The sequence below is a fragment of the Marinobacter persicus genome (assembly GCF_900114155.1).
Classification (GTDB): domain Bacteria; phylum Pseudomonadota; class Gammaproteobacteria; order Pseudomonadales; family Oleiphilaceae; genus Marinobacter; species Marinobacter persicus.
Map to the genome: position 1 here is coordinate 55,559 of NZ_FOSC01000012.1, position 57,671 is coordinate 113,229.

At 60.6% G+C, this 57,671-nt stretch carries 47 protein-coding genes and 1 pseudogene (2 of these 48 running past the window's edge); 13 read left to right on the top strand and 35 right to left on the bottom strand.

Translation table 11 applies throughout. The annotated features are described in order from the left end of the window. Positions 1-651: the 5' portion of a TolC family protein gene (locus tag BMZ63_RS13450; RefSeq protein ID WP_177187090.1), read on the bottom strand. 627 nt of this gene lie to the left of the window's left edge; only the first 651 of its 1,278 coding nucleotides appear in the window; it begins with the start codon at positions 649-651; the stop codon falls past the left edge of the window. 313 nt (positions 652-964) lie between these two features. Here BMZ63_RS13450 and ahpC point away from each other — a divergent pair, with 313 nt between their 5' ends. The 3 genes from ahpC (at position 965) to BMZ63_RS13465 (ending at position 4,065) form a co-directional block, all read left to right on the top strand. After that, the gene (gene ahpC, locus BMZ63_RS13455) at positions 965-1,528 is read left to right on the top strand and encodes an alkyl hydroperoxide reductase subunit C (protein ID WP_091706275.1); all 564 of its coding nucleotides are present in this window, start codon (positions 965-967) and stop codon (positions 1,526-1,528) included. Positions 1,529-1,748: 220 nt separating this feature from the next. Beyond that, positions 1,749-3,317: an alkyl hydroperoxide reductase subunit F gene (gene ahpF / locus BMZ63_RS13460; RefSeq protein WP_091706276.1), complete on the top strand. Its 1,569-nt coding sequence runs from the start codon at positions 1,749-1,751 to the stop codon at positions 3,315-3,317. 157 nt (positions 3,318-3,474) lie between these two features. After that, the gene (locus BMZ63_RS13465) at positions 3,475-4,065 is read left to right on the top strand and encodes a YgjV family protein (RefSeq protein WP_218141250.1); all 591 of its coding nucleotides are present in this window, start codon (positions 3,475-3,477) and stop codon (positions 4,063-4,065) included. A 6-nt stretch (positions 4,066-4,071) separates the two neighbouring features. Here the strand turns inward: BMZ63_RS13465 and dsbG are convergent, their stop codons facing one another. Both dsbG and BMZ63_RS13475 read right to left on the bottom strand, forming a co-directional pair. Continuing rightward, positions 4,072-4,848: a thiol:disulfide interchange protein DsbG gene (gene dsbG / locus BMZ63_RS13470; RefSeq protein ID WP_091706278.1), complete on the bottom strand. Its 777-nt coding sequence runs from the start codon at positions 4,846-4,848 to the stop codon at positions 4,072-4,074. Continuing rightward, a complete protein-coding gene (locus tag BMZ63_RS13475) occupies positions 4,841-5,695 on the bottom strand; it encodes a prolipoprotein diacylglyceryl transferase family protein (protein ID WP_091706280.1) in 855 nt (284 codons plus the stop codon). The genes dsbG and BMZ63_RS13475 overlap by 8 nt, the downstream gene beginning before the upstream one ends. A gap of 362 nt (positions 5,696-6,057) precedes the next feature. Between BMZ63_RS13475 and BMZ63_RS13480 the strand changes: the two genes are divergently transcribed. After that, positions 6,058-7,386 (top strand): DEAD/DEAH box helicase, encoded by a 1,329-nt coding sequence (locus tag BMZ63_RS13480; RefSeq protein ID WP_091706281.1) that lies wholly within the window; start codon positions 6,058-6,060, stop codon positions 7,384-7,386. Positions 7,387-7,552: 166 nt separating this feature from the next. On the opposite strand, the gene BMZ63_RS13485 is transcribed toward BMZ63_RS13480, so the two are convergent. Continuing rightward, entirely contained in the window at positions 7,553-8,284 is a 732-nt protein-coding gene (locus BMZ63_RS13485) for an OmpW/AlkL family protein (protein WP_091706283.1), read from the bottom strand. Between the two features lie 277 nt (positions 8,285-8,561). Here BMZ63_RS13485 and BMZ63_RS13490 point away from each other — a divergent pair, with 277 nt between their 5' ends. Beyond that, a complete protein-coding gene (locus tag BMZ63_RS13490; protein WP_091706284.1) occupies positions 8,562-9,674 on the top strand; it encodes an NADH:flavin oxidoreductase in 1,113 nt (370 codons plus the stop codon). Between the two features lie 93 nt (positions 9,675-9,767). On the opposite strand, the gene BMZ63_RS13495 is transcribed toward BMZ63_RS13490, so the two are convergent. Continuing rightward, positions 9,768-11,279 (bottom strand): succinyl-CoA:acetate CoA-transferase ScpC, encoded by a 1,512-nt coding sequence (locus BMZ63_RS13495; RefSeq protein ID WP_091706286.1) that lies wholly within the window; start codon positions 11,277-11,279, stop codon positions 9,768-9,770. Between the two features lie 99 nt (positions 11,280-11,378). Next, complete coding sequence (locus BMZ63_RS13500; RefSeq protein WP_091706288.1) at positions 11,379-12,236, bottom strand: DMT family transporter; 858 nt, start codon at positions 12,234-12,236, stop codon at positions 11,379-11,381. A gap of 233 nt (positions 12,237-12,469) precedes the next feature. Here BMZ63_RS13500 and BMZ63_RS13505 point away from each other — a divergent pair, with 233 nt between their 5' ends. Next, positions 12,470-13,417, top strand: a complete 948-nt coding sequence (locus BMZ63_RS13505; protein ID WP_091706289.1) for a LysR substrate-binding domain-containing protein — start codon at positions 12,470-12,472, stop codon at positions 13,415-13,417. A gap of 370 nt (positions 13,418-13,787) precedes the next feature. Here BMZ63_RS13505 and BMZ63_RS13510 read toward each other — a convergent pair whose 3' ends face one another. Then, positions 13,788-16,289: an acyl-CoA dehydrogenase gene (locus tag BMZ63_RS13510; RefSeq protein ID WP_091706291.1), complete on the bottom strand. Its 2,502-nt coding sequence runs from the start codon at positions 16,287-16,289 to the stop codon at positions 13,788-13,790. Between the two features lie 208 nt (positions 16,290-16,497). Between BMZ63_RS13510 and BMZ63_RS13515 the strand changes: the two genes are divergently transcribed. Beyond that, on the top strand, positions 16,498-18,141 hold the full coding sequence (locus BMZ63_RS13515; RefSeq protein WP_091706293.1) for a methyl-accepting chemotaxis protein: 1,644 nt from the start codon (positions 16,498-16,500) through the stop codon (positions 18,139-18,141). On the opposite strand, the gene BMZ63_RS13520 is transcribed toward BMZ63_RS13515, so the two are convergent. Further along, a complete protein-coding gene (locus tag BMZ63_RS13520; RefSeq protein ID WP_091706294.1) occupies positions 18,131-19,021 on the bottom strand; it encodes a prenyltransferase in 891 nt (296 codons plus the stop codon). The two genes, BMZ63_RS13515 and BMZ63_RS13520, sit on opposite strands and share 11 nt — an antisense overlap. Before the next feature lie 151 nt (positions 19,022-19,172). Next, positions 19,173-20,060 carry an AEC family transporter gene (locus BMZ63_RS13525; protein ID WP_091706296.1) on the bottom strand — a complete coding sequence of 296 codons (888 nt, stop codon included), beginning with the start codon at positions 20,058-20,060 and terminating at the stop codon, positions 19,173-19,175. Positions 20,061-20,160: 100 nt separating this feature from the next. Between BMZ63_RS13525 and BMZ63_RS13530 the strand changes: the two genes are divergently transcribed. Further along, positions 20,161-21,348 carry a MalY/PatB family protein gene (locus tag BMZ63_RS13530; protein WP_091706297.1) on the top strand — a complete coding sequence of 396 codons (1,188 nt, stop codon included), beginning with the start codon at positions 20,161-20,163 and terminating at the stop codon, positions 21,346-21,348. Here BMZ63_RS13530 and BMZ63_RS13535 read toward each other — a convergent pair. The 15 genes and pseudogenes from BMZ63_RS13535 to folE form a co-directional block, all read right to left on the bottom strand. Further along, a complete protein-coding gene (locus BMZ63_RS13535) occupies positions 21,305-22,246 on the bottom strand; it encodes a DMT family transporter (RefSeq protein ID WP_091706299.1) in 942 nt (313 codons plus the stop codon). The two genes, BMZ63_RS13530 and BMZ63_RS13535, sit on opposite strands and share 44 nt — an antisense overlap. After that, the gene (locus BMZ63_RS13540; protein WP_091706300.1) at positions 22,236-23,501 is read right to left on the bottom strand and encodes a succinylglutamate desuccinylase/aspartoacylase family protein; all 1,266 of its coding nucleotides are present in this window, start codon (positions 23,499-23,501) and stop codon (positions 22,236-22,238) included. Before BMZ63_RS13540 ends, BMZ63_RS13535 begins: the two co-directional genes overlap by 11 nt. Beyond that, on the bottom strand, positions 23,491-25,119 hold the full coding sequence (locus tag BMZ63_RS13545) for an MBL fold metallo-hydrolase (RefSeq protein WP_091706302.1): 1,629 nt from the start codon (positions 25,117-25,119) through the stop codon (positions 23,491-23,493). The genes BMZ63_RS13540 and BMZ63_RS13545 overlap by 11 nt, the downstream gene beginning before the upstream one ends. A 21-nt stretch (positions 25,120-25,140) precedes the next feature. Beyond that, positions 25,141-26,415 (bottom strand): MATE family efflux transporter, encoded by a 1,275-nt coding sequence (locus BMZ63_RS13550; protein ID WP_091706422.1) that lies wholly within the window; start codon positions 26,413-26,415, stop codon positions 25,141-25,143. 40 nt (positions 26,416-26,455) lie between these two features. Next, a complete protein-coding gene (gene tpx / locus BMZ63_RS13555; RefSeq protein WP_091706303.1) occupies positions 26,456-26,956 on the bottom strand; it encodes a thiol peroxidase in 501 nt (166 codons plus the stop codon). A 104-nt stretch (positions 26,957-27,060) separates the two neighbouring features. Continuing rightward, positions 27,061-29,040, bottom strand: coding sequence for a ribonuclease R family protein (locus BMZ63_RS13560; RefSeq protein WP_091706305.1), 1,980 nt, complete (start codon positions 29,038-29,040; stop codon positions 27,061-27,063). A gap of 63 nt (positions 29,041-29,103) precedes the next feature. After that, positions 29,104-30,021: pseudogene (locus BMZ63_RS13565) on the bottom strand (GGDEF domain-containing protein). A gap of 83 nt (positions 30,022-30,104) precedes the next feature. Beyond that, positions 30,105-30,554, bottom strand: a complete 450-nt coding sequence (locus tag BMZ63_RS13570; protein ID WP_091706306.1) for a DUF411 domain-containing protein — start codon at positions 30,552-30,554, stop codon at positions 30,105-30,107. 126 nt (positions 30,555-30,680) lie between these two features. Further along, complete coding sequence (locus tag BMZ63_RS13575) at positions 30,681-33,308, bottom strand: heavy metal translocating P-type ATPase (protein WP_091706308.1); 2,628 nt, start codon at positions 33,306-33,308, stop codon at positions 30,681-30,683. Next, the gene (locus BMZ63_RS13580; RefSeq protein ID WP_091706310.1) at positions 33,301-33,744 is read right to left on the bottom strand and encodes a MerR family transcriptional regulator; all 444 of its coding nucleotides are present in this window, start codon (positions 33,742-33,744) and stop codon (positions 33,301-33,303) included. Before BMZ63_RS13580 ends, BMZ63_RS13575 begins: the two co-directional genes overlap by 8 nt. Before the next feature lie 377 nt (positions 33,745-34,121). After that, positions 34,122-34,442: a hypothetical protein gene (locus BMZ63_RS13585; RefSeq protein ID WP_091706312.1), complete on the bottom strand. Its 321-nt coding sequence runs from the start codon at positions 34,440-34,442 to the stop codon at positions 34,122-34,124. Positions 34,443-34,625: 183 nt separating this feature from the next. Further along, complete coding sequence (locus BMZ63_RS13590) at positions 34,626-36,860, bottom strand: bifunctional diguanylate cyclase/phosphodiesterase (RefSeq protein ID WP_091706423.1); 2,235 nt, start codon at positions 36,858-36,860, stop codon at positions 34,626-34,628. Between the two features lie 156 nt (positions 36,861-37,016). Next, complete coding sequence (locus tag BMZ63_RS13595) at positions 37,017-37,451, bottom strand: CoA-binding protein (protein WP_091706314.1); 435 nt, start codon at positions 37,449-37,451, stop codon at positions 37,017-37,019. Between the two features lie 19 nt (positions 37,452-37,470). After that, complete coding sequence (folX, locus tag BMZ63_RS13600) at positions 37,471-37,845, bottom strand: dihydroneopterin triphosphate 2'-epimerase (protein ID WP_091706316.1); 375 nt, start codon at positions 37,843-37,845, stop codon at positions 37,471-37,473. Between the two features lie 24 nt (positions 37,846-37,869). Beyond that, positions 37,870-38,439: a GTP cyclohydrolase I FolE gene (folE, locus tag BMZ63_RS13605; RefSeq protein WP_091706318.1), complete on the bottom strand. Its 570-nt coding sequence runs from the start codon at positions 38,437-38,439 to the stop codon at positions 37,870-37,872. 135 nt (positions 38,440-38,574) lie between these two features. Between folE and BMZ63_RS13610 the strand changes: the two genes are divergently transcribed. Next, a complete protein-coding gene (locus BMZ63_RS13610; RefSeq protein WP_091706320.1) occupies positions 38,575-39,657 on the top strand; it encodes a hypothetical protein in 1,083 nt (360 codons plus the stop codon). A gap of 4 nt (positions 39,658-39,661) precedes the next feature. Here the strand turns inward: BMZ63_RS13610 and BMZ63_RS13615 are convergent, their stop codons facing one another. From BMZ63_RS13615 to pilG, 11 genes are all read right to left on the bottom strand, one after another. Further along, a complete protein-coding gene (locus BMZ63_RS13615; protein WP_091706322.1) occupies positions 39,662-40,471 on the bottom strand; it encodes an iron chelate uptake ABC transporter family permease subunit in 810 nt (269 codons plus the stop codon). After that, positions 40,458-41,231: a zinc ABC transporter ATP-binding protein ZnuC gene (gene znuC, locus BMZ63_RS13620; RefSeq protein ID WP_091706324.1), complete on the bottom strand. Its 774-nt coding sequence runs from the start codon at positions 41,229-41,231 to the stop codon at positions 40,458-40,460. Before znuC ends, BMZ63_RS13615 begins: the two co-directional genes overlap by 14 nt. Next, on the bottom strand, positions 41,231-41,728 hold the full coding sequence (locus BMZ63_RS13625; RefSeq protein WP_091706325.1) for a Fur family transcriptional regulator: 498 nt from the start codon (positions 41,726-41,728) through the stop codon (positions 41,231-41,233). The genes znuC and BMZ63_RS13625 overlap by 1 nt, the downstream gene beginning before the upstream one ends. Before the next feature lie 67 nt (positions 41,729-41,795). Further along, positions 41,796-42,257, bottom strand: a complete 462-nt coding sequence (locus BMZ63_RS13630) for a chemotaxis protein CheW (protein WP_091706327.1) — start codon at positions 42,255-42,257, stop codon at positions 41,796-41,798. Positions 42,258-42,268: 11 nt separating this feature from the next. Further along, positions 42,269-43,312 carry a chemotaxis protein CheB gene (locus BMZ63_RS13635; RefSeq protein WP_091706329.1) on the bottom strand — a complete coding sequence of 348 codons (1,044 nt, stop codon included), beginning with the start codon at positions 43,310-43,312 and terminating at the stop codon, positions 42,269-42,271. Then, positions 43,312-50,508 carry an Hpt domain-containing protein gene (locus BMZ63_RS13640; protein ID WP_091706331.1) on the bottom strand — a complete coding sequence of 2,399 codons (7,197 nt, stop codon included), beginning with the start codon at positions 50,506-50,508 and terminating at the stop codon, positions 43,312-43,314. Before BMZ63_RS13640 ends, BMZ63_RS13635 begins: the two co-directional genes overlap by 1 nt. Before the next feature lie 11 nt (positions 50,509-50,519). Continuing rightward, positions 50,520-51,419 (bottom strand): CheR family methyltransferase, encoded by a 900-nt coding sequence (locus tag BMZ63_RS13645; RefSeq protein WP_091706333.1) that lies wholly within the window; start codon positions 51,417-51,419, stop codon positions 50,520-50,522. 26 nt (positions 51,420-51,445) lie between these two features. Further along, positions 51,446-53,521: a methyl-accepting chemotaxis protein gene (locus BMZ63_RS13650; RefSeq protein ID WP_091706334.1), complete on the bottom strand. Its 2,076-nt coding sequence runs from the start codon at positions 53,519-53,521 to the stop codon at positions 51,446-51,448. An 89-nt stretch (positions 53,522-53,610) separates the two neighbouring features. Beyond that, the gene (locus BMZ63_RS13655; RefSeq protein WP_091706336.1) at positions 53,611-54,156 is read right to left on the bottom strand and encodes a chemotaxis protein CheW; all 546 of its coding nucleotides are present in this window, start codon (positions 54,154-54,156) and stop codon (positions 53,611-53,613) included. Positions 54,157-54,176: 20 nt separating this feature from the next. Next, the gene (gene pilH, locus BMZ63_RS13660; RefSeq protein WP_091706338.1) at positions 54,177-54,539 is read right to left on the bottom strand and encodes a twitching motility response regulator PilH; all 363 of its coding nucleotides are present in this window, start codon (positions 54,537-54,539) and stop codon (positions 54,177-54,179) included. Positions 54,540-54,572: 33 nt separating this feature from the next. Continuing rightward, on the bottom strand, positions 54,573-54,965 hold the full coding sequence (gene pilG / locus BMZ63_RS13665; RefSeq protein ID WP_091706339.1) for a twitching motility response regulator PilG: 393 nt from the start codon (positions 54,963-54,965) through the stop codon (positions 54,573-54,575). Between the two features lie 308 nt (positions 54,966-55,273). Between pilG and gshB the strand changes: the two genes are divergently transcribed. The 4 genes in view from gshB to pyrR are tightly spaced (at most 34 nt apart) and all read left to right on the top strand, a layout consistent with a single transcriptional unit that may run on beyond the window. After that, positions 55,274-56,236 carry a glutathione synthase gene (gene gshB, locus BMZ63_RS13670; protein ID WP_091706341.1) on the top strand — a complete coding sequence of 321 codons (963 nt, stop codon included), beginning with the start codon at positions 55,274-55,276 and terminating at the stop codon, positions 56,234-56,236. 34 nt (positions 56,237-56,270) lie between these two features. Next, on the top strand, positions 56,271-57,137 hold the full coding sequence (locus BMZ63_RS13675) for an energy transducer TonB (RefSeq protein WP_091706342.1): 867 nt from the start codon (positions 56,271-56,273) through the stop codon (positions 57,135-57,137). Beyond that, complete coding sequence (gene ruvX, locus BMZ63_RS13680; protein WP_091706344.1) at positions 57,134-57,559, top strand: Holliday junction resolvase RuvX; 426 nt, start codon at positions 57,134-57,136, stop codon at positions 57,557-57,559. Before BMZ63_RS13675 ends, ruvX begins: the two co-directional genes overlap by 4 nt. A gap of 20 nt (positions 57,560-57,579) precedes the next feature. Then, on the top strand, positions 57,580-57,671 hold the 5' portion of the coding sequence (gene pyrR / locus BMZ63_RS13685) for a bifunctional pyr operon transcriptional regulator/uracil phosphoribosyltransferase PyrR (protein ID WP_091706346.1). It continues 421 nt past the right edge of the window; only the first 92 of its 513 coding nucleotides appear in the window; its start codon is at positions 57,580-57,582; its stop codon lies beyond the right edge, outside the window.

A 57,671-nucleotide genomic window follows, 5' to 3' on the forward strand; every position in this document is an offset into this window, starting at 1 on the left:
CTCGCGGGGGGCCATGCCCAGCAGGGATTTCAGCTGGTATTCGGCCTCCCGGGCGGCGGCTTCGGCCTGGCTGATTCGGGCCTGTGCCGCTGCCAGTTCGGCCCGGGCCTGCTCCACATCCAGTCGGGCGGCCATGCCCTGTTGATAACTGCCTTCGGCCATCTGTACGGCCTGTCGGGCGGCATCACTGGCTTGTTCCGCGGCGTTTTGCCGGCTTCTCAGGCGCAGGATATTGAAGTAACGGCGCGCCACTTCCAGGCGCAGGGCCTGCTGCCCCCATTGCCGGGCCTGGCGCCGGGCATCCAGTTTCAGGCTGGCGGCTTCCCGTTGTTTGAGGGCATCGGCGTTGAAAACCGGCTGCACCAGTTGTACGCCGGTAACGGCGCCCTCCACCGGGCCGAGATCGGCTTGCCTGAGGCCGGTGGGGCTGGTCTGGTCAGGTACCGGTACACCGGTGATCAGGCTGGAATCGGCCCGCAGCCAGCTGGTGTCCGCGCTCAGGGTGGGTAAAAACGCCTGGGCGGTCCGGGTGTGCTGGGCTTCGGCCTGGCGGGTTTCGGCCTCCAGGGTTTGCAGAGTGGTGGCCTGTTCCCTGGCAATCACCAGTGCCTCATCCAGCGACAGGGCGCTGGCGGCGCCGGGTATCATCATTACAGCTGCGGTAAAAGCCCGTATAGAACGCAAATAAACTCCCTGTCTGCTCCGGTGGATCGACCCCGGCAGTATATCACCGAAGGTCTTGTATGGGTTTTCCATGGTATTGAATTCCGGGTTCTGACCCCCATTTCCCTGTTAGCAAAAAGGTTTCCCGGGTCAGACTGGGTTGGCCCTGCCGGCTCCTTCGATAGATGAAGGCTATCCGGTTTGTCGGAATTATCAATTTTCGGCAAGACAAAAAAGCCAGTATAGTTTTGAACCGTTAATTCATTGATCAGTAAATCCATTAAACAGGAGTTATCTTTACATGGGTATCATCAACAGCGAGATCAAACCGTTCAACGCCACCGCTTTCAAGAATGGTGAGTTTGTTGAAATCAGCGATGCGGATGTAAAAGGCAAGTGGGCGGTATTTTTCTTCTACCCGGCTGACTTCACTTTCGTATGCCCGACCGAGCTGGGCGATGTGGCCGACAAGTACGAAGAGCTGCAGAAGCTGGGCGTGGAAGTGTTCTCTGTGTCCACAGACACCCACTTCACCCACAAAGCGTGGCACGACAGCTCCGAGACCATCGGCAAGATCCAGTACTACATGGTAGGTGACCAGACCGGCACCATCACCAACAACTTCGGTGTGATGCGTGAAGGCCAGGGCCTGGCAGACCGTGCTACTTTCCTGATCGATCCGGATGGTGTTATCCAGGCAATGGAAATCACTGCTGAAGGCATTGGCCGTGACGCAGACGACCTGCTGCGCAAGGTGAAAGCCGCTCAGTACGTTCGCAACCATCCTGGTGAAGTTTGCCCGGCCAAGTGGAAGGAAGGCGAAGAAACTCTGGCTCCGTCTCTGGACCTGGTTGGCAAGATCTAAGCGTACCTTTTCAGGTCATGCTTTGGAGAAAGGCCCGCTTTGCGGGCCTTTTTCGGTTCTGGCAATGGTTTTGTTGAGTAATATAGAGAGTGGCTATTGATTGTTTCGGTGTAATCAATTTGAGCTTCTGATAGCCAGCCTTTATCTTACTTCCATCTTCAGAACACGAATCTTTTGAATTCAGCCAGTTAGATTTACGACATAAAGGGGAAGACCGAACATGTTGGATGCGAACATCAAGCAACAGCTCAAGGCGTACATGGAAAAGCTGCAGCAGCCGATTGAGCTGGTGGCGGCGTATGACGACAGTGACAAGTCCCAGGAACTGAAGCAGCTGCTGGAAGAAATCGAGCCGATGTCCAGCAAGATCGGCCTGCGCACCGAAAGCGACCAGCGTGTGCGTCGTCCGTCGTTTGCCATCCAGCGTGTCGGCACCGATGTGAGCGTCCGTTTCGCCGGCATTCCCATGGGCCACGAGTTTACCTCGCTGGTGCTGGCCCTGTTGCAGGTGGGTGGTCATCCGTCCAAGGCGTCTCAGGAGCTGATCGAGCAGATTCAGGATCTGGACGAGGATCTGGAGTTTGAAACCTACTATTCCCTGTCCTGTCAGAACTGTCCGGATGTGGTGCAGGCGCTGAACCTGATCAGCATCCTCAACCCGAAGGTCAAGCACACCTCCATTGACGGTGCGCTGTTCCAGGACGAAGTGGAGCGTCGCGAAGTGATGGCGGTGCCCAGTGTCTTCCTGAACGGTGAATCCTGGGGCCAGGGCCGCATGACCCTGGAAGAGATTGTCGCCAAACTGGACACCAATTCCGCGGCCAAGGAAGCCAAGAAAATCAACGAGCGCGATCCGTTCGAAGTGCTGGTGATTGGCGGCGGCCCGGCTGGTGCGTCTGCGGCGATTTACTCGGCCCGTAAAGGCATTTCCACCGGTATTGCCGCCGAGCGTTTCGGTGGCCAGGTGGCCGACACCATGGGCATCGAGAACCTGATTTCCGTGCCCTACACCGAAGGCCCGAAACTGGTCGCGGCCATGGAACAGCACGTTAACGAATACGATGTGGACATCATGAACATGCAGCGCGCCGAGGAGCTGATTCCGGCGAAAGAAAAGGGTGGCCTGCACGAGGTTCGTCTGGCCAACGGCGCGTCGCTCAAGTCCAAAACCATCGTGTTGTCCACCGGTGCCCGCTGGCGCCAGATGGGCGTGCCGGGTGAAGAGGAGTATCGCAACAAGGGCGTGGCCTACTGTCCGCACTGCGACGGCCCGCTGTTCAAGGGCAAGCGCGTGGCGGTGATCGGCGGCGGCAACTCCGGCGTGGAAGCGGCTATCGACCTGGCTGGCATTGTCGGCCACGTGACGCTGATCGAATTCGGCGATGAAATGAAGGCCGACGAGGTACTGCAGCGCAAACTGCGGAGCCTGGACAACGTGAAGATCATCACCTCCGGACAGACCACCGAGATTGTCGGTGAAAACGGCAAGGTCAGCGGCCTGAACTACACAGATCGCAAGACCGGTGACGAGCACCACGTGGAGCTGGAAGGCGTGTTCGTACAGATCGGTTTGGTACCGAACACCGAATGGCTGAAAGGTGGTCCGGTTGAGCTGAGCCAGTACGGTGAAATCATCGTAAATGACCGTAACGAAACCTCGGTTCCGGGCATCTATGCGGCTGGCGACGTGACCACCGTGCCCTACAAGCAGATCGTGATTTCCATGGGTGAAGGCTCCAAGGCCGCCCTGAGCGCCTTCGACTTCATCATCCGCAACTCCGCGGAGTAAGTTGTTCACACAGGCCTGACGGGTTCAGGCCTCCCCTTCAGCCGGTGCCTGCAGCAATGCGGTCGCCGGTTTTTTTATGCCTGGCATGGTTTGCAAAGCCTGTCCGGTTACCAGGCCACTCTGCTAGTCTGGCATCAGGTTCACCAAGAGTAATTTCATGACCGACTTTTTCACCGACATGACGCTGGCGCAAATGCTTGGCCAGATCGCCGGCCTGTTTGCCCTGGGCTTTTGCATCGCCGGATTTGCCAACAAGAACGACGACCGGCTGATGGTGTTGCTGATTTCCGCCAACGTCGCCTTCGTGCTGATGTTTGCCTTCTTTCAGAGTTGGACGGCGGCGGCACTGACACTGCTGGTGATTGTGCGGATTGAGCTGGCCCGGAGGTTTCAGGGTAACTGGCGGCTGATGCTTGGTTTACTGGCTGTTAGCGGCCTGGCCGCCTGGGCCACCTGGCAATCGATCACCGACATTTTTGCCGTGCTGGCCATGACCTTCGGCACCGTGGGCATGTTCATGCTGCGGGGCATTCCCCTGCGTATCATGTTGGGCCTGGCTGCATTCTCCTGGATGCTCAACAACATCGTGATTGGCTCTGTCGGGGGCATGCTGGCTGAGGCCATGGTGCTGGTAACCAACATCATCACTATCATCCGGCTGTACCGCCTGCGGGAAAAATTTCCGGAGGTGGTGTCGGGTACCGTTGTTAGCCCCGACAGCGGGCAGGAAGAGTCTGCCGGTCGTTAGCCCGGGTCAGGGTCTGGCGCCAAACATCCTTTCGATGGCTTGCGGGTTGGGCAGGCCCTGCACCATTTGTACCTTGCCGTCATCGGTTTTATAAATCGTGCTGGGTGTGGCCTGTAATCCCAGTTTTTGCATCAGCTGGTTATTGGCTTTTACATCGAGATGAGCGTTGCTTACTTTCTGGCGGTCTACATCAATACCACCTTGCCGGTAGCGGCTTTGATGTTCTTTGAGCGCCTCTTCGGGATTATCGCTGCCCAGAATAGTGGCGGCCTTGGTGAGACTGTCTTCTTTTAAAATACCAACCATGATGTGGCGAAGCTGAACCTTGCCGGCCTCGATCCAGGGTTTGGCCTGCTCCCGGAAGCGGTGGCAGTAGGGGCAGTTGGGGTCGGTGAAGGTGTAGACAATGGTGTCTGCGTCTTCAGCGCCGTCCCGCACCCAGTTGCTTTCTTCCAGTTCCGGCCAGGCTTCTGCGAATTTCGGGCCGGTTACCAGTTCGTCGATACTGGCTTTACTCAGGTTCTGGCCGTCTTTGTCCAGCAGGGTGCCGACGATCACGTGATCGCCGTCCGGCGTCAGGTAGAAGGCCAGTGAACGGCCCTGTATTTCACCCACGTAGCCGGTCATGCCACCAGGGGCTTCGAAGCTCTCGACCACGCTCACACCCTGTTCTTCCAGTGCCTGGATGGGCTCGGGATAGGACTCTGCCTGTACGCTGGCAGCCAGCAGTGTGGAAGCCAGGGCGCTGCTTTGTAGCAGGCGGCGGAACATCGGGTTAGTCATTGGCGGGGATCTCCTTGTCGGGGGATTCTTTCAGGTATGCGGGGTCAAAGCGCTCCAGATTGCGCGCCAGGCTGGCGTTGGACAGCTCGCCCATGTGGCTGTCCACCAGTTTGCCCCCGGCGTTATAGAACAGGGTGGTGGGCAGGCCGTGGCTGCCAACCACCTGGCCGAAGCTGCCTTGCTGGTCGGTCAGCACATTGTTCAGGTTCAGCGAGTGTTCGTTCAGAAATTGCCGGATGGTTTCTGCATGCTCGCCCTGGTTGGCAAAGACAAAACGCACGTTGGGGTAACGAGCCTGAGCCTCTTCCAGCACGGGCATCTCCCGGATGCAGGGTGGGCACCAGGTGGCCCAGAGGTTGACCACCACGGGCTTGCCGCCGGCGATGGCGGCCAGGCTGGCGGGCTGGCCATCCAGGGTGGCCACCTGCACATCCGGCAGCCCGCTGGTTTGCTGGTTGATCAGGGTAATGCCGCCAAAGGTGAACCCCCAGGTGACTGCACCGGCCACCAGGGCCGTGGCCAGGGGCCTGCGAACCGCGCTGCGCCGCCACATCAGCACGCCAGTGAACACCAGGGCGGCGATAACGCCGGTGATCATGTCAAAACCGCCATCACGGATATCGACCATGCCGAGCCAGTCGCCCCGATACTGCTCGAAATACTGCACCACAAAGCCGATGCGGGCGAACACCATGGCCACCAGGAAGATGTCAGCCAGGCTGCCGGCCACGGGAATTTTCCGTTTACGCCCGGCAATGGCGCCGGCCACCAGCGCCACGGCAAAGGCGATCATCAGAAGTACGTGTTCAACCGACAGGCTAAGCGGGCCCACACCAACGCTGAGCATGGCATCTCCAATTTCCAGGGGTTTCAATGAATACGGGGGCTACTGACCGCTACTGTCGGCCTAGGTTCCCGCCGATGGCATACTGAAGTGATTACTGTGGCACCGGTAGCTGAGGCCCCTAGTAAAACATAGATAGCTATTCAGTGGGCGGTCTGTTATCGTGCCTTCATCCTGCCTCTAAGGATTCCGCAGTTTCCGGCAAAACGCCACCTTGCGAACTATCCAAACGACCTTCCAGAGGACGTCACCCCGTATTTGGTGCGTGACCGTAGTCGTCTTTTTATTCCATGAATGTTCATGGCTCTGCCCGCATTCGCCGCTCCGGTGTTCGTGGAGGCAGACTAATCAAGAGTACATCGTATATGAGTTTTTCTTCCCTCGGTTTGTCCGAGCAGCTGGTTCGTGCCACGTCCGATCAGGGTTATGAAACCCCGTCTCCCATCCAGCAGCAGGCCATTCCTGCGGTGTTGTCTGGCAAAGACGTCATGGCGGCGGCCCAGACCGGCACCGGTAAAACCGCCGGATTTACCCTGCCATTGCTGCAGCGCCTGGCGGAAAAGCCGCGCACCGGCAAAGGTCCGCGTGCGCTGATCCTGGCGCCGACCCGCGAGCTGGCGGCCCAGGTACACGATAGCGTGAACCAGTACAGCAAATACGTGCCCACCAAGGCGGCCGTGGTGTTCGGCGGTGTGAAGATCAATCCGCAGATGATGAAGCTGCGCAAGGGCCTGGACGTGCTGGTAGCTACCCCAGGCCGTTTGATGGATTTGTATCAGCAGAACGCCGTGCGTTTTGATGAAGTGGAAATCCTGGTACTGGACGAAGCCGACCGCATGCTGGACATGGGCTTTATCCGCGACATCCGCAAGATTCTTGCGATGCTGCCGCCCAAGCGCCAGAATCTGCTGTTTTCCGCGACTTTCTCCGGCGAGATCCGCAAGCTGGCCGAAGGGCTGCTGCATAATCCGGTTCAGGTGGAAGTGGCGGCCCGTAACACCACCGCCGAAAAGGTGAAGCAGTCTGTTTACCCGGTGGACCAGAGCCAGAAAACCGCGCTACTGAGCAAACTGGTGCGTGACAACGCCTGGGAGCAGGTGCTGGTGTTTACCCGCACCAAGCACGGCGCCAACCGCCTGACCCAGAAGCTGGAGCGGGACGGTATTACCGCCGCCGCTATCCATGGCAACAAGTCCCAGGGTGCCCGCACCCGGGCGCTGTCCAACTTCAAAGCGGGTGAAGTGCGCGTGTTGGTAGCGACCGACATCGCCGCCCGTGGTCTGGACATCAAGCAGCTGCCGCAGGTGGTGAACTTTGAGCTGCCGAATGTGCCGGAAGACTACGTTCACCGCATCGGCCGCACCGGCCGTGCGGGCGAGAGTGGCCATGCGCTGTCACTGGTCAGTGCCGATGAAGGCAAGCAACTGGCGGGCATCGAGAAGCTGATTAAAAAGCAGCTGCCGCGCACGGAAATCGAAGGCTTCGAGCCGCAGAACAACCTGCCGGTGAAGCCCAAGGCCAAGGCCGACCCGAGCAAGGCCCGGGGCCGCAAGCCTCAGGGTGCCAACAAGGGCAAGAGCTTTGGCCCGAAACCGGCGGGCCGTTCAGGTGCCGGTCGCGGCCGGGGTGGCGCCGGCGGCGCGGGACAGGCTCAGGGCAGAGGCCGTCCGGGTCAGCAGCGCCGTAGCGCCTGATAGCCGGATTTCGTGAAATAAAAAACGGGCAGGGTGCCAAAACCCTGCCCGTTTTTTGTTATCCGTAATCTGGGTTCTCCAGACACAAAAAAGCGGGGCCGAAGCCCCGCTCAGGAGAACGCACCATGGCAGCCGTCAGGTCCGAGGCTGCCGGGTACGGGGATGCTTAGAACTTGTAGGTCATACCGATCATGTAGACCATCGGGTCGATTTCTACTTCGAATTCGTCGGTTTTTGCGGACGTTCCATTGTCAAAATCAGCTGTAACGGTTGCGTCAGTGTTGATGTCAGCCCACCAGAGGGCAGCGTTCAGACCAAAGTTGTCACTCAGCATGTAATCCATGCCGAGCTCAACTGCTACGCCTACACTGTCATCAAGGTCGAGAGACGTTCCTGTAACATTACCTAGTGACTTGTACTCATCTGCTACAGCGCCAGTCAATGTATCAGAAGTTTTTTCTTCGAAGAAAACGGTATAGTTAATACCAATACCCGCATACGGCTGGAACTTGGAAGAAGAACTCATCGGGAAATATTGCAGAGTGATCGTGGGTGGCAAGTGCTTGGTTTCACCCAGATTAAGATCACTGGAAAGGTCTCCGCCCCCATTGATGTCGTGCTTAAAGGGAGTTGCAGCTAGAATTCCCAAACCCAAGTTCTCGGTAAACATGTAGGTGGCACGGATCCCTAGCTGGGTATTGGAATCAACAGTTACCTTGGAATCAGCACCGGAAAGTAGCGGATTGCCCCCCAGGGTGATTGAGTCACTAGAATCATCCGGCGCCACATGCACCGCACCGCCACGAACTACAAAATTACCAGCCTCAAACGCCTGGGCAGCCGGAGCGACTGCCATGACTGCTGCTGCCAGAACGCCTACTTTGAAACTACGGGACATAGCCTTTACTCCTCGTGTATGAATAATCTATGACCGTAATGTAATCCCCATGGCCTCAGGGATCTTGATTTAGCGCAAGAAATGATTGCGCTGACGGGAACTCGCTGAGAACCGTTGATGCAACTCAAAAAAACGGCGGCTGCTCACCGGTGTATTGCTTGCTATGTTTTTTCGGGTTTCACGGGCTCCAATGAGTAAAAGCCTGCGTATACTGCTACCAAGGCTGGTAATTAAAAGCTCGCTAAATTTTTGTACCCCCTTTTATCTGTGAGGCTTTATGACGTTGAATCTGGACCCGCTGTTTCAGCCCTTTGATCTGGGCAGGTTGCACCTGCGCAATCGCGTAGCCATGGCGCCGATGACCCGGAATTTCTCGCCCCGGGGCATTCCGGGCGAGGATGTAGTGGCCTATTATCGCCGGCGTGCCGAGGCTGGTATCGGCCTGATCATCACCGAAGGCACGGTGGTCAATCACCCGGCCGCGAACGGTTACCCGGATGTGCCGGCGTTTCATGGCGAGCAGGCCCTGGCCGGCTGGAAGCAGGTGGCGGATGCGGTGCATCAGGCCGGCGGTGCGATTTTCCCCCAGTTGTGGCATGTGGGCGCGGTGCGCAAGGAAGGCATGGAGCCGGACCCGCAGGTGCCTGGTTTCAGCCCGTCTGGCCTTTATTCACCGGGCAAACCCAACGGCAAGGCCATGACCCGGGAAGACATCCGCGATGTGGTCAAGGCTTTTGGTCAGGCCGCTGCCGATGCCAGGGCCCTGGGTTTTGACGGGGTGGAAATCCACGGTGCGCACGGTTACCTCCTGGACCAGTTTTTGTGGGAAGGTACCAACCAGCGCGAGGATGAATACGGCGGCAGTATGGAAAACCGTCTGCGCATCGTCGTGGAGGTGATTGAAGAAGTCCGCCGCTGCGTGGGTCCGGATTTCCCCATCATGCTGCGCTTCTCTCAGTGGAAAATGCAGGATTACGAAGCCAGGCTGGCGCATACACCGGATGAGCTGGAGGCGTTTCTCAAGCCGCTGTCCGAGGCCGGTGTGGATATCTTCCACGCTTCCACCCGCCGTTTCTGGGAACCGGAATTCGAGGGTTCGAACCTGAACCTGGCCGGCTGGACCCAGAAGCTCACCGGCAAGCCGGCGATGTCGGTGGGCAGTGTCGGTCTGACGGAGGATTTCATCAGTGGCACGTTCGCCAGTGAGAAGGAATCGGTGGAACGTTCAGGCCTGGACGAGCTGGCCGAGCGCATGGCCAATCACGAGTTTGAGCTGATTGCGGTGGGCCGGGCGCTGCTGCAGGACCCGTACTGGTTGCAAAAGGTGAAGGACGGGCGCCTGGATGAGATCAAGGATTTCTCCAAAAGCGCGCTTGGCAAGCTTTACTGATTCGCTGTTACTGAACCTGTAAAAACAAAAAAGCCGCAACCCCGAGGGACTGCGGCTTTTTTCATCGGTTTCGATGCGTGAACCCGAAGGCTCTTACATCTTGCCGGTTTCTTCGAAGTTCTCGTGCCAGCTCAGGGCTTCCGCCAGGTTGTGCGGAGTGTGCTGGCCACGGCCGTTCTTGGTGGCGCGCTCGAAGTAGTCGAGCAGGCGGTCACGGTAGTCCGGGTGCGCACACTTGTTGATCACTTCCAGGGCACGCTTGCGCGGGCACAGGCCACGCAGGTCGGCCAGACCCTGCTCGGTCACGATAACCTGTACGTCGTGCTCGGTGTGGTCCACGTGGGAAACCATCGGCACGATGGTGGAGATAGCGCCACCTTTAGCCAGGGACGGGGTCATGAAGATGGACAGGTAGCCGTTCCGGGCGAAGTCGCCGGAGCCGCCGATACCGTTCATCACACGAGTACCCATCACGTGAGTGGAGTTCACGTTGCCGTAGATGTCGGCTTCGATCATACCGTTCATGGCGATGATGCCAAGACGACGGATCACTTCCGGGTGGTTACTCACTTCCTGCTGACGCAGCATGATGCGGTCTTTGTACTCTTCGATGTTCTCGGCCAGCTCCTGGTTGGCTTCCGGGCTCAGGGAGAACGAGGTACAGGAGGCCATCTTCAGGGTGCCGGACTTCAGCATTTCCAGCATGCCGTCCTGCAGCACTTCGGTGTAGGAAGTCAGGTTCTTGTAAGGACCGTCGTTCAGGCCAGCCAGTACGGCGTTGGCGATGTTGCCCACACCAGACTGGATCGGCAGCAGTTCCTTCGGCAGACGACCGGCTTTGATTTCGTCATCGAAGAACTGGAGGATGTTCTGGGCGATCTGCTTGGACGCCTCATCCGGCTCGCTGAAGCTGGAGTTGCGGTCGGTTGAGTTGGTCTCAACGATGGCCGCGATCTTTTCTTTCGGGCACTTGATGTACGGCGTACCAACGCGGTCTTCCGGCTTCAGAACCGGGATCGGCTTGCGGTGCGGAGGCAGGAAGTCTTCCTGGTAGATGTCGTGCATGCCTTCCAGGCCGGCCGGCTGGCCGTGGTTGACTTCGATGATCACTTTGTCGGCTACGTCGACCCAGGTCTTGTTGTTGCCCACGGACGACGACGGGATCAGGTGACCTTCCTCGGTGATGCCAACCACTTCAATAACGGCAACGGAGATTTTGCCGTAGAAACCGGCAGCTACGTCCGGACCCAGGTGGGACAGGTGCACGTCCATGTAGTCCATGCGGCCTTCGTTGATGTTCTTGCGGCCGATGGGATCACTCTGGTACGGGATACGGAAGGACATGCCGTTCACTTCAGACAGAACACCGTCCAGTTCCGGAGCGGTGGAAGCGCCGGTAAATACACCGATTTTGTATTCGGTGCCTTGCTCGCGCTGCTCGCGGATGTGATCGGCCAGAGCCTGCGGGATGGCTTTCGGGTAGCCGGCACCGGTGAAACCACTCATGCCAACGTTTACACCGTTGGGGATCAGGGCAGCAGCCTCTTTGGCGCTCATGATGCGATCGTTCAGATCAGCACAACGAATTCTGGAAGCAGTAGACATAGCAGCTCCGAGTTACTGTTGGTTTTTTGGGATTGTGTCTATCAAACAAAGGTGACTGTACCATAGCCATAGGTAGTTATAGCTAAAACTGAAAAAAATTTATACTAATTTCTGACGGCGCGTTTGACGCAGTCCGATCAGCACCAATGGCACGACAATCATCAGGCTTCCCACCATAAACCAGATATCCGGTATTTCGCCAAACCAGATCCAGCCAATGGCCACGGCCCATATCAGGCCGGTGTATTCGGCACTGGTCACCAGGTTGGCCTCCACCTGTTGGTAGGCCAGCAGAACGGTAATATTGTAGCCCAGAATCAGTGCGGCGGAACCGGCGGCGTTGATCAGCATGCCGGGGTTCCAGCTGGCCCCTTCCCACAGGGCCAGGGCACCGGCGGCGGGGATGATCAGCAGGTAGCTGAGAAACAGTTTGTGTACGGTGCTCTGGGTTCTGGGCAGCTGGCGCACCATGACGGCGTTGATGGCCAGGGCGCAGGCGGAGCCCAGGGCGGCAATCACGGCCCAGTTGAAGTCGGTGGGCCGCAGAATGATGAGGATGCCGGCAAAGCCGCTGAATACGGCGGTGACGCTGAGCGGTGTCAGGCTTTCACGGAAGAAGACGGCGGAGAGCACCATGACGATGATGGGGGCGCCGTAGAACAGAGCGTTGGCGGTGGCCAGGTGCAGGTTGGTCAGGGCGATGACCATGCAGACGATGCCGGCCAGGTGCACGTGGGAGCGGATGGCGTGGACTTTCAGGCCGTCGAGGAGGTGCTGGCGGTTGAACTTTCGGGCCAGGGGTAGCAGGAACAGCAGGGTCAGGATGCAGCGCATGAAGGCGAACTGGAATACGGGTGCGCCGGGTTCCAGGGTTTTGATGAATACATCCGAGCCGATGGCCATGGCGTTGCCGATGATCAGCAGCAGGATGGCGCTGTTTACGGTTTTTCCTGACACTTCTTTTTAACCTCCTTTGACCTTCATGCTTCGGTGCATGAGCGGGTTGGGGAAACGACTTCCGAAAACCGCTGCCAGTACTTCCCTGTACGCTTGTCTCAGCCATCCCTGGCTTCAAACATTTTCGGAAGTCGTTTCCCCAACCCGCTCCCTGAACTGCGGTGGTGAGTCTACGAGTCTGCTAGTATTTGGTGAAATGATCATTATTCTTCACCTATTAGAAAATTCGATACATGAAGCTCCCTCCGTTAAAAGCCCTACCCGTTTTCGAAGCTGTTGCCCGCCTGAAAAGCTTTTCAGCCGCCGCCGGGGAGCTGTCGATTACCCAGAGTGCGGTGAGTCACCAGATCAAGCAGCTGGAAACCTATCTGGGCGAGCAGTTGTTCTGGCGTTCGGGGCGGTCGGTGACGTTGACCGATGAAGGGCGGCAGTACTTTGATGCCATCAGCTCGGCGTTGTTGCAGGTGGAGCGGGCCAGTGAGCAATTGCTGGGGCATGAGCAGTCGCGCATTCGCCTGTCGGTGTTCAGCTCCTTTGCCGTGCGCTGGCTGGTGCCCCGGTTGCCGTATCTGCAACGTCGGCATCCGCAATTGGACCTGGCGCTGGAGATGAGTAGCGAGAATCCGGTGCTGTCGGAGCGGGTGGCGGATTGTTTCATCACCATTTATCCGACCGTGCCCGCCTACAGTTACGAGCATCTGTACACCGAGAGGCTGTTCCCGGTGTGCAGTCAGGATTACTGGCAGCGTATTCGCCGGGAGCTGGGCCGTAACGCCGAGCCGGAGGGGCGGGGTGAGAAGCCGGTATCTGCGGAGGACATTGCCCGGTTTCCGTTGTTGTCGACTCACAGCATTTTCGACAAACCGGCCGGTGACTGGGAGGCCTGGTTTCGGGAAATTGGTGAGCCTGTTCCCGAGTCGGCACGGGTTCAGCACTTCAGCCACATGCTGCTGGCTCTGGAGGCTGCCCGTTTTCACCAGGGTATCGCGCTGACCAACGATTACATGCTCAGTACCCGGAAGGATTCAGAGGATTTCGTGCGTTTGCCCACGCATTCGGTGATTACCGGCGACAAGTTCTATTTTGCCTGGAAAACCAGCCGGCGGCATGAGAAGGGGATTCAGCTGTTGCGGCGCTGGTTGGTGAATGAAGCGGTCCGGGGTGGCCTTCGGGGGGAATAGTCGGTTTTGGCCATGGTCTGCTTGTTTGTGTGCGTTGAGCAGGGCGGGGTGTCTGTCCGGAAAGCGCCTCGAGACTCCCTGTGCGGCTTATGCTCCGCCATCCATGGCTCCGCAAATTTCCGGACAGACACCCCGCCCCGCTCAAATCGAACTTGGCAGTTATCGCCATTACTACTTGGACTCGGTCTCACTTTTCCGGGTTGAGGCCCGCGTGAGGTTGTACGTGAGTATGTGGGGTGGAGCTTCCGAAAATGTTCGTAGCCATGGATGGCGGAGACAAGCGTACAAGGAAGTACTTGCAGCGGTTTTCGGAAGCTCCACCCCACATACTCACAGGCCCCCAAGAATAGAGGGCCTGCAAGCCAGAGGGTTACTCGGAGTTTGAACGCTCCACCACACGCCGCTTCCCCCGAGCACAGTCAGAGAGTTCTTTCAGGCCATCGGCATCAAACGCATCCACCCGGATCACGTCATACAGGGCCGTAAGCGCCTCCTCCAGCTTCGGGCACTCATCAGCCTTCACAATGCCCTGGGCGCAGGCCCAATCCACCAGTTCCTTGCGCTGGTGACCCATCAGCAGGTCAATGCCGCCCAGTTCGTCTTCATCGCGGTTGCGGATGGCATCGTGCAGGCGTTTGCGCACATCGGCGGTTTCGTTGGCCAGCTTGTAGGCATTCAAAACCCGACCCAGCGGGTCTTGCGGGTCCGGGTTGATGAAGGTGCCACGGCTGATGCGCTGGCGCACTTGAGTGTCATCCACGATCGTGGCGGCGACCTTGGCGCCGAGTTTGTCGCTCGGGCCGTTCAGGCCGGTGGCACCCAGCGGGAACACCAGTAGCCGCAGCGGCCAGCGCAGGGCTGGTACCGGGTAGTTGATGATGGCTTCGCGCATGGCAATCTGCAGATCACGCAGGCAGGTTTCCAGGCACCATTCCACCAGATCGCGCTGGTCTTCCGGGTAGCCTTCCTCGTGCCATTGCTTGATCACTGCCGTGGCGTAATACAGATGCACCAGGCAATCGGCCATGCGGCCGGACAGGCGCTGGCGGGCTTTCAGGCCGCCGCCGACGGACAGCAGGGTGACGTCGGTCATCACGGCAAAGGCAGCGGAGAAGCGCCCGAGCTGGCGGTAATACTTCTGGATCCCGCCTTGACGTGGCGCGGCCTCCAGCCAGCCTTTGGTCAGCCCGTGCAGGAAAGTGCGCATGGCGTTGCGGCTGGTGTGGGCCAGATGGCGGTAGAAAACGCCGTCGAATTTTTTCGCCGCCTGGTCCGGGTCGTCCATGTTGGCCGCCTCGATTTCCTCAACGATAAACGGGTGACAGCGGATGGCGCCCTGACCGAAGATCATCAGGCTGCGGGTCAGGATGTTTGCGCCTTCCACGGTGATGCCAATAGGCACCGCCTGGTAGGCCCGGGCCAGGAAGTTGCGCGGGCCGGTGATCACGCCCCGGCCGGCTACCACGTCCATGGCGTTGTTGATGACTTCGCGCATCAGGTCGGTGTTGCGGTATTTCAGCACCGCCGACGGCACGGACGGGCGCACGCCCCGGTCCAGCATGCCGGTGGTCAGCAAGCGCGCGGAGTCCATCATGTAGGTGTAGCCGGCGATGGGTTCGAGGGCTTCCTGAACGCCTTCAAACTGGCTGATGGAGCGGCCGAACTGCTCGCGGGTATAGGCGTAGGAGCCGGTGGCCAGGCTGGCCAGTTTGCCGGCCCCGGTGCCAAGCGCCGGCAGGGAAATGGAGCGGCCGATGGACAGGCATTCGAGCAGCATTTTCCAGCCCTTGCCCAGCATGTCCTGGCCGCCGATCACCTGTTCCATGGGAATGAAGACTTCTTCGCCCCAGGTTGGCCCGTTCATAAATACCGTGTTCATGGGCAGGTGGCGGGCGCCGGCATGTACACCGTCGGTGTCTCGTGGCACCAGCACGCAGGTCACGCCAATTTCTTCCTGTTCGCCCAGCATGTGTTCCGGGTCATACACCTTGATGGCCAGGCCAATCAGGGTGGCCACCGGCGCCAGGGTGATGTAACGCTTGTTCCAGGTGACTTTCAGGCCCAGCACTTCTTTGCCGTTCCACTCGCCCTTGCAGACGATGCCCTTGTCCGGAATGGCACCGGCGTCGGAGCCGGCCACCGGCGAGGTCAGTGCAAAGCAGGGGATCTCATCGCCACCGGCCAGGCGCGGCAGGTAGTGCTGTTTCTGATCGTTGGTGCCGTAGTGCATCAAGAGCTCGCCCGGGCCCAGGGAGTTGGGCACCATCACGGTGACGGCGGCCGACACGCTACGGGTGGAGATCTTCATCACGATTTCGGAATGGGCGGTGTTGGAGAAGCCCTTGCCGCCGTCTTCTTTGGGAATGACCAGCCCGAAGAAACCGTTTTCCCGGATGAATTTCCAGACCTTTTCCGGCAGGTCGTAGTCTTCATGGGTGATCTGCCAGTCATCCAGCATCCGGCATAGCTCTTCCACCGGGCCATCCAGGAAGGCCTGTTCCTCGCTGGTGAGGTGTGCCGGCTGGTAGTCCATCAGCTTGTTCCAGTCCGGCTTGCCGGAGAACAGCTCGCCATCCCAGTCCACCGAGCCGGAGCTCAAGGCCTCGCGTTCGGTGTCGGACAGCTTGGGCAGGCGGCTGCGTACCCAGCACAGCAGCGGGCGGCTGAGTTTGTCCAGGCGCAGGTCTCCGGGCAACACCACCAACAACGCCAGCGCCAGGAACACGCCGCCAACAAGGAAACTGATGATATGCCAGCCGTCCTGGGCGACACCCAGCAGGGTGGCAATCGAAAGTACCACGGCTGCCGCCTTGCCGCCGATGTTGAGGTAGATCAGCAACAGGGCACTGATAACAAGAAACAGAACGCTCATGGGCGGATCTCCCTACCGCGAAGAAAAGTAACGTGAATAAGCTTAACCATCGGTGAAAGTGGCGGTGGTTGCAAGTGAAACAGGCTTTATGAACAACACCTTGGAGGACGCCTGTTTATAAATTCACAAAAACTTTCAAAAACATTTAATCCATTTCTTTTGCTAATCGTAAATTCCGGCTCAAATCGAAAAAAACTGGAGTGGGTTTATGTCTGGCCAGCTGACTGTCGCAAAACGCCTGGCACTCGGATTCGGGGTCATTGTTTCATTAATGGTGCTTGTGAGCGTGGTGGGTAACCACCAGGTAGGCTTCATTGATAAAACCCTGACCTCGGTTAACGAGGGTGCCGCGCTCAAACAGCGTTATGCCATTAATTTCCGGGGCAGCGTGCACGACCGGGCCATCGCCATTCGCGATGCGGTTTTGGTGAATAACGAGTCCGACCTGGACCGGCATCTGGAGGACATCCGCCGCCTGGCGGATATGTACGCGGAAAATGCAGAAAAGATGGCTCGAATGTTCGACAACCGTGGAGCCACTGAAAAAGAACGGGAACTGCTGGCGGACATCAACGCCATTGAAGAGCGCACATTGGCCCTGAGCCGTGAATTGATTGAGAGCCGCCGCAACGGCGACTCCGAAGCTGCTCGGCGGTTTCTGCTCAGCGAGGTGTCCCCTGCCTACACCGAGTGGCTGGCCCGGGTGAACGCGTTTATTGATTACCAGGAAGATTCTGCCGCGGATGATCTGAACGATGTGCGCGAGGCAGCCAGTGGCTTTAACGCCACGATTATGTCGATCACCGGGTTTGCCGTGGTTTTGAGTGTACTGGTGGCCTTCGTGATTATCCGCAAGCTCAAGCGCATTCTGGGCGCCGAACCAGAGGAAGTGGCCGACGTGATCCGCCGGCTGGCGGACGGTCATCTGGATCAGAATCTGGAAACCCGTCATCGCGACAGTGTGATGGGCGCGCTGGTGGATACCAACGAACGCCTGGCGGGCATTATCCGTGAGGTGCGCAGTGCCTCCGAAGAATTGTCCAAAGCCTCCAACGAACTGGAAGATACCTCCAACAACAACAGCCAACAGATTCGCATGCAGGCCACCGAGGCTGAGCAGATGGCCACCGCCGTGAACCAGATGGCGACAACGGTGAACGAAGTGGCTGGTTTTGCCGCCAATGCCGCCACCGCTACCAGCAAGGCCGATGGCGAGGTGGAAACCGGCAACCGGGTGGTGGGTGAGACGGCCGCGTCCATCACCCGCCTGGCGGACAAGCTGGAAGAGGCCGCCAGCTCGGTCAACCGGGTGTCCGAGGACAGCGCCAACATCGAGAAGATCATTGAGGTGATCAACGGTATCGCCGAGCAGACCAACCTGCTGGCACTGAATGCCGCCATCGAAGCGGCCCGTGCCGGCACCCATGGCCGCGGCTTTGCCGTGGTGGCGGATGAGGTGCGCTCGCTGGCGTCCCGCACCCAGGAATCCACCCGCGAGATCCAGGACATGATTGGTCAGTTGCAGTCCGGTGCCGGCGTGGCCTCGGATGAGATGGAAAGCAGCCGTGAGCTTGCGCGGGATACCGTGGAGAAAACCACCGAGGCTGAGGATGCCCTGGGCCGCATTCGTGAGGAAATGTCGGCGGTGAACGACATGAACGCCCAGATAGCAAGCGCAGCGGAGGAGCAGAGTTCGGTAGCCGAAGAGGTGAACCGCAACATCGCCCGTATTCATGACGCCACCATCGAAACCTCCGCCGGTTCGGAGCAGGTGGCCGGCTCAAGCCACGACCTGGCGGTACTGGCCGAGCAACTGAAATCCCGGGTATCGGTGTTTCGCCTCAGAGACTGAGGCCGACGATCAGCAGGGCAAGCGTGGCCAGCAGTACGGCCACGTTGACGCCCAGTACCCGGTTTAACCTCGCGGGGTGGTTCAGCGCTGACGGCAACTGCCGGCTGACCCACCAGGCGGCGGGCAGGGGCAGCAGCGCCAGCAGGCTCCAGGCCGACAAAAGACCCAGAGCGGCGCCGCCGGCAACCAGCCCGTAACCACCCAGTAGCAGGGTTCCGACCAGATAACTGGCCCGTTCCGGGCCCAGGGTAATCACCAGGTGAAGGCGCCCCACTTGCCGATCGGCATCGGCATCGGGGATCTGGTTAATCAGCAGAAGCTCGCTGACCATCAACAGAGCGACCCCGGAAACCACCAGGGCTGTCGCATCCACCCGTGCACCCAGCGCAATCAGCGAACCGAGCACCATCACCGGCCCGAACCCCAGCCCCGGTGCCAGCAGGCACAACAGCGGCGAGCGGGTAATCCAGCGGGTGTAGGTCAGCACCAGCAGGACTCCGGTCATACCCAGCAGGAACATGGGCAGCCCCCTCAGCCAGAGGAAGTAAACGCCGATGGCGATCACCAGTGCCAGTGTGCCCAGGCCGGCGATTAAGACGCCCCTTGCTGCAGCCGGTGTTTCCGGCAGGGCGCCGCTGCCGCCGGAGAACGGCGTGCGGCAGGTGAGATGATCCAGCCCGGAGGTGAAATCGTCGTACTCGTTCAGCAAATTGACGGCGGCGTGAGCCAGAATGGCCCCGATCAATACCAGCAGATTGTGTAACAGAGCCGGCGTCTCGGATTGCTGCCAGGCGAGTGCTACACCCAGGCCGGCGCACAGGGGTGCGAGCAGTAAAAAATTGGGGCGTGAGGCGCGTACCACGGTGGCCGTTTGGGGCATATTTTTACTTTCCCTCGTAGTTTGGGAACGAGTGAGGGGGCAGGCCTTCCCGGGACCGTGCGGAGCCTGGGATGGCGGAGCTCGAGCGGTACAGGGACGTATTCACAGCGTGTCCCGGGAAGGCCTGCCCCCTCACTCGCCCCATCGTCAATCAGACATAACCAGCCGCAAACACCAAAGCCAGCACCAGCGGCATCACCACCAGACTGCCGAGGTTGCTGATCAGAACCAGCGAGGCCACCTTGTGGGGCTCCTGCTGGTACTGTTCGGCCACCATGTAGTTCAGAACCGCCGGGGGCAGGGCGGCGAACACCCACAGGCTGGTCACCTGCAGAGCGGGTAAATCCAGCAGGGCGATCATGGGCCAGGCCAGTAGCAGGCCGCTGGCGGGGCAGGCGATGGCGCCGATCAGCCCCAGTTTCCAGTCGCTGAAATCCACATCCAGCATGCGCACGCCCAGGGCAAACAGCATCAGCGGAATGCACACCTCGCCCAGCATGTTCAGGCTTTCCAGCAGCCACCCGGGCAACACAATGCCACTCAAGTTCACCGACAGGCCGGCGATACTGGCAAAGACAATGGGCAGGCGCAGCCGGCGGATGATCGAGGTGTGCGGATCGAGGATATAGAGCCCCACCGAAAAGTGCAGCAGCATTTCCACGATGAACAGTACAATGGCTGCCGGCAGGGCCTGTTCGCCGAATGCCAGCACCAGCACCGGAATGCCCATGTTGCCGGAGTTGTTGAACATCATCGGCGGCAGGAAGGTTTTCAGGTTCAGCTTCAGCAGCCTGGCCAGCGGATAAAGCACCAGTCCCGAACCCAGTACCACCACCGTGCCGGCCAGGGCCAGGCCGCCGTATTCCTGCAGGGGTGCCTGTTGGTCCGCCAGTACCGCAAACACCAGCATGGGCACGAACAGCTCCATGTTCAGCACGTTCAGGCCCTGAATGTCCGGTGTGCGGAACCGGCCATACAGGGCTCCGCATCCCGCGATAAGGAACACCGGTAGCATGGTTGACAGTATCTGGGTGATCATAAAAGGTACCGGGCGGGCGGCTTGAAAGCGCACAGGTTCGCAATTAACCAACGATTCGGCAAGTAGTCAGCCGGAATTCTGGCACTGAAGGAGGATGTCCATGGTCGCGGATTTTGATCAGCCGGTAAGGCGGGAACAGACCTGTTCCGTGAAGTTTGATGCCCGCAAGGCCGTGTTTGGCCGGGAAGACGTGATTCCCGCGTGGGTCGCGGACATGGATTTTGCCGCGCCGGAGGCGGTGACCACCGCCCTGAAAGCCCGGGCCGAGCATCCGGTGTATGGCTATACCCTGTTCCCGGAAAGCCTGTACCAGGCCATGATTGGCTGGTTTTCCGAGCGCCACGGCTGGTCCATCCCGCGTGATCATATCCTGATGGCGCCCGGCGTGGTGCCTTCCCTGCATGCCGCCTGCCTGGCCTATGCCGGGCCGGGAGAGGGGGTGATCATCCAGCCACCGGTGTATCCGCCGTTCTTCAGCTCGGTGCGCCAGACCGGCCGTGAGATCATTGAAAACCCGCTGGTGCCGGATGAAAAAAACGGCCAGTACCGGATGGATCTGGCCCATCTTGAGCAATGTGCCGCCCGGCCGGATGCCCGGTTGTTGATGCTCTGTTCGCCCCATAATCCCGTCGGGCGGGTATGGTCGCAAGACGAACTGGAGGCGGTGCTGGCCATTGCCCGCAAACACCGGCTGGTGATCGTGTCCGATGAAATCCACTGTGACCTGGTGTTCCCGGACAAGCCCGCCCATACCGTGCTGGCAACGTTGGCCGGCCCCGACGATGCGCTTGTCACTGCGGTGGCTCCCAGCAAAAGCTTTAACATGCCGGGCCTGGGGTTGTCGGCGCTGGTGATTCCCGACCCGCAGCGGCGCAAGGCCATGCAGCAGGTGTTCGAATCCATGCATTTGCCCCAGTGCAATCCGTTCAGTATTGCCGGTTTCGAAGCCGGTTATCGCGAAGGCGGGGAATGGCTGGATGCACTCATGGCCTACCTGCAAGGCAACCGGGATTATGTCGGTGAACAGGTGGCATCGCGTCTGCCGGGCATCCGGGTTGCCGAACCGGATGGCACCTACCTGCTGTGGCTGGATTGCACGGGCCTGGGGCTGGACGATGCCGGCCTCAAACGGTTCTTTGTCCAGGATGCCGGCGTGGGCCTGAACCCGGGCGCCTCTTTCGGCGCCGGGGGCAGCGGGTTCATGCGGTTGAACATCGGTTGTCCACGGGCCGTGCTGGCACAGGTTATCGATCGGCTGGAAACCGCGCTGGCCGGCCGGCGCGGGTAGCCAGCAACAGCCCCACCAGGATCAGCACGCCGCCCACCACATGGGCCACTCCGAGGGCCTCGCCCAGGAAAATACCGGCGAGGATGGAGGCGAACACCGGTGTAAGGTACATGAAGATGGCGGCTCTGGCCGGGCCGATGGTATGTACGCCGTGATTCCAGAAGCCATAAGCCAGAATGCCGGGAAAGAGGGCGAAATACAGAAGTGGCCAAGCGGTTTGCCGTGACAGTTCGAAGCCACCGCTGAAGAACACAAAATCCGCCAGGTAGAACGGCAGGATCACCAGTGTGCCCAGTGCAATCTGCACGGTCAGGAAGGTCAGCGGCGGTAGTGGCACAGCCTGGCGCCGCAACAGCACGGAGAACAGCCCCCAACAGAACACCGCCGCCACCATGATCAGGTCCCCGGGCTGGGCCTGCAGGCTGGTGAGTACCGAGAGCTTGCCCCTGGCCACCACCGTGATAATGCCAAGGATGGCCAGAACAATGCCCAGCGCCTGAATGGGGCGGGTCCTGTCGCCCAGCAGCAGCCAGGCCAGCAGGGCAACGAAAATGGGAATGGTGGCGTTGATCAGGGCAATGTTGGTGGCGGTGGTGGTTACCGCCGCGTAGTACAGCAGTGAATTGAACGCCGCCACGCTGAACGTGGCCAGCGCCAGCATGGAACCCAGGTGCTGGCGAATAACCGCCCGTTGTCGCCAGATGCCGGGCAGGCCGATGGGCAGCAGCACGGCCAGGGCGATCACCCAGCGCCAGAACGACATGGACAGCGGCGGAATGCTCTCCACCGTGCCACGGGCAACCACCGCGTTACCCGCCCAGAACAGAGGCGTGACCACCAGGCCAAAATAGGCCAGGCCCAGGCTTCTGGACCGCACGCTGCTTTGCTTAGCCGTCATCGGGTTCGTCCGGGGCACCGGGGACTTCCGCCTCGGTGCCCAGGTGATAGGCGGCAAAACCGGCCATCACCACCTGGTCCACTGCCATGCCGATTACCCGGCCATCAAAGTGGGCCTGTATCGGGTATTCCTCGTTGGTGATGGGATCGGTAACGTGGCCCAGAATGTCACCTCTGGCCACGGTGTCACCCAGCTCCACATCGGAAGACAGAATGCCCCCGTGTTCGGCGCGCACCCAGGTGGAGTCGTAATACACCGGTTCCGGATCGCCCCAGACAAACATGCGGGAAAGCATGTCCTGTTTTTCCATCAGGCTGTTCAGGCTGTTGACCCCCGCCTCAATCTGGTGCTCCTGAATACGCAGGGACTCGCCGGCTTCCATGGTGACCGTGCGTATGCCGGCCTCGTTGGCGGCATGGCGCAACATGCCGGCGGAGCCGGTGCTGTGGACCACCGCCATGCCATCGAAGCCCCGGGTGAATTCCGCCACCTCCGGGCTGTTCATGTCGGCCCGCAGCTGCGGCAGGTTGGTGCGCTTGAGTGAGCCGGTGTGAATGTCCACCAGCATATCGCAGTGGCTGATCACCTTCTGGAACAGCGAATGGGCCATGCGGCTGGCCAGCGAGCCATCCGGCGTGCCCGGGAAATGCCGGTTCAGATCCCGGCGGTCTGGCAGATAGCGGGTGCCCTGCTGGAAGCCGGTGATGTTGACGATGGGCACGCCTATCACCCGCCCGGCCAGCTTTTCAGGATTCAGGTCGTACAGGGTACGGCGGATGATTTCGATGCCATTGAGTTCATCGCCATGAATGGCGCCGGTCAGGCAAAGCGTGGGACCACTTTGAGCGCCATTGACCACCAACACCGGAGTGATCTGCGACAGTCCGGCAATCTGAATGCCCGGCGACCAGGACAGGCGGGTGGATGTACCCGGCAGGATGTCCTTGCCCAGCAATGTGAAGGTTTCAGCCGGAGCCGGCTCATCGGAGCTGGCCCCAGGCGCCGGTTCGGCGTCCGGGTCAACAATGATATCCAGGGCGTGGATGGGTACCGGATCGACCTGGCTGTCTTCTTCTGTTGCCTCCCCGGTACTGTCAGGCTCGGGTTCCGGCAGCGGATTGACCTCTTTCAGGTCGATGTTGGGAGCAATTTTCCGAGGTTCGTCGTCTTCTGCCAGGGTGACCGGCGCAACAGCAATCGATAACAGAAAGATAACGCTTGTCCAGGCAGAAAAGACACGGGTTTTAAACGGCATACCAAAGATCCTCTTTCCGGCAGGCCCGGTGTTCGGTCTCAAGTTTCAGCAAGTGCGCCAGGGTGGTGCGGGCCGCAATGGCCCGCATGGCCGGCGGCAGATGGTCGTAGGCTTTGGCGGTCAGGTCATTCAGGCTGACCGGCGTCAGTTCCTCAAGTGCCCTCAGTATCTTGTGTTCCCGTGATAACCGGTGGGTGATCAGGTGATCAATCACGGTTTCCGGCCGGGCCATGAGAAACCCGTGGGCGGGCGCGATGTGGCGCAGGGGTTCGGCCAGCAAATCGTGCAGGGATTCGATGTAGGCCTTCATGTCACCGTCCGGCGGGTTAATGATCACCGTGGTGCCCTGCATGATGTGGTCACCGGAAAACAGCAGGCCCTGCCCCACCAGCAGGTAACACAGATGGTTGGCGGCATGGCCGGGGGTGTGCAGCACTTTCAGGTCGCCCGCTTCGGTGGCAATCAGGGTGTCGGGCACGGGCTGCTCGTCCGGTTCAAACTGGCTGTCGTGCTCAATACCCTCCGGCGCGGGCCAGCCCAGAACCGGGCAGCCGGTCTGCTTTTTTAATGACCGTACCGCCGGTGAGTGGTCGATGTGGGTGTGGGTAACCAGCACCTGATCAATATGGCCGCCGGTCACTGTCAGAATATTCTCGATATGTCCGTTATCCGCCGGCCCCGGATCAATCACCGTGAAGCGCTCGTGGCCCAGGATGTAGGTATTGGTGCCCGGGCCGGTCATCATGCCGGGGTTGGGGGCGGTCAGGCGGACCACGCCGGCGGCAATGTTCACCGGCTCGCCCGGCACGATTTCCACGCGGGTTGAACCTTCGCCCTCGGGGTCCAGTTTGACCGCTTCGTCATAGGCCGGAGCGTTGGCTTCCAGCATCACCGGCCGGCCTTTTTTCAGTGCCGGCCAGGCCTGGGTGGGGTAGGGTTCCGGTGGGTTGGCCAGGGCATAACGCATCAACGCTTCGGTGCTGTCAAAATCGCTCAGCACCCGCAAGGTTTGCATGGTGGGCGTGCCCAGCAACCGTTGGCCAGCCTTCTGCTCGGCCAGGGCCTGCGCGGGGCTGATCCAGTGGTGGGCAATGGTTTCCCCGCCATCGTGACCGGCCTGTTGCTGTGGTGGCGCCACCGCCACGAAAAAGCGGGTGTCGAAACGCCTGGGTGGTCCGGGCGGTGTGACCCAGTGGCCCAGATAGGCCAACTGGTCCAGAGGCAGGGTCAGGTGGTGCTGGTGACAGAGTTCAGCCAGCGAAAGTTCGTTGCGCAGCAGTGCCTGGCGTTGCTCATGCACCGGGTGGTCGGGACCAACCGGCTCCCCGGTTTCGGTATCAGCCAGCAGAATGCCGGCTTCCTCGAAACATTCCCGCACGGCGGCCAGCATGTAATCGGCGCCGCCCTCGTCCAGGCTCATGATCTGACTGATGTCGGCATCCTGCGGGCCGGCGATGTGCTCGCGGCCATGGGCCTCGTGTTCATCCACGGCACCGCCGGGGAAGACAAAATAGCCGGGCAGAAAGCGGGCTTGCCAGGTGCGCTGCAACAGTAATACTTCGATGCCCCGGGCGGTATCGCGGCACAAAACCAGTGTGGCGGCAGGTCGAATGTCCATGGAAGCCTCAGCAGTGTTGGTTCAGGCGGTCTGGCGCAAGTGTGTCATGCCCTGGCGGTAAAGCAGATAGGCGCTGGTACCGGCCAGCAGGTTACCGATCAGTGCGCCGGTCATCAGCCCGGGCAGGCCCCCCAGCTGACTGCCCAGCCAGAGCATGGGCAGGTACCAGGCAAACAGCCGCAGCGTGGAGATCAGCAGTGCCCGCAAGGGCATGCCCAGAGCGTTATTGACCGATACCATCAGGATGCACACGCCCAGCCCACTGTAGCTTAATGGCACCCGCAACAGGTAATCGATCAGGACCTCTTGTACGTTGGCATCACGAGTAAACAGATTGGCAACCATACCCGAGGCGGCGAGCCAGACCAAACCGATACCCAGTTGCCAGAGTACGATAAAGCGCACGGCGATACGCACCAGCTTGCGGATGGTCTCGATCTCTCCGGCGCCGAGCAGACGCCCCACCATGGGTGGCATGGACATGGTCAGGGCCAGCACCACCACGATCGAGAAGAACTCCAGGCGGGTGCCCAGGCCCCAGGCGCCCACGGCCGCCGAACCGAAGCCCGCCACCAGGGCGGTGGCCAGCATGGCCGAGACCGGCGGCATCAGCTGACTGACCATGGCCGGCGCCATGATGCCGCCAAGCTGGCGGATGGCGGCCAGCAGTTTCAGTTGCAGCAGGTCCAGGCGCAGCCATTGCCGGCGAATCAGTGTGGGGTAGACGATCAGGGCACCGATGCCGAACGCGGTGATGGTGGCCCAGGCGGCGCCGGGCAGGCCCCAGCCGAAGACAAAGATGTACAGCGGGTCCAGGGCGATGTTGAGCAGACTGGTGAAGATCATCATATAGCCGGGCAGGCGGGTATCGCCATTGGCCCGGCACACGGCGTAACTGAAATATAGCATGGCGCCGGTCCAGGCGGAGACCAGCCAGGGCGCCCAGTATTGCCGGATGACCGGGCGCAGGGCGGTTTCTGCGCCAAGCAGATCCAGAATCAGGCCCTGCAGCAGCCATACGGACAGGCACAGGACCAGGGCCAGCGACGCACCCACGGCAATCACCAGTCCGCCCAGGCGTTGGGCCCGCAGGTCGTCCCCCTGGCCCAGTGTGCGGGAGATGATGGCGGTGGTGGCAATGCCCAGGCCCACGTACATGCCGCTGACCAGTTGCTGCATGGGTACGGTAAAGCCCAGCGCCGCCAACGGGTCGCCGCCCAACTGGCCGATGAAGGCGCTGTCGGTGAGCTGGAAGGTCATCAGGGAGAGCACGCCAAACAGCATGGGCCAGGTCATGCTGTACAGCTGGCGTGCCAGGGAGGCGGTACTCAAAATATCAAAGGACCTTCAGTGCGGCGTCGTAGTCCGGCTCGTCCTTGATTTCGCTGACCAGTTGGCTGTGCAGAACCTTGTTGTTTTCATCCAGAACCACCACGGCACGGGCGCAGAGGCCGGCCAGGGGGCCGCTCTGGATGGCCACACCGTAATCTTCCTGGAAGCTGTAGTTACGGAAGGTTGAGAGGGTTTCCACGTTGTTCAGGCCTTCGGCACCACAGAAACGGGAGGCGGCGAAAGGCAGGTCGGCGGAGATCACCAGCACCACGGTGTTGTCGAGGCTGCCGGCTTTTTCGTTGAATTTTCGGGTGGAGGCCGCGCATACGCCGGTGTCGACGCTGGGCACAATGTTGAGAATTTTACGCTTGCCGGCCCAGTGGTCGAGTTTGACGTCTTCCAGGCCGCTGGTGGTCAGGGTGAACGGCGGGGCGTTTTCACCGGGTTGCGGGAAATTGCCGCTGCGTTCGATGGGGTTGCCATCAAGGGTGACGTTAACTGGCATGGTGTACTCCTGCGAATTTCAAAAAGTTGAGTTGGGCAAGCCATCCCTGGCTCCGCACGGTTTTGGAAAGACTTCTCTGCTTGCCCACCAGTCTTCTGTTTAGCTTACTTTTCCGGAGTTTGCACTTCTTCTACGTCGAGTAACCTGAAGTTGATCTGTCGCTTTGCTTCATCCACACCGGCGAAGCTGACAGTGGCACGCTGGTCGAGCTGGAAGATGCGACCGTTTTTGTTGTGCACCAGGCGCAGGGTGACCGGGTCGAAGCTGTATTTGCCGTCCAGGTCCTTGCAGTTGACGAAGCCTTCCAGGCCGTTGGCGTCCAGACGCACAAAGAAACCGGAGGGCATGGTGCGGCTGATGGTGCCCTCCATCGGTTCCTCGGTCAGGGTTTTGGCGTAGTCCGCCTTGAGCCAGGTTTCCAGTGTGTTGGCGGCCTGGCGGGCGCGGAACTGGGCGGTCTGCAACGCTTCGAGCTGCTGGCTGTTCAGGGCCTTCATGGGCTTGTTCCACAGCGCCGCCTTGATCAGCCGGTGCACGTAGAAGTCGGAGAACTTGCGCAGCGGCGAGGTGAAGGTGGTGTAGGCGGCCAGGCCCATGCCCTGGTGCGGAGCCGGCTCGAAGCGCATTTCGGCGCGGGCCAGCTGGCGTGACAGGATGGCTTTGACCGGCACTTCCGCCTCTACCTGTTCACTGTGTTTCATCAGGGTCTTGAAGCCTTCGGCGGAGCCGGCGTCCACCTCGGTCAGGTGCGGTGCGTAGCCTTCCAGCAGTTTGCGGATGTTGTCGGCGCGGTCGTCGCGCAGGCCCGGGTGCTGGATAAACAGGCCTTCGCCCTGTTGCTGCAGGAAATCGGCGGCGCAACGGTTGGCGGCCACCATGCATTCCTCAACCAGCCGGTGAGCCTCGTTCTGTACCGCCGGTTCAATCAGGCGGATGCGCTTGTTCTCGTCCAGGCGCAGGCGGAATTCCGGTCTGTCGGTGTTCAGCAACGCGTGTTCGGCGCGCCATTTGCGCAGCGCGGTGGCGGCCTGGTGCAGCTGGTCCAGGCTGTTGCTGACATCCTCGGGCAGGGCCTTGATGTCGTCGTCTTCCCGGCCTTCAATCAGGTGCGCCACCAGCTCGTAGCTGAGTTTGCCCTTGGAACGGATGGTCGCCTGGCGAAAACGGTAGTCGCCCAGGCTGCCGTCGTTGTTTACCTGCAGGTCGCACACCAGTGCCAGGCGCGGGGTATCCGGCATCAGCGAGCAAAGGCGGGTGCTGATGCCCTCGGGCAGCATTGGCAGTGGTTCGCCGGGAAAGTAGATGGCGGTGGCGCGGTTGAAGGCTTCTTCCTCGGCCGGGCTACCCGGTTCAACCAGCGCGCCCGGGTCGGCGATGGCGATGGACAGGGTCCAGCCGGTGGCGTTGGGGGTGGCCATCAGCGCGTCGTCCATGTCCTGGGTGCCGGGGCTGTCGATGGTCACGTAGGGTTGGTCGGTCAGGTCTTCCCGGTCCTCGTTTTCGCTTTCGGCGACAATGCTGTCTTCGTTCAGGGTATCGGCCTGCTGCTGCACGGCCTCGGGCCAGGTGTCGGTCAGATCAAAGTTGGCCAGGGTGAAGGCCCGCTCAATGCCCGGCTCGCCTTCCTTGCCGATAACCCGCAAAACTTTGGCCTGGCCCTTGCCGTCCTTGAACGGATGGCGGTGGATCTGGCAGTAGATGAAATCGCCGGGCTCGGCGTTCATGCGTTCCTTGGGTGGAATGAAAATCCAGCGGTTGATGCCCGGAGTTTCCGGTGCCACGAAATGGCCCTTGCCCTTGACCAGATAGCGTCCCACGAAGGTGGTCAGGTGGGATTCGAGCAACTCGTCCACTTCGCCCTGGATTTTGCCTTTTTCCACTTCATGTTCGGTGATGTTGACCCGGTCGCCGGGCAGTACTTTCTGCATTTCCTCGGGCGGCAGGAAAACATCGCGTCCCTCGTCCAGCGCGACAAAACCGAAACGCCCGTTGGTGGCCTTGACGGTGCCGGGGTGGACCACCTTGTTTTCCTTGATATCGGTTTTCAGCTGGCGCAACTGATTGAGAGCGTCGGCATTGAGCATGGGAAAAAGAACCTGGCTAAAAATGGATGATGGGGCGGAGTATAACGGTTCTGTCGGTATGAGTCAGACCGGATGGATCTCGGGGCCGTTTTCGGTCTGTATGCACACCCGGTTACGGCCCTGATTCTTGGCTTCGTAGAGGGCCTTGTCGGTGTGTCGGAGAATGGTGTCCATGTCTTCGCCCGGCAGGCAGTAGCAGGCGCCGACACTGATGGTGACCGGTGTGCCGGTGCGCCGGCTTTCTTTTTCCACCTCGGCGCGGATACGGCAGGCAATCTGTTGCAGGGTTGCGCGGTCACACGGGGAGAGGATAACCACGAATTCGTCCCCGCCCCAGCGACCGGGATGGTCGTAGGGACGAACGGCCGCTTTCAGCCAGAGTGCCACCCGGCACAGGATGTCGTCGCCGGCCTGGTGGCCAGGAAAACCGCCACCGGTCCCGGTACAGCTGGATGGCGCCGTTGTAATCCACGAACAGGGTGGTGATGCCGTCCTGGCCGATGTCGACGATGTCCTGCAGGAAGTCGTCCAGATTCATGCCGGTGCCCACCATGCCGACGATCTCGTTGTCGACATTGCGCATGAGGACGTCAATCCAGAGCTTGGTAACGCCCAACTCGGTGTCCGGGTTGACGTTCAGGTGGAAGTCGCGGCCCTCGTCGATGAGCTGGAAAAACCAGGCGTCGTCAGGTTTTGTCGGATCGAGGGTGTAGCGGAACTGGTTGTTGGCGTAGTCGTTTCGGGGTTGTTGGCCCAGCGCAGCAGCGTGCCGGACTGGGCCATCTGTCGTGCCAGGCCGATTTCCCGCTCCAGGGACTGCAGCAGCCGGGCGCTGTCATACCGAACCTGTATTTCTGCAACCTGCTTGCCCCAGCGCTCGATGATACTGGCGGACAGTTCCCGGTACGCCAGTAACGAGGCTGTTGCCGCGATCACAATCAATGCGGCCAGCAGGGCAAGTATGCGGGTTTTCAGGCTCACAGCGGCTCCCCGGGAATGTCCTTATTACTGTTTCCTTTATACTTGAACGCTGGTTACATTACGAGTGCAAAAAAGCACCACTATTAATTGTATTCGGCAAACACCCTTGTCTGCCCCAGGTTATTGAACAGAATTACCTGGTATGGATCTTTCCGGTTACCCATCTCCATGCCCGGTGAGCCCGCCGGCATGCCCGGTACGCTCAGGCCGGTGGCCTGGGGGGCTTCGCTGAGCAGGCGTTTGATGTCATCTGCCGGCACGTGGCCTTCAATGACGTAATCGCCCACATAGGCGGTGTGGCAGCTACCCAGGCCCGGAATCAAACCGGCTTCTGCCTTGATCTTGCCCATGTTGTTGGAATTGGTGGCCTTCACCTCGAAGCCGTTCTCTTCCAGGTGGTCAATCCAGTCTTCGCAGCAGCCGCAGGTGGGCGATTTGTACACGTGAATGCTTTGCGCTGCGCCACCGGCCAGGGCGGTGGTGCTGAAGCCAAGCGCGGCGGTCATGGCCAGGGCCAGAGTGTGTTTTTTCATGGTGTTTACCTCAGTGGTGATGATGTTCCGTTGTTTTTGAACCGGAGCCGGATAGCCAGAACCACCAGACAATGGCTCCCATCAAAGCAAGTCCTCCGATATTGACCAGAATATCCTGCATTTGGTTCACTCCTTTTGTTCGCCGGCCTGTGGTTGACCGCTGGTGCGGAACAACCGTAGCCGGTTGGCGTTGGAAACCACGGTGACGGACGACAGCGACATGGCGGCGCCGGCCAGGATCGGGCTCATCAGGATGCCCCAGATGGGGTAGAGCAAACCGGCGGCCACCGGAATGCCCAGGGTGTTATAGGCAAAGGCCCCGAACAGGTTCTGGTGGATGTTTTTCACCGTTGCCCGGGAGATTTCGATGGCGTCTGGCACGCCATGCAGCGAGCCACGCATCAGGGTGATGGCAGCACTTTCGATGGCGACATCGGTGCCGGTGCCGATGGCAAAGCCGACATCGGCGGCGGCCAGAGCCGGGGCGTCGTTGATGCCATCGCCCACCATGGCCACGGTGTAGCCCTTGCCGCGCATTTCGCTGACCACCTCGGCCTTGTCTTCCGGCAGCACTTCGGCCCGGTAGTCGTCGATGCCGGCTTTGCTGGCTATGGCTTTGGCGGTGGCGTCGATGTCGCCGGTGACCATCATTACCCTGATGCCGGCCTGGTGCAGCCGTTCAATGGCGGCTTTGGAATCCGCTTTGATGGCATCGGCCACGCCGATCACGCCCAGCACGGTTTCACCCAATGCCAGAAACAGCGGTGTACCGGCTTCATCGGTAATGGCGTTGGCCGCCTCATTCAGGTTATCCAGCGCCAGACCTTCGGCTTCCAGCCAGCGGCGATTACCCAGGCGCACCGGCTGGCCGTCGTACTCGCCCTGTACGCCCTTGCCGTTCAGGGCTTCGAAGCCGGTAACCTTCGACGGTTCCACCCCGTCGTCTTCGGCTTTCGCCAGAATGGCCTCGGCCAGCGGGTGCTCGGAATGCTGTTCCAGGCCGGCCGCCAGCGCCAGCAGTGTTTGCTCGTCGTCGTTTGTGGCATGCACCCGGGTGACCCCCGGCCGGCCCTCGGTGATGGTGCCGGTCTTGTCCAGAATCACCAGGTCCAGCTTGCCGGCGGTCTGCAGGGCATCGCCCTGGCGGATCAGCGCGCCGTATTCGGCGGCCTTGCCCACACCCACCATGACGGACATGGGCGTGGCCAGGCCCAGTGCACAGGGACAGGCGATGATCAAAACGGTGGTGGCCGCCACCATCATGTGCACCACCGCCGGCTCCGGCCCGACGTTGTACCAGATCAGTGCGGAGACCACGGCAATCAGCATGACCGAGGGCACAAACACCGAGGAAATTTTGTCGGCCAGCCGGCCGATGGCGGGCTTGGAGCCCTGGGCCTTTTTCACCAGCTTGATAATCTGAGCCAATGCGGTTTCGCTGCCCACCCGGGTGGCTTCGTAGATAATCGAGCCGTGGGTGTTCAGGGTGCCGGCGGACACCTCGTCGCCTTCGCCCTTGCTGACCGGCATGGGCTCACCGGTCAGCATGCTTTCGTCAATACGGGTGGAGCCTTCGGCAATGACCCCGTCCACCGGCAGCTTTTCCCCGGGGCGCACCCGAATCCGGTCGCCTTTCTGAACGTCTTCAACCGGAATGTCCTGCTCCTGGCCATCGCGGATTACCCGGGCGGTTTTCGCCCGCAAATCCAGCAACCGGCGCACCGCCTCGGAGGTCTTGCCCTTGGCGCGGAGCTCCAGCGCCTGGCCGAGATTGATCAGGCCGATGATCATGGCCGAGGCCTCAAAGTACACATGCCGCGCCATCTCCGGCAGGGCTTCGGGGAAGCTGGCAACGACAATGGAATACAGCCAGGCGGTGCCGGTGCCCAGGGCGATCAGCGTGTCCATGTTGGCATTGTGGTGTTTGAATGCCTTCCAGGCGCCGGTGTAGAAATGCCCGCCGGTGGCGATCATGACCCCCAGGGTGAGAATGCCGAAATTGATCCAGGTAAGCTGGTTATCGTCAGTCACCATCATGGTGTCGAAACCCATGCCCCAGATCATCAGGGCCAGACCCAGGCCCAGACTGATGGCCATTTTTACCAGCAGGGTTTTGTACTGCTTCTTGTCTTCTTCCTGTTTGCGGTCGTCGGCCTCGTCCTCGTTTTCAATGACACTGGCGCCATAACCGGCACTTTCCACCGCTTCTACCAGTGCATTGGGATCGGCATCTCCGGTGGCCGTCGCGGTATTGTCCGCCAGATTCATGTGCGCATGGGTGACCCCTGGCACCGACATCAGGGCTTTTTCGATGGTGTTCACGCAGGAGGCGCAGGTGGCGCCGGATACTGAAAGGGCGATTTGCCCGTGAGCTACCGATGTCGATGGCCGTTCATTGTTGCCGGATGCCTCTCCGGTTTCTTCCTTGGACGTATCCGCGCTCGGGTCGTCGGCCTTTTTGCTGCAACAGGACGGCTCCTTTTGGGCGGCACAGCACGAGCCGGCGGCGGCTTCCCCGGCCGTGTTTTCCGGCTCAACCGGTTCCGCAGGGTAACCGGTCTCGGTGACGATACGGGCCGCTTCGTCGGCATCGATACCTTCCGGCAGGGCCACGGTCTGGTTGTCCAGGTCCACCTCGACCAGGTCGGTGCTACCGGTCAGTGGTTCCAGCGCGTTACGAATCTTCTTCGCGCAGCCCTGGCAGGAGGCGCCGGAAATGGTCAGTGTGGTCTTCAGCTCCGGTGCTTTATTCATCATTCGGCTCCTTATGGCAACAACCTTCGGACGGGGCGTCCCAGTGTTCTATCAGGCGACAAATGGTATGCCCGTCCGGCGTGGCATCAGGCATGTCTTCCCAGGCGGCCAGTGCCGATACCATTCTCTGGCGTAATTGTTGTAACTGAGCAATTTCGTCTTCCACCGCTGCCAGTCGTTTCTGAAAGACATCCCGAACCATGGGGCAGGGCGAGTGGTGGTCATCCGCCTGCTCCAGAATCTGCCGGATTTCCGGCAATGAGAAACCCAGTTGCCGGGCTTTGCGGGCAAACCGCAGACGGCGCAGGTCTTCGGCGTCGTACTGCTGGTAGTTGTTGTCCGGATTGCGTGTCGGGTTCAACAGCCCCTCGCGGGTGTAGAAGCGCACGGTGTCCGGTTTAACGCCGGCTGCGGTGGCTATGTCTTTGACTTTCATGGGTTCCTTGTTTCCAACAGTCTTACTCCGTGCCGGAGTGAATGGAGACACCTTTCCAAAACACGCTGTGAATACATCCCTGTAGCGCTCGAGCTCCGCCATCCCTGGCTCCGCACGGTTTTGGAAAGGTGTCTCCATTCACTCTCGTACTTTGATGCAAAACGCTGCAAGAGCAGATTGCCAAGGTTCAAGGAGTGGCGTAGCGGGACAGGCTTCCGAAAATGTTCGTAGCCATGGATGGCGGAGACAAGCGTACATGGAAGTACTTGCAGCGGTTTTCGGAAGCCTGTCCCGCTACGGCACGGCGAACTCCGAAATATAGATTAAAGATTAAAACCTGTGAGCAACTCACAGGTCAAAAGTTTCAGGAGAGAAAATCAGGATCGGAAGTTTTTTGATTGCAGGAAGGTGCCACAGGCTTTGCACTGGTCCGGGGCCAGCAGTTTTGCCTGCCAGCCGATTTTTGCGCCGCAGGCGGGGCACTTGAGGCGCAGCTGCAGCACAATAATCGGCACGATCAGTATTGCCAGCAGCATACCGAGTGAGCCCCATTCGTCGCCGGAGGAAATGCCCAGTTGGGAGCTGAACACCAGAACGACGATCAATGCGAAGAAGGCGAAGATGAAGTAATTGCGATTCCAGCGCTCCCAGCGTCTGAGTTGTGCGTTCTGTTCCGGGGTTAGGTATTTTGCTGCCATGTTAAGCCTTCGGGATGTTAGCAATGAGTTCGGTGCAGTAATCGGGTAGGGCTTTCCAAAACCGTGCGGAGCCAGGGATGGCGGAGCTCGAGCGCTACAGGGATGTATTTACAGCGTGTTTTGGAAAGCCCTACCCGATTGCTGCTTCACCAAGAGTTTCCAGGCCTGAACCGGAATACACCATCAGGAACTCGCCGTGACGCCAGTAAACAGTAGTCCCTCTTCCAGCGCCCGTTCCAGATCTTCTGGCGGAATTGGCCGGCTGATCAGGAAACCCTGGGCCAGGTTGCAGCTGTGGTGGCGCAGGAAATTCAACTGCTCTTGGGTTTCTACGCCCTCGGCGACCACCTGGATGCCCAGGTTGTGGGCCAGGTTGATCACCGCCCGGGTTATCACCGCATCATCGTGCCGGCGGGTGACGTGGGTTATGAACGAACGGTCGATTTTCAGCATGTCCACCGGGAAGTCCCGCAGATAGGCCAGTGAGGAATAGCCCACGCCAAAGTCATCAATGGCCAGGTGTACCCCCAGCTTGCGCAGCCGGGAGAGCTGGTTGAGGTTGTGTTCGATGTTCTGGATAAAGATTTCTTCGGTTAGCTCCACTTCCAGGCTTGAGGGTGGTACTTGCTCGGCTTTCAAGGCTGCCTGGATATCGCCCACCAGATCGTCGTCGTCCAATTCCAGGCCGGACAGGTTCACAGCAATGCGGATGTTGCGGTACGGCGTTCCTTTCCACTTGGCCAGCTGCTTACAGGCGGCTCGCACCACCCAGCGGCCGATGTCGTTGATGCGGCCGCTTTCCTCGGCCAGCGGAATGAACTCGCCTGGCGCCAGCAGTCCGCGGCGTGGGTGTTGCCAGCGAATCAGCGCTTCCACGTTGTTGATCTTGCCGGTGGTCAGGTCCAGCTGTGGCTGGTAGTAGAGGATGAATTCATCGTTGGCCAGGGCGTGACTCAGGTCTTTGTCCAGTTCCAGGCGCATCACTTCCTTGTCCTGCATGCCCTCGGTGTAGAACTGGTACATGTTGCGGCCCTGATCCTTGGCGCGGTAGAGGGCAATATCGGCATTACGCAGCAGAGTGTCGGCGTCCAGGCCGCTTTGCGGGTATACCGCCACGCCCATGGTGGCGGTGATGCTGTGTTTCTCGCCCTGGACCTCGAATGGCTCGTGGAAACAGTGCTTGATCTGGCCGAGCAGGTGGATCACGTCGTCCAGGTCGTCGACCTGCTGCTGGCACACCATGAATTCGTCACCGCCGGAGTAGGCTACCAGAATCCGCTCGTTGCTCAGCTCGTTGAGCCGCTCGGAGACTTTGATCAGCAGTTCGTCACCGAACTGGTGGCCGAGGGAGTCGTTGAGCATCTGGAAGCGGTCCAGGTCCATCATTACCAGCGCCACCTGTCGCATCTGCCGGTCGGCGATGTTCAGGGTGTGGGCCAGGTCTTCCATGAAGAATCGACGGTTGGCCAGGCCGGTGAGGGTGTCGGTGGACTCCAGCCGCTCCAGGTCGACCTGAATGGCTTTGCGCTGGTCGATTTCCTGCTCCAGGTCCTGGCGGGTTTTCAGCAGCGCCTGGTTGCGGCGCAGAATCAGCTGCACCAGCAGGGTTGTGAGGCTGGTCAGTACGCCCATCAACAGCAGGCTGATAAAGGTCACGTTGGGCCAGCTGCTGCGCTGGGCGGTGACCCAGGACTGGGAGGGCCGAAGCGTCAGTTGCCAATCCAGGTTGGGCAGATCAACGGCCAGAGTATGCCCGAAGCCGGGTGTCACATCCGCCGAGGCATTAAGCTGGTACACCGAATCCTCGCCGTAGGTGATCACCACCTGGAATTGCTCCAGCATCCGGCTGGTGAGCAATTGCTCGGCCAGGGTTTCCATGCGAAAGACACCGGCAATGAAGCCGTTGTTCTCTTCGCCGGTCCCGACCGGATGATATATCACCATACCCTTGCCGCCCTGGCGCAGGTCAATAATGCTGGACAGGTCGTATTGGCCGGTGGCGGCGGCACGCTCCAGGGCTTCGCGCCGGGTGTCGTTGAAGGCCACGTTGTAACCGATGACCTCCTGGTTATTGGTCACCGGCTCCAGCCAGCGGATGATGTAATTGCGATCGATCCACTCAATGGCCTGGTAGACACCGAAATCGTCCAGGTAATTACGGGCGTCCTCGCGCCACCGGGTTTCGTCGAAATTTTCCTCGATGGCCATGCGGCTGGCCATGCGCCCAATACCCCGGGTATGAATGGCAAATTCCCGTTCCAGGTTATCGGCCAGGGCGCGGGCCTCGTTTTGCAGGTTCTGTTCGATCTGGGTGGTGTCCTGGCGCATGAGGCCGCTGCGCAGCATCAACGCCACGGCCAGGAAGGCCAGGAATATGAGCAAGGGGAAAGTCGGGCTCATGGCCGCGCGCACGAACATCTTTATGGTCGTTTCGGGTTTTTCCACATTGCTCTCCGGTACCCCGGCTCATTGCGGGGGGACTCTGACTTTTTTATTTCCCGATTATGTCAGAGTGTTCACACGGGGAACAGGCATAGGTGTTAACCGTAATGCCTGATTTGAGCTGAAACAGGTTTACCGCGCCGCTGGGGTCTGGATAGACAGCTTGGGAATTTCCTGTTTCGGACAGCAATCCATCAACACCTTCAGCCCGGCAGCCTCGGCCCGTTGTGCGCCTTTTTCGTTGATAACGCCGATTTGCAGCCAGAGCACCGGGATCTTCTGTTCGATGGCCTGGTCGATGACCGGATCTGTGCGTTCCGGCGCCAGGAACAGCTCGGCCATGTCCACCGGTTCCGGCAGGGAGGCAAGGTCCGCCACCACGGTTTCGCCCAGCACCTGCTCGCCGGCCAGCCGGGGATTGACCGGAATCACCCGGTAGCCCTGGCGCTGAAGGTATTCCATCACCTCGTGGGAGGGGCGGTTGGTTTTCTCGCTGGCGCCCACCAGCGCAATGGTGCGCACGTTCTCCAGCACGTCACGGATCAGTTGCGGATCTTTGCGGGGCATGGTCGCTCCTGCTGGTTAATTAACGGTTCGCTTGAAGACAGACGGATACCGACTCGGCGTAACGCAGGGCATGGGGCTTGTCGATTTCCACCTGTGCCCACTGCACGGCCTGGTGGTCCATGACAATGGCCAGTACTTCGTGGGTCAAGCGCTCCAGCAGAGCGAAGCGCTGGCCATCCACGTGGGCGATGATCTGCTTGGTGATGGTACGGTAATTCAGCGCCGAGGCAATTTCATTCTGCTCAATGGCTTCGGAGGCATCGTAGGTCAGTTCGACATTGATCACCACATCCTGCTGGTTGTTGATTTCCTCTTCCTTGATGCCGATGTAGGCTCGCAGCAGTAGGTTCTTGATGCGTACCCGGGCCAGTTGGTTGCCGTTGATATCTGCCATGAGACCTCCCTGAAGGTTCGGGGATCAGCGGTTGTTGCTGATCAGGTTCAGAAATTCTGTGCGTGTCGCCTGGGATTTGCGGAACTGCCCCAGCATCATGGAGGTTTTCATGCGTGAATTCTGTTTTTCCACACCGCGCATCATCATGCACATATGCTGGGCCTCGATTACCACGGCCACACCCTTGGCCCCGGTGACCTGCTCGATGGCCTCGGCGATCTGGCGGGTCAGGTTTTCCTGGATCTGCAGGCGGCGGGCGTACATGTCGACAATGCGGGCGAATTTCGACAGTCCGAGAACCTTGCCCTGGGGCAGGTAGGCGATGTGACATTTTCCGATAAAGGGCAGCACATGGTGCTCGCACATGCTGTACAGTTCGATGTCCTGAACCACCACCATCTCGTCCATGGCGGACTCGAATACGGCGTTGTTCACCAGGGTCCCGAGATCCTGCTGGTAGCCCTGGGTCAGAAACTGCATGGCCTTGGCGGCGCGCATGGGGGTGTCTTGCAGGCCTTCGCGGTTGGAGTTCTCTCCCAGGCCATCGATAATGGCGCGATAGTGATCGGCAAGCTCTTCAAGCGGTAGTGACATGGTGGTTCCCGGTTATATAAGGAAAATAGACATTTGAGCCAGATAAAGGGCGAAGCTTAAGGGAATTTACGTGCTTTCGCCACGGCTGGTTCTCTGCACTTGCGACACAATGACGCCATGCAAACGAGGATTTTGATGACGGCAATACACACGGGTATTTCTTCACTGACCATTCGCGCCGGTCGGCGCGCGCTGGAACGACTGCAACAAAAATCCCTGGGCCCGGAAGATGTACACGTGATTCCCGGCGCCGCGGGCGGCCCCAAAGGGCTTGGCATCAGTGGTCTGGACCAGGCGATTTTCGGTGAGTGGCTGCCCCGTGTTGAGCAGGAGCGGGCGTTGATCGGTGCCTCGGTGGGCAGTTGGCGCTTTGCCGCGGCGGCTTCTTCCGATAATCCGGTGGCACAGTTGCGCAAGCTGGCGGACATGTATACCAGTCAGCGTTTTGAGAAAGGGATGAAAGCGCAGGAGGTAACCCATAGCGCCATAGAGTTTCTCGATGAACTGCTGGGCGGCCGGGAAGACTATATTCTGAACCACCCCTGGTATCGGCTGAATATCATGGTGATCCGCAGCCTGGGCCTGCTGGCCGAAGATACCCGCGGCCGGCTGGGTCTGGGGTTGCTGGGGGCGGTCAGCGCCAACATGCTGGGGCGCCGGCACCTGGGCCGGTTCATGGAGCGGGGCATTGTCCGTGACCCCCGGGGCAACACGCCGGTTTCCGGGCTGACCGATTTCACCAGTCACCAGATTGACCTGACCCGGGATAACCTCATGCCCTCACTGCTGGCTTCTGGTTCCATCCCGATGATCCTTTCCGGCGTGGCGGACCTGCCGGGCGGGCCGGAAGGGGTGTACCGGGACGGCGGTCTGCTGGATTACCACCTGGATCTGCCCTGGCAGCAGCCGGGGATCGTGTTGTACCCGCATTTTACCGACAAGATTGTGCCCGGCTGGTTTGACAAGGCGCTGCCCTGGCGCCGGGGCGACAGCACCCGTGTCCAGGATGTGCTCTTGCTGGCACCGTCGCCGGAATATCTGGCCACCCTGCCGGATGGCAAGCTGCCGGACCGCAAGGACTTTGACCGTTACGCCGGTGACAACGCCAGCCGTGAGAAAAGCTGGCGCCGGGCGATTGCCGAGAGTGAGCGGATGGGTGACGAGTTTCTCGAGCTGGTGGAAACCGGGCGCCTGCTCGAGCGGGTAGAGCCGCTTTGATCGGTCAGGCCGGCTTGCGAGCCAGGCTGTAGACCAGCAGGAAGCTGACAAAGGCGGTCACCACGACTGACGGGCCAGCCGGGGTGTCCAGGTGCCAGGACAGGCTCAGGCCGCCGGCCACGGCCACAAAACCGAAGACAACGGCCAGGCCGACCATGTGTTCGGGGTTCTTCGCCAGGCGTCGGGCGGTTGCCGCCGGAATCACCAGCAGGGCAGTAATCAGCAGCACGCCGACAATTTTCATGGCCACCGCAATCACCAGCGAGAACATCAGCATCAGCGCCAGGCGCAGGCGCTCCACCGGTATGCCTTCCACCCGCGCCAGCTCTTCGTGAATGGTGCTCATCAGCAGACCGCGCCAGAGAATGGCCAGTAGCGTCAGCACAAAGGCGGCGCCGCCATAGATCCACAGCAGGTCCTGCCGGTTCATGGCCAGCAGGTCGCCGAACAGCAGGCCGGTCAGGTCCACCCGCACATCCGGCATGAAGCTCAGGGCCACCAGGCCGATGGCCAGGGCGCTGTGGGCCAGAATGCCGAGCAGTGTGTCGGTGGCCAGCACCCGGGTGCGTGACAGCAGTACCAGCGCCAGGGCAATGACCACACAGGTAATGATGACCGCGAGGTTCAATGGCACGCTGATCAGAAAACTCAGGGCGATACCGAGTAGTGCGGAATGGGCCAGGGTGTCACCAAAATAGGCCAGCCGGCGCCAGACCACGAAGCAGCCGAGAGGGCCGGCCACCAGTGCCACACCCAGGCCGCCGATCAGGGCCCGCCAGAAGAAATCCCCAAGCACGGCGTCAATGATGCTCATGGTTGCAGGCTCCCTGTGTGCCTTTCGTGTCGACCACATCGCCGTGCAGGTCGTGGCTGTGGTTGTGGCGATGATGGTACACCGCCAGGGATTCGGCCACCTGGTGTCCGAAGGTTTCGATAAATGCCGGGTCGTGGGAGATGTCGGCCGGGTAGCCGCTGCAGCACACATGCTGGTTCAGGCAGATGACCTTGTCGGTGGCGGCCATCACCAGATGCAGATCGTGGGAAATCATGATCACCGCGCAGTGCAGCTCGTCCCGTAATTCCCGGATCAGTTCATACAGCGCCGCCTGGCCGTTGATGTCGACACCCTGCGCCGGTTCGTCCAGTACCAGCAGGTCTGGCTTGCGGGCCAGGGCCCGGGCCAGCAGCAATCGCTGTTTTTCGCCGCCGGACAAATGATGCACCGAGGCATCCAGCAAGTGGTCCACCCCGGTTCGCTTGAGCGCCGCCCGGCAGTCGGTCAGTGATTGCCCACTGAGCAGCATGAAGCGGCGTACGCTTAACGGCAGGGTGGCTTCCAGTGTCAGATGCTGGGGCACATAGCCGATGGTCAGCCCCGGCGCCAGTGAAACACGCCCTTGGCTGGCCTTCTGGATGCCCAGGATGGTTTTGATCAGGGTGGTCTTGCCGGCTCCGTTGGGGCCAATAATGGTGATGATGTCGCCCCGGCTCGCCTGCAGGGTGACCTGATCAACCACTGGTCGGTCGTCAAACTGTACCGTGACGCGCTGAAGCTGAACCAGTGCTTCTGACATCAGTCGGTTCCTGTTTCTGCCCCGGCGCGGCAGCGCGGGCACAGACCGGTGATTTCCAGGGTGATCTCGTCCGGGCGGAAGTCTTCGGTCTTGGCGGCGGTGTCGATGGCCCGGGCCACTGGTTCGGATTCCAGCTCCAGCACGTTACCGCACTGCCGACAGATCAGGAACACTCCCTGATGCTTCTGGCCGGCGTGAGTGCAGCCGGTAAAGGCGTTGAGCGAGGAAATTCGATGGACGAGGCCATACTGCAGCAGAAAATCCAGGGCCCGGTAGACGGTCGGTGGCGCTGCGTTATGGCCCTCGGTGCCAAGCTGGGCGAGGATGTCGTAGGCGCCCAGTGGTTTGTGGGATTGCCAGATCAGCTCCAGTACGCGCTCCCGAATGGCGGTCAGCCGGGCGTTATGCTCCCGGCAGATGTGGCGTGCATCGGCCAGTGCCTGGCTGACACAGGCCTGGTGATTGTGCGGGCGATAGGGCAGAGCGCGTTCGGGCATGGGCTGGTTCCGGCAACGTTTGCAACATTATAACAATTGTCGCAAAGGCTACCAGAGCCGGGCCGGTTTACACCATCACTTTGCTGGCCAGGGACTCCAGATATTCCAGGTTGGGAATCCACGCGGTTTCGCCATCCACTTCCACCTGCATCAGGTCGGCCGGACCGGGCTCGGCCTCAAGCTGTTTGACCTGGGATTCATCGAGGCGGGTCTGGCTGGGAATACCCTGGGTCGCCATGGCCATGAACGGCGACCTGGCGTGGCCCGGGCCAATGGTATTGAGCACGATGATGCGACCACGGTTTTCACCCGGTACCACCAGCTCGCCATCGTTGGCGGCATCGTAGGAAATGACGGGCAGCTGTAACCCGCGCCACTCAACGAAACCGATCAGCCAGTCGGGGGTATTGGCACCGGTTTGGGTGCCGTCGAAATCGATCACCTCGGCAATGGATACGTTGGGCAGCAGCAGTTGCCGGTTGTTCACCGGGATCATCACGCACTGCAGGGATTGGCTGTTGTCATTCATCGTTGTTTACCTCAGGCAGAATCCCGTTGGTGCCTGTTCTTCAGCAGACACTGGTTTTCAATGGTGCGCACCAGTTCGGCGGCCAGTTGGGCCGGCGTGCCGGAAAAACCGGTGCAGCCGGTGGCGAGAACGGAATCCGGCATGGAGCTGTTGCCACAACTGGCGCTGTTCTGCACCCAGATGCGGCTGCCGTTTTCGTGCAGGCGCGGGGCGGCAATGGCGCCGTCGTTACCCATGCCGGAAAAAATGATGGCATGGCAGCGTTTGCTGAAGTGCTCGGCCACGTTCAGCAGTGCCTGGTCGATGGATGGGCCGTAGGGGCCGGGCCAGGGCTTGCCGGTGCAGGTGAGGGTGCCGTTGCTGGTGAATGTCCACTCCTGTTCGACTGGCATTAACACCACATCGCCGTGGCAGATGCGCATGCCTTCCGCCGCCGGTTTGAGCTGGTAATGGGCATGGCGGCCCAGGATGCGAGTGAGCACATTGGTGAAGTTGTTATCAATGTGCTGGGCATAGACAAACCCCACGGGTAAGCCCGGAGGCAGGTGATCCAGAAAGGTTTTGACCGCCGCCGGGCCACCCAGCGAGGCGCCCAGCACCCAGATTTCCCGGGCCGGTGTGTCGGTGTCCGCCGGGGTGATCCAGTTCGACAGCGCCGGTGCGTTCCGGGTGTCGGAAGCGGCCCGGGCCAGGTCTTCCATGTCGTTGGCGGTGTCGAGCTGTTCAATGCGGCCAAGCTGCTGTTCGAGCTTGTTGAGCAGCCGCCGTTCCCAGCGAAAGCAGTCAATGGTGCCGGCGGCCGGTGCCGGGTCGACGCCGAACAGCACGGGCGCGTCGGTATGTTCAAGCAGGTAATCAAACAGGGCCGGATGGTCGGCCTCGTCTTTCAGGGTGACCAGCCACAAAGCCACCTCCGGAAAGGCCGGGTAACCGATCAGCCGTTCGGGATCACCGGAAAACAGGACATCCAGTCCAAATTTTCCGGTCGCTTCCTGCAGCCGGTGGCGTTGCAGCACCACATCGGCAACGATCCCTATGGTTGGCCGTTCGGCCATCACTCACTCCCGGTCAGATGCTTGATGGTGTTCAGCAGCTCGGTCTCCTGGAAGGGCTTGCCGAGGTACTCGTTCACGCCGATGGCCAGCGCCCGTTCGCGGTGTTTTTCACCGGTTCGCGAGGTGATCATACAGATTGGCGTGTCATGCAGCTTTTCGTCGTGCCGGACGAAGCTGGCCACCTCGAAGCCGTCCATGCGGGGCATTTCGATGTCCAGCAGGATGACATCCGGGCGGTAGTCCTGGAGCTGGGCCACCGCATCCACGCCGTCTTTGGCGGTGAAGACCTCGAAGCCGTTGCGTTCGAGCAGGCGAGTGGTCACCTTGCGCACGGTGACCGAGTCGTCCACCACCATCACGGTGGTGGTCTGCTCGCGGTACCGGGTGCTTTCCTTGCCCTTTTCCTGGTTGGCCAGGCGCTGGCTTTCCGCCAGGGCGTCGGAACGCAGCATGGCCGGCAGGTCGAGAATCACCACCACGCTGCCGTCGCCGAGAATGGTGGCACCGGAGACCCCGCGCACGGAGTTGAACTGCGGCCCGAGGGATTTCACCACGATTTCCCGGCTGCCCATCAGGTGGTCCACCTGCAGGGCAATGGGTTGTTCGGCGCCACGCACCAGAATCACCGGCAGGGGCAGTGCCTGGCCCTGCAGCTTGGGCTGGTGGTCACTGTCCAGCAGCGCCCCAAGGTACTGTAACTGGTATTGCTGGCCCGCGTATTCGTAGGGGGGCGCGTCGGGTTTGTAATATTCTTCCAGCTCGTAGGTGCTGACCCGCACAATGCCCTCGATGGTGTTGAGCGGGATGGCGTAGAAGTCTTCGCCGGTCGCGACCATCAGTGCACGGTTGACCGATACGGTGAAGGGCAGGCGCACGGTAAAGGTGGTGCCCTTACCCTCGTCGGAATCGATATCCAGGCTGCCGCCGAGCTGCTTCAGTTCACTGGCGACCACATCCAGGCCCACGCCCCGGCCGGAAATCTGTGTGACCTGCTGGGCGGTGGAGAAGCCGGCGTGCAGGATGAATTGCAGGATTTCCCGTCTGGACAGGTCCTCATCGGGTTCCATCAGCCCCTGGCGAATGGCTTTTTCACGGATGACATCCACCGGGATACCCTTGCCGTCGTCGGCCATGCGCAGCACCACGTCGCCGCCCTCACGGGACAGGGACAGGGTCACCTTGCCGGTTTCCGGTTTGCCGGCATTCTTCCGGTCGGCCGGGTTTTCGATGCCGTGGTCGATGGCGTTGCGCAGCATGTGCTCGAGCGGTGCCACCATGCGCTCAAGAATGTTGCGGTCCATCTCGCCTTCGGCGTTGCGGATGTCGAACTGTACTTTCTTGTCCAGTTCGCCGCTGATCTGGCGCACGATGCGGCGCAGTCTGGGCACCATGGAGGTGAACGGAATCATGCGGGTCTTCATCAGACCCTCCTGCAATTCCGTGTTGATGCGTGACTGCTGCACCAGCAGGGTTTCGGTATCCCGCACGTTGTCGGCCAGGGTTTCCCGCAGGTCCGCCAGGTCCGAGGTGGACTCGGTCAGGGCCCGGGACAACTGCTGGATGGAGGAGTAACGGTCCATTTCCAGCGGGTCGAAATCCTCGGTGTAGTCCGGGCCGTGTTCCTGTTCGGCGCGGAACAGGATCTGTGCCTCGGTCTCGATTTCCATGCGCCGCAGCTGCTCGCGCAGACGCTCGATGGTGGCGGCCATTTCATCGAGGGTGTAGCTGAAATCGCTGTTCTGCTGCTCCAGACGGCCCCGGGTAATACTGGTTTCGCCGGCCAGGTTAACCAGCTCGTCCAGTAGCGGTGCGGACACCCGGATGGTTTCCTGGGCGGCATTCTGGTTTTTCGCCGGTTTCCGGTTGTTACCGCTGGCGGGCTTGGTTTCCGGTTTTTTCGCGGCCGGGGTTTTGGACGCCGGTGCCGAATCCCGTGCCGGCGAGGCCGGCTGTGGCTGCTGATCCCCGGCTGGTTCCGTGTTGCCGTGCTGGCGGGCTTCGAAGGCCCTGACCAACTCGCTCGCCGGTTCCGGCTGTTCGCCTTTTTCCAGCGTGTCGAGCATGGCTTTCAGGGTCTGGTCGGCCTGAGTGCTCAACTCGATCAGCGGTTGCCGGTCTTCCTCGCCATCCACCAGCGGGTCCAGGGCTTCGGCCCAGCTCCGGGCCAGGTCGGCGATGGCATCCACATCCGCCAGGCGGGCGCCGCTTTTGAGTGTTTGCAGTTCCTGCAACAACTGGCTCAGGGACGCCAGTTCTCCGGGTTCCTCGCGCCAGTGGGCGAGCAGGTCGGCAATGGTCTCGTGAATTTCCCGGCCTTCGTCCAGGAACATCTCGGCCAGTGCGCCGTCGTCCTCGAACTCGGGCGGTGCTGTCTCGCCGGAGACGTCCTGGGCAGGTTCCGCACTGGAGGGCCCATCTGTGTCCGTGGCCGGTGTGCCGGTGACGGTCGACGACGGTTCCGCCGTGCCTCCAGGAGCCGGTTCGCCCCGGATAATGGCCTGTACCTTTGCCGCCAGTTCGTTGGCTGGCGGGCAGGGTTTCTGTGTGGCGACCTGTTCCACCATCTCCGCGAGGCGGTCGTGACAGGCGAACAGCAGGTCCATCATGTCGTCGCTGGCATCGATCTGGCCGGTGGCGACTTTTTCGAACAGGTCTTCCAGTTTGTGGGCCAGATCGCCAATCGCTTCCACGCCGGCCATGCGGGCGCTGCCCTTGAGGGTGTGCACCTCGCGCTGGAGCTCGGCGGCTACCTGCCGGTCTGACGGGTTTTCGCTCCAGGCATGCAGGGCGCTACCGGTGGAATTCACCAGATCGTAGGCTTCTTCGAGGAAGATGCCCACCAGCTCCGGATCCAGATGGGACAGGTCTGCGATGTGATCGTCCTGCTCCTCCTGCTGCTCCTGGTCACCCCCGGAAACCGGTTCGGCGTCGCCCTCGACCGTCATTTCCGGCAAGGGTTCGGAATCGGAGGCAGGCGCCTGTGATGTTTGTGCCTGATCACCGGTGCCGTCGATGTAGGCGTGGATATCGGCGATCAGGTCCGGTGCCGGCCGTGGTGCTTCGCCGGCTTCCAGTGAATCGACCATGCCGGCCAGCCGGTCGTGGCAGCGGAACAGCAGGTCCGAGAGGGTGTCGTTGATGGTAAAGCGCTGCTCGGTCAGGCCCTCGAACAGGTTTTCCAGCTCGTGGGACAGATCCCCCAGGGCCGGAATGTCAGCCAGGCGCGCACCGCCTTTAAGCGTGTGCAGATCCCGTTGCAGCAGGCGCAGGATGTCCAGGTTGGCGGTATCCTCGCTCCAGTCCTGCAGGGCCTGGGCAGTGCTGTCGATCAGCTCGCCGGCTTCTTCCAGGAAAATGGCGATCAGCTCGTCGTCCACCTCCGTGGCCTCATCGGTCTCCGGCAGGGGTGGTTGACTGCCTTGCTCCGGCTCTACGCTGATTTCTGGCTCTGGCTCTGGCTCTGGCTCTGGCTCTGGCTCTGGCTCTGGCTCTGGCTCTGGCTCTGGCTCTGGCTCTGGCTCTGAAATCTGGCGGGTCAACTGGTCGAGCTGGGCTATCAGCTCTTCATTGGCGTCGGTGGCCAGCCCGGCGGCCACCTGATCCATCAGGTTGATCAGCTGTTCCTGACCCTGGTGCACGGTTTCGAAGAAGCCGGCATCCGGTGTCACGCTCTTCTCGGCCACCGCTGTGTAGGTGCGGTCCAGCGCTGAGGCCAGGGCGGCGACATCGCTCAGACCGGCCTCTTCGGCACCCCGGCTCAGTTGTTCCAGCTCCTGATGCAGCTGGGCGACTGGCTCCCGTTGATCCGGGTCTTGTGACCATTGTTCAAGAATGGTTTCGGCATCCAGGACGATATCCAGGCCTTCACCGAGGAACAGCTGGACCAGGCGAGCCGAATCCTGACTTTGCGCCGTTTCATCGGCAGCGTCGGGCTGGCTCAGCAGGGTCTGTTTGCTGAGCTGCTCAAGGCGTTCGAGGTAATCCTCGGTGCCTTCCAGGTGGGCCTGCGGGTTGTCGTAAAGCTGCGCCAGGCCCCGGGTGAGGAAGTCCCGGGCTTCGGCGATCAGCCCCAGCACCTGCCGGTCGGCCCGTTTGCTTTGCGCACGCGCTTCTTTGACAAAGTGCTCAAGCGGCGTGATTACCCGCGCGATCGGGGTGATGCCGGCGGTATTGGCGCTGCCCTTGAGAGTGTGCAGGGCGCGCGACAGGGCGTCGGTGTACGGCACCGAGCTGCGATCGCCGGCGTTGGCCAGGTATTCGTCGATGGTCTGCAGGTGGGTTTCGGTTTCGGTTTCGAAAATCTCCAGCAGAACCGGGTCAATGTCTTCGCCTTCATCTTCGCCGGCAACTGGTGGCTCGGGCGTTTCGGTCAGCTCTTCGGATTGCTCACGGTACTGGCTGGCCTCGGCATCCGGGCCGGGCATCAGGGCGGCGTCCGGAATCTCGCCGTTGGCCAAGGCGTTGGCCCGGGCTTCCAGGTTGCTGGTGTCGAGCCGCGCCGGCGTGCGGTTTTCAAAGTCCTGTACCAGCCCGGGAATGGCATTGGTCACCTCTTCCAGCAGCCGGGCGATGTCGTCGTTCATGAAAATACTGCCGTCGATGACCCGGTTCAGCATATTTTCAATGGCCCAGGCCAGCTCGCCAATCACGTTGGCGTTCACCATGCGACCGCTGCCCTTGAGGGTGTGGAAAGCCCGGCGCACTTCGGTCAGTGCGCTGCGGTCATCCGGGCTGCGCAGCAGCATGGGCAGATATTCCTGGATGGTTTCCAGTACTTCACCGGCCTCTTCGATGAAGATTTCCAGGATATCGTCGTCGATCAGGTCGTCTTCCGGCTCCGGTGATGTCTCGGCTGGCGCCTCGGAGGGTGGTTCCGGTTCAGCCTCCGGCTGGTCAGTGGCCGCCCCGGCTTCGGGTTCTTCGGAGGATTCCCATTCCGGCGTGTCGGCCTGGGCCGGTTCCGGGGCGCCGGCTTCCGCCGTCTCAGTTGCTTCGGTCTTGCGGGTGGTGGCCAGGGCTTCGGCCCGGGCAATCAGGCCGTCCACATCACCGTTGGCTTCGCCCTGACGGAAATCCTGGATCAGGGACGGAATGCGCTCGTTCACGTCATCGATCAGGGTGAACATGTCGTCGGTGGGTTTCACCGTCTGGTCGATAACCCGGTTCAGCAGGTTCTCCACCGCCCAGGCCAGCTCGCCAATGCTGCTGGCGCCCACCAGCCGGCCACTGCCCTTAAGGGTGTGGAAGGCCCGGCGCACTTCGGTCAGCGCCTCGCTGTCGTCATGGTTCTGGCGTAGCTGTGGGTAATAACGGTTGATGGTTTCCAGCACTTCTTCGGCTTCTTCGACGAAAATACCAAGAATTTCGTCATCCAGAAGGTCTTCGTCGGAGCCGGTGCTGGTTGCCGGTTCAGGTGCAGGCTCTGGCTGGGTTTGCGGTTCTTCCGCCCGGGTTTCGGTCTCCGGCTCCCGGGTATCGGTCCAGGTGGGTTCCTGGCCAACCGGGAAGCCGAGCCTTTCCAGGCTTTCCTCGGCCACATGCAGAATGGCGTCGTTGTTGCTGATACCTTCGGCCAGGCGCTCCAGGTAATACTCGATGCTGGTGATGGCGTCGGCCAGGGTGTCGAGCTGTTTCCAGTCCGGCACCTGTTTGCTGCCCAGCAGCACGTCGGTCACGTAACGCTCGGTGGAGGCCAGCATGTCCGGTACCCGTTCCAGGGGCACCAGGCCGAGACCGCCACGGATGCTGTACAGCAGGCCGGGTACATGATCGATTTCCCGGGTGTCCCACTGGGAGGCAATGAAGTTGACGATGGATGATTTGACCTGTTCCAGGGTGTTCCGGGACTCCCGGATCAATGCCTCACCGGCTTCGGTCAGCTCCCGCTCGCCGAGATTGACGGATTCGTTGTCGCCACCGCTGCGGTGGCTGTCGGGATGCCGATCCTTGTCCAGGCCGGCCAGGCTGGCTTCCACGTACAGGAGGGCGCCGGCGATGTCCATCAGGGTGCCATCGTCGACGGTTTCATCCTGGGCGGACAGCTTTTCCAGCAGCTCTATCTGTTCACTGATGACTTTGCGCGGGGTTCCCAGGCCAATCACCCCAAGGGTGTTGGCGATCTGGCGCAGGGCCGGCAGCAATTCTTCCAGTTCGTTGTTCTGCCGGAATTCGGCCCGCACAAACAGGTCGAGCTGGTCTTTCAGTCGCGCCAGTTCTTCGTCCAGTGCGGTGACCACGGAGTGGATGGCGTCGCGGCCGGGGCCTGAGACCCGGGTGCGGGCGGAATCCACGTCGTTTTCCGACGGCAGGGCGTCGTCCAGTCCATAGGTCCGGCGCAACGCCTGCACCTGGGGGGTGTCCAGGTCCCGGGCGCGGGCGACATAATAAAGCAGGTGCTTGAACAGGGCTTCCGGGACCGGTTGCCGCAGGGCGTCGGAGTCCCTGGCCATCAGCAGCCGGATTTCCGCATCCAGCTCGCGTAGCAAGGATTTGACCGCACTGTTGATCGGGTTCACTCGTGCCTGCAGGGTTTCCACGAACGCACCGGCCGCTTTCCACAGCTCGCCCCGGGGGGTTTTCCGGCACAGGCGGGCCAGGCGTTCGATCACCTTGTGCATGTAATCGAAATGGGTGTTCAGATCGGCCTCGCGCACCACCCCGGCCAGGGCAAACTGGAACATCTGCCGCAGTTTGCGCAGGTGGCCGGCGACTTTCGGGTCTTGCAGCCGGCTGGAAATGCGTTCATCAACCGGGAATTGCGCGGCGGTCAGGTCGGGTTTGAACAGGGAGGTGTCCGACAGCAGGCTTTCGCCCCGGGCCGCGCGCAGATCGTTCAGCAGGGGCAGCAGTACCAGCGGGAAGTCATCGCCGCTGCTGTCCAGGTGCTCAAGATACTGGGGCAGTTGCAGAACCCCCTGCATCAGTACCTGGATGGCTTCGTCTTCATTGGCGACCCGGCCGTCCAGCAGCGCCTGGGTGAGGGCTTCCATTTCCTCGGTCAGCAGGGCGGCGCCGTCGAGTTCCACCATTTTCAGGGTGCCATGCACCTGGTGCAGGTAATTCAGGCAGAAGCGCAGGCGCGCAGTGTCGTCGCGGTTTTCGACGTACGCTTCAAGTGCCTGCTGACTCTGGGTCAGCGTGTCCTGTATTTCGCCCCGAACCCAGTCGAGGGCGATACTGTCATGGTGATTGCCCATAACCACTCCGGTTATTCTTCGTCGGGCCGGCGTTTTGTCCACGCCAGCACATGTTCCGAGGGGACTCGTTGCAGGCCCGGGGGTTGCCAGTCGGTCAACTCACCCTGGCCCAGCACCAGGAGCCCGCCCGGTGCCAGATAACCTGCCAGCTTTTTCACGATTTCACGCCGGCGCCAACGGCGGAAATAGATCAGCAGGTTCTGACAGAAGATGATGTTCATGCCCTGCATCGGAACCTTGTCCAGATTCAGCACATTGAGCCTGGCGAAACACACCCGCTCGCGCAGACTGTCGATGACGTTGACGGTGTTCCCTTCCACCGGCCGGAAGTACCGGGCCTGCAGGTCTTCCTCCATGCCTTGCAGGCTGCGGGCGCTGAATTGCCCCCGGCTGGCCTTGGCAAGGGCCGGCTGGCTGATGTCCGAGCCGGTAACGCCAAATAAGGGCTGCAGGCCCAGCTGGGTCATACACTCGTTGAGCGTGATGGCCAGCGTGTAAGGCTCCTCGCCGGTGGAACAGCCGACACTCCAGGCTTCCAGGGCGCCTTTTCGAAACTGGTCGCGGGGACGGGTCAGCACATAATCCGCCACCAGCCGGAAGGCATCGGGATCCCGGAAAAACCGGGTTTCCTGCACCGTCAGGCGGTCTACCAGGATGGTCCACTCCCGGATGGCGGCCGGGCCGGAGACGATGTGCTCGTAATAGTCCTGGTAGCTGTCGAAGCCGATTTCCCGCATCCGGATGCCCAGATTGGTTTCCAGAAACGAGCGGCGCTCCTCGCTGACGGTAATGCCGGTGCGCTGTTCCAGCAGGTTCTGCCATTGCCGGAACTGCGCCGCATCCATTTCCGGAAGGCGGCGCATGGCCCAGGGGCCTTCGGCGGCTGACAGTTGTTCATGCATTGGCGCCATAGACCGTCATTCGCCCCGGGCGGTGATCAGTTGATCACCGGAACGTCGTTACTTTGCTCCTGTTCCTGGTCCGGGAGCTCTTCCTCCGGCAGTTTGAAGCCTGCTACCGAGGAGCGCAGCTCGGACGCCATCTCGGCCAGGTTACCGATAGACTTCGCGGTGGCGTTGGTGCCCGACGAGGTCTGGGAGGTGATTTCCTGGATAACGTTCATGGTGTTGGAAATATGCGCGGCCGAGGACGACTGCTGGCGTGCCGCGTTGGAGATGTTCTGGATCAGCTCCGCCAGATTGGTGGATACGTTCTCGATCTCTTCCAGGGCGATACCGGCGTCCTGTGCCAGGCGGGCACCGCGGACCACCTCGGCGGTGGTGTGCTCCATGGAGATAACCGCTTCGTTGGTATCCGACTGGATGGTTTTTACCAGCGCTTCGATCTGCTTGGTGGCAGCGGAGGAACGTTCCGCCAGGCGCTGAACTTCGTCGGCAACCACCGCGAAGCCCCGGCCGGCATCACCGGCCATGGAGGCCTGGATGGCGGCGTTAAGGGACAGAATGTTGGTCTGGTCGGCGATGTCGTTGATCAACGATACGATGTCGCCGATTTCCTGGGAGGATTCGCCCAGACGCTTGATCCGCTTGGAGGTTTCCTGGATCTGTTCGCGGATGTTGTCCATGCCCCGGATGGTGTTCTGTACCACCTCGGCGCCTTTCTTGGCGATGGCAACCGAGCGTTCCGCTACCGCAGAGGATTCGGAGGCGTTGGACGATACCTGGTCGATGGACACCGCCATCTCATTCACGGCGGCAGAGGCGCCGGCGATTTCCTGGGCCTGGTGCTCGGAGGCATCGGCCAGGTGCATGGCGGTGGACTGGGTTTCCTGGGCGGCGCCGGATACCCGCACGGCGGTGGCACGGATGGACTGTACCAGGCTGCGCATCTGGTCGATCGCGAAGTTGATGGAGTCGGCGATGGCGCCGGTGAAGTCCTCGGTTACCGTGGCCTCGGCGGTCAGGTCACCGTCGGCCAGATCGGCCAGTTCGTCCAGCAGTCGCAGGATTGCGTTCTGGTTCTGCTCATTCTGGGTCTGGGTCGCGGCCAGGCGGGCCTGGGCTTCGCGGTAGAGGGTCAGGCCGATGAATACCACGATGGCCACCATGATCGCCAGAATGGCGAAGGCCAGGGTCGGGCTCAGGAACCGGGTTTCGGACTGGACGGTGAACTGGTTGGCCAGGTCAGACAGTTGGGTCAGCAGTACTTCGGAGTTTTCGAAGATTTCACCGGCGGCGTTACGCACCCTGAAGAGGTCGGGAGAAGCTTCAAGGATGGCGTTAACGTTCTGGGAAACGAAGCGGAACAGCTCGTCCACCGATTCCAGTGCGGCAATGGCGTCCGGGTCGGTCACCTGGGGAATGCCCATGGCCTCGTTGCCGTTGAGCTGGCCGTCGAGAACCCGGCCAAACAGGCTGGCGTCACGGCCAAAACGGTCGGCGGCGATAACCGCGTCTTCATCACCGGACAGTACGGCGTTGACTGAACGCAGGATCCGCTCGGCCAGCAGTGACTGGCGCTGGGCCAGGGCGATCTGCTCGGACGGCGCCTGGTTGTCCAGCAGGATCTGCACAATGTCTTCGTACTCGACCTGCAGTTGCGGGATGGTTTCGTTCAGGGTGCGGGCAACGCCGTGCAGGTCCAGTACCCCGGCACGGGTTTCGAGAATGTCATCGGCGTTCTGCCGCACGTCTTCCCAGCTGTCCTGCAGGCCACTTTCCCGGGCCAGTTCGCTGGGCGGCAGGCCGGTGTCGGGGTTACCTTCACTGACATCGGACCAGAGTTTCTGGAACTCATCCCGGGAACGGCGCAACTGATCGAAAGCCGATTCGGTACCGCCGGAGGCTTCCGTTGCGTTTTTCGCAATCTCCTGAGACAGCACTCGCATTTCCGCGGTGCTGGCGATGTATTCCTGATCGTGCTGGCTGTTCTGGTTGATCATGAACAGTACCACAACGAGCAGGACGGTCAGTGCAATCAGCGCAGCGATCAGGCCGGCAACCAGCTTGTTGCCTCCCTGTCCCTTACTGAGTCTTCCGGCTCTGCTTTTCATTTTCTGGCTCCCGGCCTTTTTCTTAAAATGACAAGTTGTTTTAGTGGGTCTCGGGTGTCACGGTGAGGCTTGCGCCAGCTTTATCACCCTTACCACTGTGCAACATCGAGAAAGCGCTTATCGGCCACCAGGTCAATGGCTGAGAACACTTTCCAGATTTCCTCATCGCGCTCGTAGCTTCCGTTTACGAATGGCCGAACGCTGTCGGGCGCCCATCCCGGGTCTGCCCTGTAACTCTCAGCAGCGAAGTACTGCATGCCCAGTACCGTATCCACCACCAGGCCGCTGAACACGTCGCCCTGTTCCACGATCAGTACCCGTCGTTTCCGCAGATTGCGCGAGGAACGCGCAAGCCCGAAAAAATTGGCCAGATCAACCAGTGGCAGCAGACGGCCGCGGACATTGGCGGCGCCCATCATGAACGGCTGCACCCCGGGAATGTGGGTAAATCGGGGGACATGCAGGATTTCGGTTACCTCACCCATGGGCGCGACGTAACGCTCGCCGGCCAGGATGAAACCGATGCCGTTCCAGAGTTCAACGGCCTCCTGTTGTTCAGGCAGGCCGGCAGCCATCGCCCGATTACGTTCGGCAATGTCTGTCAGCAGGGAGAACGGGGTGGTCTGGCCGGCCATGGCAGCTCCACTGGTGGACATCAGTCAAGCAGGGTGCTGATGGTCTTGATCAGGTCGTTTTCGTCAACGGGTTTGACCAGATAGCCCTTGGCGCCCTGGCGGGTGCCCCAGACCCGATCGGTTTCCTGATCCTTGGTGGTGACGATAATCACCGGGATGGAGGCGGTTTCCGGCGCCCGGGTCAACTGGCGGGTGGCCTGGAAACCGTTCAGGCCAGGCATGACCACGTCCATCAGGACCAGGTCCGGCGTTTCGGCGCGGGCTTTGGCAACACCATCGGCGCCGTTGTCGGCGGTCAACACCTCGTGCTGGTGCTTTTCCAGGATGGTGGAGATTTTTTTCACTTCGGTCGGAGAGTCGTCAACAATCAGAATGCGGGCCATGTTTTCCTCGATGGTTCCTTGGTGTCAGCAGGTTTACTGTTCAGCCTGGGGCATATACTGGCGGATGGTATTGAGCAACTCATCCTTGCTGAACGGCTTGGTCAGATACTGATCAGAGCCTACGATGCGGCCTTTGGCCTTGTCGAACAGGCCGTCTTTGCTTGAAAGCATGATGACCGGCGTGTTCTTGAAAGAGGAGTTATTCTTGATCAGCGCGCAGGTCTGGTAGCCGTCCAGGCGTGGCATCATGATGTCCACGAAAATGATGTCCGGCTGGGTGTCGGCAATCTTGGCCAGAGCGTCAAAGCCATCCGTGGCGGTGATGACCTCACAGCCTACTTTTTTCAGAAGGGTTTCTGCGGTGCGACGAATGGTTTTGCTGTCGTCGATCACCATGATCTTCAGGTTTTCGAAGTTGTCATCCATTGTCCAACTGCCTTGCGCTCCAGCGACTGTCGTTAGTTGCATACCGGGTTTTAACACAAACCTTCTGGTTGTTCTATAAACCCTGCCCAGTTAATAAATATCAATAGTCGTATACGAATAATCCGTTTCCCGGCAAATTGTACCTGTGTTTTGTGTCACGAAAATTGATCTGGTCACTTCTGCGAATGCATTCCCGCTTCGGGTACAATACTATCCGGAAAGCAAGCATAGCAGTTATTACCGGGCTCGCTCTGCGCACCGGTTCGTGTTTTTATTTCAGCGATGCAACTCATTAATCAGGAGACGCCATGACCATCCGCCTGGGTATTGTGATGGACCCCATCGAGGACATCCACTTCAAGAAAGACAGCTCGCTGGCCATGTTGCTGGCGGCCCAGAAGCGCGGCTGGGAAATCGAATACATGGAGCTGCCCGACATGTACCTGGAAGGTGGCCGGGCCATGGCCCATACCCGGGCGCTGACGGTGCACAACAACCCGGAGAACTGGTTCAACTATGGTCCGGACCAGCAGCGTGCACTGGGCGACCTGGATGTCATCCTGATGCGCAAGGATCCACCGGTTGACCGGGAGTTCCTGATGGCCACTTATATCCTGGAAGCCGCCGAACAGCAGGGCGCGCTGGTGGTCAATCCGGCCTCGACCCTGCGCGATTGCAATGAAAAGCTGTTCGCCACCCAGTTCGAGGACCTGACGCCACCGCTGCTGGTGACCCGTTCCGCCCAGCGCTTCAAGGAGTTTTATGCCAGACACGGTGATGTCATCATGAAGCCGGTGGACGGCATGGGGGGGCGGTCGATCTTCCGGGTCAAGGAAAACGACGCCAATCTTGGCGTGATCATCGAAACCCTCACCAACTACGGCGCCCACCAGGCCATGGCCCAGAAGTTCATTCCTGAAATCAGCGATGGCGACAAGCGCATCCTGCTTATAGAAGGCGAACCTGTGCCCTATGCCCTTGCAAGGATTCCGTCCCAGGGCGAGAATCGCGGCAATCTGGCGGCCGGAGGCCGGGGCGAAGGCCGGGAACTGACCGAGCGTGACCGTGAAATCTGTGCCCGCGTGGCGCCGGTGATCAAGGAAAAAGGGCTGATGTTTGTCGGGTTGGATGTGATCGGTGACTACCTGACTGAAATCAACGTGACCAGCCCCACCTGTATCCGTGAGCTGGATGCGGCGTTTGGTATCGATATTTCCGAGATGCTGATGGCGGCCATTGCCCGCCGGCTGGAGCAGAAAAAGAACCAGTGATTGTAACTAACCGCAGTAACACCAGGGACGGGAAATGGCAGGGCAGGTAACGGATCTCGACAGGTTCTCCTTCACGCTGTTCATGGCGCTGGCGGTGCATGCCATCATCGGTCTGGGGCTGACCTTTGCCCCGGAAGATCCGCCGGCGTCGGCCCAGACCATGGAAATCACCCTGTCGCAATTTGAGGATCAGCAGGCTCCGGATGAAGCCGATTTCCTGGCCCAGACCAACCAGCAGGGCAGCGGCACCACCGAGGAAAAGGTGGAGATGACTTCGCCGGAACCGGCCGAGATGCCGCAGCCGGAAGTGGCCGAGATACAGCCCCGGCCACAGACCACCACCGAACCCAGGCCCCGGCAGAGCCGCGAGGTGGTGCAAACCGAAGACAACGCCGACCGCCAGGTGGCCCAGCCGGAAGAACAAACCGAGCCAGACCCGGAACCCCTGCCTCGTAGCGAAAAGAAAAGCCTGATGGAGCGCAGTCTGGAAATTGCCTCGCTCGAAGCCCGCCTGGCGGACCAGCAACAGGCCTACGCCCGGCGGCCCCGGGTGGAGCAGGTAACGGCCATGCGCACACTGAGTTCCGACAATGCCTGGTATGTGCAGAACTGGGTCGACAAGGTGACCCGGGTGGGCAACCTCAATTACCCCCGGCAGGCCCGGCAGGCCGGTATCCATGGGGACTTGCGCCTGCTGGTGGCGCTGAACAAGGATGGCAGTATCCGTGAGGTGCAGATTCTGCAGTCGTCCGGCAGCTCGGTGCTGGACGATGCCGCCATTCAGATTGTGCGTATGGCGGCACCGTTTGCGCCGTTTTCGGAAAGCATGAAAGACGACTTTGACGTTCTGGAAATTATCCGCACCTGGTCGTTCCAGCGAAAAGGGCTCACCACCGGATGAACGATAGCCGCCGCATTCTCGCCTTTGATTTCGGTACCCGCCGTATCGGCGTGGCCACCGGTCAGCAGATGCTGGGTACCGGTCAGCCCCTGGCCATGATCCCGGCCCGGGATGGCATTCCCGACTGGCAGGTGATTGAGCAACTGCTGGCCGAATGGCAGCCGGATATTGTGCTGGTGGGCCTGCCGCTGAACATGGATGATACCGAGAATGACATGTGCGCCCGTGCCCGCAAGTTCGGCAAACGGCTGCATGGCCGTTATCATGTGCCGGTGGAAATGGTGGACGAACGGCTCACCAGCTTTGAAGCCAAGGGCGAGGTGATGGCCGCCGGTGGCAGCCGGGATTTTGGCCGTCATGGCGTGGATGACCGCGCCGCGGTGTTGATACTGGAAACCTGGTGCCGGGAACAGGCCGGCTGATCCGATATAAAGAGGCTCGAATGACCGCATTGTTTGATATCGACCAGTTGCTCAATGAAATGGAAACCGGCCTGCGCCGGGTCCTGGAGCAGCGCGGTGTGACCGACCCGGC

Coding starts and splice junctions, on each gene's coding strand:
- BMZ63_RS13630 (WP_091706327.1), bottom strand. CDS start 42,257: ATGAATGACAACAGCCAATCCCTGCAGTGCGTGATGATCCCGGTGAAC.
- BMZ63_RS13595 (WP_091706314.1), bottom strand. CDS start 37,451: ATGCCCCGCAAAGATCCGCAACTGATCCGTGACGTGCTGGAGAACGTG.
- folE (WP_091706318.1), bottom strand. CDS start 38,439: ATGTCACTACCGCTTGAAGAGCTTGCCGATCACTATCGCGCCATTATC.
- BMZ63_RS13575 (WP_091706308.1), bottom strand. CDS start 33,308: ATGAATAAAGCACCGGAGCTGAAGACCACACTGACCATTTCCGGCGCC.
- BMZ63_RS13505 (WP_091706289.1), top strand. CDS start 12,470: ATGAAGCTCCCTCCGTTAAAAGCCCTACCCGTTTTCGAAGCTGTTGCC.
- BMZ63_RS13650 (WP_091706334.1), bottom strand. CDS start 53,521: ATGAAAAGCAGAGCCGGAAGACTCAGTAAGGGACAGGGAGGCAACAAG.
- BMZ63_RS13615 (WP_091706322.1), bottom strand. CDS start 40,471: ATGAGCATCATTGACGCCGTGCTTGGGGATTTCTTCTGGCGGGCCCTG.
- gshB (WP_091706341.1), top strand. CDS start 55,274: ATGACCATCCGCCTGGGTATTGTGATGGACCCCATCGAGGACATCCAC.
- ahpF (WP_091706276.1), top strand. CDS start 1,749: ATGTTGGATGCGAACATCAAGCAACAGCTCAAGGCGTACATGGAAAAG.
- BMZ63_RS13510 (WP_091706291.1), bottom strand. CDS start 16,289: ATGAGCGTTCTGTTTCTTGTTATCAGTGCCCTGTTGCTGATCTACCTC.
- BMZ63_RS13570 (WP_091706306.1), bottom strand. CDS start 30,554: ATGAAAAAACACACTCTGGCCCTGGCCATGACCGCCGCGCTTGGCTTC.
- BMZ63_RS13495 (WP_091706286.1), bottom strand. CDS start 11,279: ATGTCTACTGCTTCCAGAATTCGTTGTGCTGATCTGAACGATCGCATC.
- BMZ63_RS13590 (WP_091706423.1), bottom strand. CDS start 36,860: ATGTTCGTGCGCGCGGCCATGAGCCCGACTTTCCCCTTGCTCATATTC.
- BMZ63_RS13515 (WP_091706293.1), top strand. CDS start 16,498: ATGTCTGGCCAGCTGACTGTCGCAAAACGCCTGGCACTCGGATTCGGG.
- BMZ63_RS13465 (WP_218141250.1), top strand. CDS start 3,475: ATGACCGACTTTTTCACCGACATGACGCTGGCGCAAATGCTTGGCCAG.
- dsbG (WP_091706278.1), bottom strand. CDS start 4,848: ATGACTAACCCGATGTTCCGCCGCCTGCTACAAAGCAGCGCCCTGGCT.
- ruvX (WP_091706344.1), top strand. CDS start 57,134: ATGAACGATAGCCGCCGCATTCTCGCCTTTGATTTCGGTACCCGCCGT.
- pilG (WP_091706339.1), bottom strand. CDS start 54,965: ATGGATGACAACTTCGAAAACCTGAAGATCATGGTGATCGACGACAGC.
- pilH (WP_091706338.1), bottom strand. CDS start 54,539: ATGGCCCGCATTCTGATTGTTGACGACTCTCCGACCGAAGTGAAAAAA.
- BMZ63_RS13540 (WP_091706300.1), bottom strand. CDS start 23,501: ATGCCGTTTAAAACCCGTGTCTTTTCTGCCTGGACAAGCGTTATCTTT.
- folX (WP_091706316.1), bottom strand. CDS start 37,845: ATGGCAGATATCAACGGCAACCAACTGGCCCGGGTACGCATCAAGAAC.
- BMZ63_RS13560 (WP_091706305.1), bottom strand. CDS start 29,040: ATGCTCAATGCCGACGCTCTCAATCAGTTGCGCCAGCTGAAAACCGAT.
- BMZ63_RS13550 (WP_091706422.1), bottom strand. CDS start 26,415: ATGACCTGGCCCATGCTGTTTGGCGTGCTCTCCCTGATGACCTTCCAG.
- BMZ63_RS13525 (WP_091706296.1), bottom strand. CDS start 20,060: ATGATCACCCAGATACTGTCAACCATGCTACCGGTGTTCCTTATCGCG.
- BMZ63_RS13485 (WP_091706283.1), bottom strand. CDS start 8,284: ATGTCCCGTAGTTTCAAAGTAGGCGTTCTGGCAGCAGCAGTCATGGCA.
- tpx (WP_091706303.1), bottom strand. CDS start 26,956: ATGCCAGTTAACGTCACCCTTGATGGCAACCCCATCGAACGCAGCGGC.
- BMZ63_RS13585 (WP_091706312.1), bottom strand. CDS start 34,442: ATGGCAGCAAAATACCTAACCCCGGAACAGAACGCACAACTCAGACGC.
- znuC (WP_091706324.1), bottom strand. CDS start 41,231: ATGTCAGAAGCACTGGTTCAGCTTCAGCGCGTCACGGTACAGTTTGAC.
- BMZ63_RS13530 (WP_091706297.1), top strand. CDS start 20,161: ATGGTCGCGGATTTTGATCAGCCGGTAAGGCGGGAACAGACCTGTTCC.
- BMZ63_RS13645 (WP_091706333.1), bottom strand. CDS start 51,419: ATGGCGCCAATGCATGAACAACTGTCAGCCGCCGAAGGCCCCTGGGCC.
- BMZ63_RS13520 (WP_091706294.1), bottom strand. CDS start 19,021: ATGCCCCAAACGGCCACCGTGGTACGCGCCTCACGCCCCAATTTTTTA.
- BMZ63_RS13490 (WP_091706284.1), top strand. CDS start 8,562: ATGACGTTGAATCTGGACCCGCTGTTTCAGCCCTTTGATCTGGGCAGG.
- BMZ63_RS13545 (WP_091706302.1), bottom strand. CDS start 25,119: ATGGACATTCGACCTGCCGCCACACTGGTTTTGTGCCGCGATACCGCC.
- BMZ63_RS13535 (WP_091706299.1), bottom strand. CDS start 22,246: ATGACGGCTAAGCAAAGCAGCGTGCGGTCCAGAAGCCTGGGCCTGGCC.
- BMZ63_RS13625 (WP_091706325.1), bottom strand. CDS start 41,728: ATGCCCGAACGCGCTCTGCCCTATCGCCCGCACAATCACCAGGCCTGT.
- BMZ63_RS13580 (WP_091706310.1), bottom strand. CDS start 33,744: ATGAAAGTCAAAGACATAGCCACCGCAGCCGGCGTTAAACCGGACACC.
- ahpC (WP_091706275.1), top strand. CDS start 965: ATGGGTATCATCAACAGCGAGATCAAACCGTTCAACGCCACCGCTTTC.
- BMZ63_RS13655 (WP_091706336.1), bottom strand. CDS start 54,156: ATGGCCGGCCAGACCACCCCGTTCTCCCTGCTGACAGACATTGCCGAA.
- BMZ63_RS13475 (WP_091706280.1), bottom strand. CDS start 5,695: ATGCTCAGCGTTGGTGTGGGCCCGCTTAGCCTGTCGGTTGAACACGTA.
- BMZ63_RS13635 (WP_091706329.1), bottom strand. CDS start 43,312: ATGGCCGAACGGCCAACCATAGGGATCGTTGCCGATGTGGTGCTGCAA.
- BMZ63_RS13675 (WP_091706342.1), top strand. CDS start 56,271: ATGGCAGGGCAGGTAACGGATCTCGACAGGTTCTCCTTCACGCTGTTC.
- BMZ63_RS13480 (WP_091706281.1), top strand. CDS start 6,058: ATGAGTTTTTCTTCCCTCGGTTTGTCCGAGCAGCTGGTTCGTGCCACG.
- BMZ63_RS13640 (WP_091706331.1), bottom strand. CDS start 50,508: ATGGGCAATCACCATGACAGTATCGCCCTCGACTGGGTTCGGGGCGAA.
- BMZ63_RS13610 (WP_091706320.1), top strand. CDS start 38,575: ATGACGGCAATACACACGGGTATTTCTTCACTGACCATTCGCGCCGGT.